This is a genomic window from Streptomyces sp. NPDC058284 (assembly GCF_042881135.1).
GTDB lineage: Bacteria > Actinomycetota > Actinomycetes > Streptomycetales > Streptomycetaceae > Streptomyces.
This window is the reverse complement of the sequence record NZ_JBHVYE010000005.1, coordinates 163976-208938: the sequence shown is the minus strand read 5'-3', so window position 1 is coordinate 208938 and position 44963 is coordinate 163976. Positions and strand designations below refer to the sequence as shown.

Below are 44963 nucleotides of genomic sequence, written 5' to 3'. Positions count from 1 at the left end.
GTAGGTACGTCCACACTCTGCACCCAGCAGCGCCTTTTCGGACCCACTCAGTTAATTTCGCCCGACGTGTCACACCCGCCCCCCCCCCCCCCCCGCACCGCTCACCCCGCGCCCCTCATCCACACCCCGCGGCCCATGCCCCTCCCGCACCTCTTACAACGCGTCAGGCCCCCGCTCCCCCGTCCGCACCCGCACAGCCGTGTCGACCGGCACGCTCCACACCTTGCCGTCCCCGATCTTGCCGGTCCTGGCCGCCTTCACCACGACCTCCACGAGCTGCTCGGCGTCGTCGTCCTCGACGAGAACCTCGATACGAATCTTCGGCACGAGGTCCACCGTGTACTCGGCACCCCGGTAGACCTCGGTGTGTCCGCGCTGCCGTCCGTAGCCGCTGGCCTCGGTGACGGTCAGCCCCTGGACACCGAAGGCCTGCAGCGCTTCCTTGATCTCGTCGAGCCGGTGCGGCTTGACGACCGCGGTGATGAGCTTCATACGTCCACCTTCTTGTTCCTCTGACCTTGAGCCTGCGCCGGCGCCTGACCACCAGCACCCACACCAGCGCCCGCACCCACACCAGCGCCCGCACCCACACCCGCACCCGCACCGGGCGCCGGAACCCCCGTACGCGAAGCCGTACCGCCGCCCGCCCCGCTGAAGTCGTACGCGGTCTCGGCGTGTTCCACCTGGTCGATGCCCGTGACCTCGTCGTCATCGGCGACCCGCATCCCGATCGTCCTGTCGATGAGGAGGGCGAGGACCGCGGAGGCGACGAGGGAGTACGCGAGCACGGCGCCGACACCCGCGAGCTGCTTCCACAACTGGTCCAGGCCGCCGCCGTAGAAGAGGCCCTGCGCCTTGGACTGCCCGCCGCCGGTGGCGAAGAAGCCGACGAGGACCGAACCGGCGATCCCGCCGACCAGGTGGACGCCGACGACGTCGAGGGAGTCGTCGTACCCGAACCGGAACTTGAGTCCGACGGCCATGGCGCACAGCAGCCCGGCGACGGCCCCGATGGCGATGGCGCCGAGCGGTGAGCAGGAACCGCCGGACGGGGTGATGGCGACGAGGCCGGCGACGGCGCCCGACGCGGCGCCCAGCGTGGTGAACGCGCCGTGCCGGAGCTTCTCGTAGACGAGCCAGGCGAGCATCGCGGCGGCGGTGGCGACCTGCGTGTTGACGAACATGAGCGCGCCGACGCCGTCGTCGTTGCCGAGCCACGATCCGGCGTTGAAGCCGAACCAGCCGAACCAGAGCAGGGCCGCGCCGAGCATCACCAGGGGCAGCGAGTGGGGCCGCATCGGGTCCTTCTTGAAGCCGACCCGCTTGCCGATGACGAGGATGACGCCGAGCGCCGCGGCACCGGCGTTGATGTGCACGGCCGTGCCGCCCGCGAAGTCGATGACCCCCAGCTCGAAGGCCCAGCCGCCGGCGCCCCAGACCCAGTGCGCGACGGGGAAGTACACGACGGTGGCCCACAGGGCGACGAACAGCGCCCAGGACGTGAACTTCACGCGGTCCGCGAGGGCGCCGCTGATCAGCGCGGGGGTGATGACGGCGAACATCAGCTGGAAGACGGCGAAGACGTAGACGGGGATGGTGTAGCCGTCCCAGAGCTGGTTGATGCCGAGCCCACTGAGGCCTACGTAGTCGCCTTCCCAGCCCAGCAGGCTGCCGTGGTCGGTGCCGAACGCGACGGAGAAGCCGTACAGCACCCAGAGGATGGTGACGATGCCCAGGCTGATGAAGCTCATCATCAGCATGTTCAGCGTGCTCTTGACGCGGACCATGCCTCCGTAGAAGAAGGCGAGTCCCGGCGTCATGAGCATCACCAGGGCGGAGCAGATGAGCATGAACCCGGTGTTGGCGGCAGACAGCTCCGGGGCGTCTGCGGCGATCGTGATGCCTGGGGGCATCGGCGTCTCCTCGTCTTCGTATGCGGCCCGCGCGGGCGGACCTGTGCGGTGCCGAGGAGCCCCGTTCGATGAGTGCCGGGGCCGTGGGCCGGTTATGCGCCAGAGATTGGCCCAGCGCGGTTTCCACGGAGGCGCCTCGGTGTTTCGCGGCAGTGACGAAGACGCGGTGCGTGTTACACGGCCATGAACTGCCGGGTCACGCGGGGTGCGCTCGCACACCCCTCGCACGGCATGAGAACCGGCCGCGGCGGCCATCCGGCTGACCTGGCATGGGGGAGCCGAGTCGGGCTGTTAGGGATGGTCCCGCCGCGGCCGGGGCCGGGGGGTACCGGGCTTCAGACCGCCTCCGCGGTCTCCGGCATCTCGATGGCGAGCCGCTCGGTGAGCTGGACGACTTCGGCGACGTCCCCGAAGTCCCGGACGGCCGTGTCGACGGTCTTGCGCAGACGCGTGTTGACCCGCTCGGAGCGGACCTTCTTGGCGATGTCGAGGGCACGCCCGGCGAGGACCGTGCTCTGCTCGGGCTCGCGCTGGAGCAGGTGGACGGTGGCCTTGCCGATGAGGTTCAGCGCATACGAACGCTGGTGCTCGGTGTCCCTCTCGAAGAGCTCCACGGCGCGGTCCATGACGGGCTCGGCGAGCGAGGCGTAGGCGGGGCTGCGGCCCGCTACGTACGCCAGGTCGCGGTACGAGTGGGCGTTCTCGCCGTTCAGCTCGGCCTCGGAGAAGAAGCGGATCCAGTCCGGCTCGGGGCCGCCGAAGTCCTCGGCGTCGGCGAAGGTGTCCTCGGCCATCCGCACGGCCCGCTTGCACTTGCCCGGCTGGCCCATACTGGCGTACGCCCTGGCCTCCATCGCATACAGCATGGCCTGGGTGCGCGGGCTGGCGCAGTCGCGGCTGCCGTACTGCGCGAGGTGGATCAGTTCGAGTGCGTCGTCGGGCCGGCCGAGGTGGATCATCTGGCGGCTCATGCTGGAGAGGATGTACGACCCGAGGGGCTTCTCGCCCGCCTCCTTGGCGGCGTGCAGGGCGAGGACGAAGTACTTCTGGGCGGTGGGCTGCAGGCCCACGTCGTAGCTCATCCAGCCCGCCAGCTCCGCCAGTTCGCCCGCGACCTTGAAGAGGCGCCGGGAGGTGGCCTCGGGCTGGGGCTCCTGCAGCAGGTCCGTCACCTCGTGCAGCTGCCCGACGACGGCCTTGCGCCGGAGCCCTCCCCCGCACTGGGCGTCCCACTGCCGGAACATCACCGTCGTGGATTCCAGGAGGTCGAGCTCCGGCTTGGACAGCCGGGAGGGGCGGCGCTGCGCGGCGGCGGTCTCGGGCTCGCGCGGCGCGGCGGCGGACGGTGAGGGCACCAGCCAGCGCTGCATGGGCTCGATGAGGGCGGGGCCCGCGGAGAGCGCGAGCGAGGTGCCGAGGAAGCCGCGGCGGGCGAGCATCAGGTCGCTGCGTGAGAACTCGCTCATGAGCGCGACCGTCTGCGGCCCGGTCCAGGGCAGGTCGACGCCGGAGGAGGCGGGGGTGCGGTGCGCGGCGCGCAGGCCCAGGTCCTCGACGGCGACGACGCAGCCGAACCGCTCGGAGAACAGCTCGGAAAGGATGCGGGGGATCGGCTCGCGCGGATTCTCGCCGTCCAGCCAGCGGCGCACCCGTGAGGTGTCCGTGGAAATGTGGTGGGCACCCAACTGCCGCGCCCTGCGGTTCACCTGGCGGGCGAGCTCGCCTTTCGACCAGCCGCTGCGCACGAACCAGGACGTGAGCATCTCGTTGGGGCGCTTCTCGGCGCTCACGCCACCTCCGTCGTTGCCGCCCACTGGAACGCCCCCATCCCTCAAGCCACTTGTGCGTTGTCCACGCCAAGCCCTAACAGAATGCCGCGCCTTGCGCCGGTCCGTCCGGAGAATGTCACCCGTCGAACAGGAAACCGACTTGCCTCCGGCATACCCACGAGTGCTCGAACTCACAGGGCCATGCACCGAAAGTAATCCTACGATCACCCGTCCGGCGAGGGCGATCGCGGAAACGCCACCATTCGCCACCCCTTCGAATGAACTCCCGGGCCGCCACAAGCGATTCACTTGACACAGGGCAAACGAAAGCGGGCGGAGCGGAGTGCACCGGGGCGTGTGGGACCGGGCGCACTCCCCGTGAATTCATCGGGCGCCCGTCGCGACAGCAGAGGGTAACGATCCGATTCCGTCACGTAACCGCGACACGCTGGACCCGTTGGAGGGGGCATGGGCTTCACGATCGGCGGCATCCGGGGAACCGACAGGCCCCGCACCGGATCACGGCGGCGCGGCCGCACGTCGGACCGCACCACGGTGGCGGAGTACACCGGCCTCTGGGGCTGGGACGCGGTGCCCGGCGCCCGGGCCGTGGACGGCGTCTGCTCGTGCGGAACCGCCGGCTGTGCCACCCCCGGCGCCCACCCGCTGGCCTTCGCCCCCGAGGTCCCGGCCGGGGCCACACTCGACGAAGTGACCGAGGCCTGGGCGGAGTTCCCCGGCGCCGCCGTGCTGCTGCCGGTCGGGCGCGCCTTCGACGTGCTGGAGGTGGCGGAGGCCGCGGGGCGGCGCGCCCTGGTCCGGCTGGAGCGGATGGGCCTTCCACTGGGTCCTGTGGCGGTCACGCCCGAGGGCCGGGCGCAGTTCTTCGTCGCCCCCGGCGCCGCGAGTGAACTCCCCCGGCTGCTGTACCGCATGGGCTGGGACGGCGCCGCCCTGGACCTGCACGGTCTGGGCCTCGGCACCCACATCACCGCGCCTCCGTCCGACCGCGGCGGCCTGGGCCCGGTCCGCTGGCTCCGCTCCCCCGCGCTCGACACGGCGACGAACCCGCCCCAGGCACGGCTCCTGCTCGGCACCCTGGCGTACGTGGCGCACCGGTCTCCCTAGGGACGGCCCCGCCCGGATACGGAAGGGCCCCTCGCACCTGCACCGTGCGAGGGGCCCTTCTCTTCACGCGTGTGACACGTCCGCGTACGACGGACCGCGGACCTCAGTCCCCGATGAGCGCGTCCACGAACGCCTCGGGCTCGAACGGGGCCAGGTCGTCCGCGCCCTCGCCGAGGCCCACCAGCTTGACCGGCACGCCCAGTTCACGCTGGACGGCGACGACGATGCCACCCTTGGCGGTGCCGTCCAGCTTGGTGAGGACGATGCCCGTGATGTTGACGACCTCTGCGAAGACGCGCGCCTGCACCAGGCCGTTCTGGCCGGTCGTGGCGTCGAGGACGAGCAGCACCTCGTCGAGCGGGGCGTGCTTCTCGACGACGCGCTTGACCTTGCCGAGCTCGTCCATGAGGCCCGTCTTGGTGTGCAGCCGGCCCGCGGTGTCGATGAGGACGACGTCCGCGCCGTCCGCGATGCCCTCCTTGACCGCGTCGAAGGCGATCGACGCCGGGTCGCCGCCCTCCGGGCCACGGACCGTACGGGCACCGACGCGCTCGCCCCAGGTCTGGAGCTGGTCGGCGGCCGCGGCGCGGAAGGTGTCGGCGGCGCCGAGCACGACCGAGCGGCCGTCGGCGACGAGGACGCGCGCGAGCTTGCCCGTGGTGGTGGTCTTGCCGGTGCCGTTTACCCCGACGACCATCACGATGCCCGGCGTCTCCAGGCCGGACTCGGTCTTCACGGTGCGGTCGAGGTCGGCGCCGACGAGCGTGAGGAGCTCCTCACGCAGCAGTGTGCGCAGCTCGTCCGGCGTGCGGGTGCCGAGCACGCGTACGCGCTCGCGCAGCCGCTCCACGAGCTCCTGGGTGGGCGCGACACCGACGTCCGCGGTGAGCAGCGTGTCCTCGATCTCCTCCCAGGTGTCCTCGTCGAGGTGCTCGCGGGACAGCAGCGTGAGCAGTCCCTTGCCGAGCGCGTTCTGCGAGCGGGAGAGCCGGGCGCGCAGCCGCACCATGCGTCCCGCGGCGGGCTCGGGGGTCTCGATCTCCGGCGCGGCCGGCTCTTCGGCGACCGGCTCCTCGACGACGACCGGGGCCGTGGCCGACGGCTCGGCGAGCGGGAGTTCCACCTCCTCGATCGTGCGGCGCGGTTCGTCGCGCGGCGTCTCGGCCTCGTCGCCGACCTTCGGTTCGGCGGGAGGGGCGGTGATGGTGGGCGTGCTGGACGGGGCCTGCGGGGGCAGCTGCTTCTTCTTGCGGCTGCCGATCACGAGCCCGCCGAGCGCGCCGATCACGACCACGGCGATGACTACAGCAAGGATGACGATTTCCATAACTCGTCCAGTATCGGCCATGCCACCAGGAGAGGCCCAGATTGGAGTTTCCTCCAAAGAACATAAGTCCCGGGAGGGCACTACTCGGACTAAAGTACGATGGAGGTCCCCGCATCAACGCGCGTAGAGTCCATCGCGAATCACCCCCACCGGCGGATCGCGACGTTGCGATCCGAGCGAGAGGCACGGACCCACCCCCATGAGCAGCACCACCGCCGAATCCGAAGGCGCCCTCGAGACACGCGGCCTTGAGCCCGTCCCGGACGCCGAGCGCACGGGCAAGACCCGTGAACTCTTCCCCACCTGGGTAGCGGCCAACATCAGCGTCCTGCTGCTGACCATGGGCGCGGGCCTGATCGTCTCCAACGGCCTGAACTTCTGGCAGGTCCTGATCGTCGCGCTCGTCTCGCCCCTGCTGAGCTACGGCATGGTCGGCCTGATCTCCGTCGCCGGCAAGCGCGGCGGTTCGCCGGGCATGACGCTCTCCCGCGCGGTCTTCGGCCAGCGCGGCAACCTCTTCCCCGGCGCGCTGATCTGGGTCGCCCGCTGGGGCTGGGAGACGATCAACGCGGTCACCGGCGCGTACGCGATCATCACCGTCCTGGACATCTGCTTCGGCGTGAAGTCCAGCACCTGGCTGACCGTCGTCACGCTGGTCTGCTTCGTCACCTGCACGTTCCTGATCAGCGGTCTCGGCCGGAAGATCCTGCACATCTGCAGCACGTGGTCGACGTACGCCTTCGGCGCGTTCAGCGTCCTCGTACTGATCTACCTCCTCGCCGAGACCGACTGGTCCGAGGTCTTCGACCAGCCCGCGGGCTCCACGGCGATGATGGTCGCGGGCGTCGGCACGATCGCCGCCGGCGGCATCAGCTGGGTCCCCACGGGCCCCGACTTCACCCGCTACCTCCCGCGCACCACCTCGAACAAGCCGCTGGTGGGCCACGCGGTCGGCGGCGCCGCCATCGTCGTCGTCCCGATGGTCCTGATGGGCGCCGTCATGGCCGTCTCCGCGCCGAAGCTCTCCACCGCCGCGGACCCCGTCTCCTTCCTCGGCTCGCTGCTTCCGACGTGGATCGCCGTGCCGTACCTGATCATGGCGCTGGTCGGCATGCTGCTGATCAACTCGATGTCGATGTACTCCGCGGGCTTCACCGCCATGACGCTCGGCATCAAGGTCCCGCGCGCGTGGGCGGTCAGCGTGAACGCCGTCATCAGCCTGATCTTCGGCTACATCCTGATGAACGTGGCGACCAGCTTCATGGGCTCGTTCATCTCCTTCCTCACCCTGCTCGCGGTCGCGTTCTCCGCCTGGATCGGCGTCTTCGGCATCGACATGCTGCGCCGCAAGACCTACGACGGCGAGGCGCTGATGGACACCAAGCGCACCAGCGCGTACTGGTACAAGGCCGGTTTCGCCTGGCAGGCCATGACGGCGTGGGCGATCGCCCTGGTGGTGGGCCTGCTCTTCACCAAGGTCGACTGGTTCAGCGGCCCGCTCGCCACCTCCTGGACCGGCCGTCACGGCCTTGGCTGGCTGACCACGATCGTCGTCGCCGCGGTCCTGTACGCGGTCCTGCCGAAGACCCCGCCGGTCGAGAAGGACGCGACGGGCGGCAAGGGCGACACCGAGCTGATCTCCGCCTGACCGGCGCCGGCTCCCGTACGGGACGATCCGGCTCCCATAGGGGACGATCCCGCTCCCGTACGGGACTACCCATCTGACACCACGTCAACTAACGTCCCCCTTCGCCGCCCACGCACGGTGAAGGGGGACGTTTCCATGCCCGCCACAGTCGTACGTTTCAACCTCGTCGATCCCGCGGCCACGCCCGCCTCGCTGAGCGAGCGCTACCGGACCGCCCTGGAGATGGCCGCCTACGCCGACGACCGCGGCATCTCCACCATCCAGACCGAGGAGCACCACGGCACGGCAAACAACTGGATCTCCTCGCCGTTCACCTTCGCGGGCGCCGTCTTCGGCGCGACCCGGCGCATCGCGGTGACGGTGTCCGCGGTCATCGGCCCGCTGCACGACCCGCTGCGGCTCGCCGAGGACATCGCCGTACTGGACCTGCTGAGCGCGGGACGCCTGGTCACGGTGGCGGGGATCGGCTACCGGCCCGAGGAGTACGAGCAGGCGGGCGTCGACTGGAAGAGCCGCGGGAAGCTCCAGGACGAGCTTCTGGAGACGCTGCTCAAGGCCTGGCGGGGCGAGCCCTTCACCTTCCGCGGCCGGACGGCGCGCGTCACACCGCGCCCCTTCACGCAGCCGCACCCGCTGCTCCTGGTCGGCGGCTCCTCGAAGGCGGCGGCCCGGCGCGCGGCCCGGCTCGGCCTGCCGTTCTTCCCCAGCGCCCATCTGCCGGAGCTGGCGGCGTACTACACCGCGCAGCTCGCGGAGCACGGCACCGAGGGCTGGACGATGATGCCCGCCGCCGAGACCACGCTCCTGCACATCGCGGACGACCCGGACCGCGCCTGGGCCGAGCACGGCGAGCACTTCCTGCACGAGGCGCGTACGTACGCCTCCTGGCAGTCCAAGGACATCCGCTCGGCGGTGAAGTCGGCGGCCACGACGGTGCGGGAGCTGCGCGAGGAGGGCGTCTACCGCATCCTGACGCCGGACGAGTGCGTGACGTACGCGCGAAACGGCGCGGGCAGCCTCGTCCTGCACCCGCTCTCCGGAGGGATGCCCGTCGACGAGGGCTGGCGCAGCCTGCACCACTTCTGCGAAAACGTACTGCCCCGGCTGAAGGACAAGTGAGCACGAGTCCTTCGGCCGGGGCAGCTTCCTGAAGAGGAGGGGGCAGCGGGGGTTTAGCCCATCTCCTCCAGGGCCTTGCCCTTCGTCTCCTTGACGAACTTCATGACGAAGGGGATCGAGATGGCGGCGAAGGCGCCATAGATGATGTACGAGCCGGTCAGCGACCACTCGGACATGCTCGGGAACGTCTTGGTGATCGCGAAGTTGGCGAGCCACTGGGCCGACGCGGCCACACCGAGCGCGGCGGCGCGGAGCCGGTTCGGGAAGATCTCGCCGAGCAGCACCCAGACCACCACGCCCCAGGAGAGGGCGAAGAAGAGCACGAAGGCGTTGGCGGCGATGATCGCGGTCAGGCCCTGCGCGTTGGGCAGCGAGACGTCGTCGCCGGAGCCGGACCGGTACGAGAAGGCCCATGCCATGGTGAACAGCGCCACCGCCATGCCCGCCGAGCCGATGATCGCGAGCGGCTTGCGGCCGATGCGGTCGACGAAGATCATCGCGATGACGGTACCGATGATGTTCACGATCGACGTCTCGAACGAGTACAGGAACGAGCTGGACGGGTCCTTGCCGATCGACTGCCACAGCTGGTTCGAGTAGTAGAAGATCACGTTGATGCCGACGAGCTGCTGGAAGACCGAGAGCCCGATGCCGATCCAGACGATCGGCAGGAAGCCGACCTTGCCGAGCAGGTCCTTGAAGGACGGCTTGTGCTCGCGGTGCAGGCCCCGCTCGATCTCGTCGACGCGCGCGTCGAGGTCGATGGAGGTGCCCTCGACCTCGCCGAGGACCTTCTTGGCCTCGTTCTTCTTGCCCGCGGAGACCAGGAAGCGCGGCGACTCCGGGATGATGAAGGACAGCAGGCCGTAGATCAGGGCCGGAACCAGCATGACGCCGAGCATCCACTGCCAGGCCTCAAGGCCCATCAGCTTGCCGCGCTGGTCGCCGTCGGCCATGTTCAGGATGCCCCAGTTGACCAGCTGGGAGACGGCGATGCCGATGACGATCGCGGCCTGCTGGAACGAGGCGAGCCGGCCGCGGTAGGCGGGCGGCGCGACCTCGGCGATGTACGCCGGGCCGATCACCGAGGCCATACCGATGCCGATGCCGCCGATCAGGCGCCACACCGTGAGGTCCCAGGCCGCGAAGGGCAGGGACGAGCCGACGGCGCTGGCCGCGAAGAGCACGGCGGCGATCTGCATGCAGCGGATGCGGCCGATGCGGTCGGCGATGCGTCCGGCCACCGCGGCGCCCACGGCGCAGCCGAGCAACGCGGTGGCGATGATCCAGCCGAGCACGTTGGCGTCGACGTCGAAGCGGTGCTGGATGGCGACGGTCGCGCCATTGATCACCGAACTGTCGTAGCCGAACAGGAAGCCACCCATCGCGGCGGCCGCCGTAATGAAGATGACATGTCCGAGATGGTCCGGGTGGGCCTCTCTGGCTCCGGACTGAGGCACCTGCGATGTGCTGGTCACGTGTACTCCTCGGGCCACCGGCAGCGTCGCCGGGGGTGGGGGCGAGCTCTTCAAGTGGCGCACAACTTCACGCCGCCCACCACCTGAAGGTAAAAGCAACATTGCAGAGACTATGTCTTCAAGTTACGAAGTCAAGAGGTGGGTCGTTGTGAATTTGTGGGCACTTTGAGGCCTGGTTCGTTCAAGTATTGAAGTCTTGTAGAGCGCCTAGCGGAGCCGCTGACTGATCACCTTCGAGACGCCGTCACCCTGCATCGAGACGCCGTAGAGCGCGTCGGCGACCTCCATCGTGCGCTTCTGGTGCGTGATCACGATGAGCTGCGAGGCCTCCTGCAGCTCCTGCATGATGCGGATGAGCCGCTGCAGGTTGGTGTCGTCGAGCGCCGCCTCGACCTCGTCCATCACGTAGAACGGACTCGGTCGCGCCTTGAAGATCGAAACGAGCAGCGCCACGGCCGTCAGCGACCGTTCACCGCCGGACAGCAGCGAGAGCCGCTTGACCTTCTTGCCGGGCGGCCGGGCCTCGACGTCCACGCCGGTGGTGAGCATGTTGTCCGGGTCGGTCAGGACCAGCCGGCCCTCACCGCCGGGGAAAAGCCGCGAGAAGACGCCCTCGAACTGCCGGGCCGTGTCGTAGTAGGCCTCGGTGAAGACCTGCTCGACCCGTTCGTCGACCTCCTTCACCACCTGGAGGAGGTCCGTCCGTGTCTTCTTCAGGTCTTCGAGCTGCTCGCTCAGGAACTTGTGCCGTTCCTCCAGCGCCGCGAACTCCTCGAGCGCCAGCGGATTCACTTTTCCGAGCTGCTGATACGCCCGTTCGGCTGACCTGAGCCGCTTCTCCTGCTCACCGCGGACGAACGGCACCGGCTGGTTGCGCGGATGCGCCGGATCGTCGGGCAGCTCCTCGCCCTCGGCGGGGGGCGAGGGCGGCACGAGCTGATCCGGGCCGTAGTCGGCCACGAGTCCCGCCGGTTCCACACCGAGCTCCTCCAGTGCCTTGGCCTCAAGCTGCTCGATCCGCAGCCGCTTCTCGGCACCCAGTACCTCGCCGCGGTGAACTGAATCAGTCAATTTGTCGAGTTCCGCCTTGAGCTCCCTGCCCTGGTTCCGCGCGGCGGCCAGCTCGCGCTCCCTGACCTCCTTGGCGCGCTCGGCCGCGGCCCGCTCCTCCTCGGCCCGTACGAGGGACACCTCGACGTGAGCGAGCAGCTGGCGCCCGCCGGACGCGACGGCCCCGGCGACCGCCGCCTCGTGGCGCAGCCGGGCCCTACGCTGTTCGGCACGCGCGCGTGCCTCACGTTCGGCGCGGGCTCCCCGGTCCAGGGAGTCGGCCCGGCCCGCGAGGGCCTTGACCCGCTCCTCGTGCGTACGGGCCTGGAGCCGCGCCTCCATCTCGGTCTGCCGGGCGTTGGCCCCGTCGGCGGCGAGGCGGTCGCGCACGGAGCTGTCGGGCTCCTCCTCGTCCCCCGCGGGGGACGCCTCCTGTGCGACGGTGAGCCGCTCGGCGAGTTCCTCGGCCTCCTCGACGGCCTTGTCCAGCGCGTCCTGCGCCTTGGCCGCCGCGGCGGCGGACCGCTCCGCCTCCCCCGCCGCGCCCCGCGCCTGCCCGGCGAGCCGCCCCAGCTGCTGGGCCACGGACGACTTCTCGCGGTCGGCGGCCCTGCGCCGCTCCCCCAACTCCTCGACGAGCGCGGCGCATTCGTCGCGCCGCTCCCCCGCGCGCCGCTGCTCCCGCGCCAACTCCTCGCACCGCGCACCCAGTTCCTCCAGCTCGGCGGCGGCCTCGTCGACGGATGCCTGCACTTCGAGCAGGCTCGGCGCCCCCGCGGAACCGCCCTGCGCGAAGTGCGCCCCCAGCAGGTCCCCATCAGCGGTGACGGCGGTCAGCTCCGGGCGGGCGTAGACCAGGTCCTCGGCGTCCTCAAGGGTGCCCACCGCGACGAATCCCCGAAGGAGCCGCCGCACGGCGGGCAGCAGCTCATCGGGGCCCCGCACGAGATCGGCGACGGGCGGCGGCCCCTCGGAGCGCTCCGCGCGCGGCTCCTCCGGGGCGCCGCCGAGGAGCAGCGCCGCACGCCCCGCGTCCTGCTTGCGGAGCAGCCGGATGGCCTCGGCGGCCGTGCCGGGGCCGCTCACCGCGACGGCGTCGGCGCAGGCACCGAGCGCGGCCGCGACCGGCACCTCGAAACCGGGCGCCACGGAGAGCAGCGCGGCGGCCGGGCCGAGCACCCCGGCGAGCTGGTCCTTGGCGGCGAGCAGCGCGCCGGTGCCGTCCTTGCGCCGCAGGCCGAGCGCGAGCGCGTCGTGCCGGGCGGCGACGGCGGCCCGTTCGCGCTCGGCCGCGGTCGCCGCCTCCCGTGCCGCGGTGAGCGCGGCCTCGGCCTCGGCGAGCTCCCGCTTCGCCGCGTCGTGCCGCTCGCCGAGCTCGGCGTCGTCCGCGTCGAGCCCGTCGACCTCGGCCTTGAGCTGCTCGTACTCCTCCTGGGCCGCGACCGCGCGCTCCGCGGCCTCGTCCCGGGCGACGGCGAGGCGGTCGATCTCGGCCTGCGCCGACGAGGCGCGCGAACGGGCGGCGTTGACCTGTCCGTGCAGTCGGGCGAGCCCTTCACGCCGGTCGGCGATGGCCCGCGCCACGTCCTTGAGCCTGTGCTCCTCTGCCGCCAGCTGCCGCTCCAGTTCGGCCCGGTGGGCGACCGTGTCCTCCAGTGCGTGCTCGGCGGCCTCCAGGGCGGCTTCGAGCTCGGCCTCCTGCTCGCGGATCCGGGCGGCCTCGCGCTCCATGTCCTCGGGGTCGCGCCCGCGCCGCTCCTCGGGCGGCGCCGCGGTGGCGCTCGTGACCCGCGCGTCGGCCAGCGAGACGGTGCCGCGCACCCGCTCGGCCAGCTGGGACAGCTCGTACCAGGTCTGCTGGGCCCGCTGCAGGCGCGGGGAGAGGCGCCGCACCTCCTCCTCCAGCTGCGCCTCGCGGTGCAGGGCGGCCTTCAGTTCGGCCTCGGCGCGCTCCTTGCGCTCCTTGAGCGCGGCCTCGTCGGCGACCTCGGCGTTCAGCGCCTCGCGCAGCCGTACGAGATCGTCGGCGAGCAGTCGCAGGCGGGCATCGCGCAGATCGGCCTGGATGACGGCGGCCCGGCGGGCCACCGCGGCCTGCCTGCCCAGCGGCTTGAGCTGGCGCCGCAGCTCGTCGGTGAGGTCCTGGACGCGTGCGAGGTTGGCCTGCATCGCGTCGAGCTTGCGGAGCGCCTTCTCCTTGCGCTTGCGGTGCTTGAGGACGCCCGCGGCCTCCTCGATGAACGCGCGTCGTCCCATCGGGTCGGCGTGCAGCACGCCGTCGAGCTGCCCCTGTCCGACGATGACGTGCATCTCGCGTCCGATGCCGGAGTCGGAGAGCAGTTCCTGGATGTCGAGGAGGCGGCAGGTGTCGCCATTGATCTGGTACTCGCTGCCGCCGTTGCGGAACATGATCCGCGTGATGGTGACCTCGGCGTACTCGATGGGCAGCGCGCCGTCGGAGTTGTCGATGGTGAGGGAGACCTCGGCGCGGCCGAGCGGGGGGCGCCCGGTGGTGCCGGCGAAGATGACGTCCTCCATCTTGCCGCCGCGCAGGGATTTGGCGCCCTGTTCACCCATGACCCAGCTGAGCGCGTCCACGACGTTGGACTTGCCGGAACCGTTGGGTCCGACGACGCAGGTGATGCCCGGTTCGAACTTCAGCGTCGTGGCGGACGCGAAGGACTTGAATCCGCGCAGGGTAAGGGCCTTGAGATGCACGCCGTCGGACTCTACCTTCAGTGGCCGTTTCACCGATGAAGGTGCAGGGCACATCAGACGGTAAAGGAAGTGGCATATGCGGGAACGCACAGGGGCCGGAAAGAAAGAAGGGACGCCGAAGCGTCCCTTGCAGATCTTGAATCAAGCGGCTGACACGAACAGCCTGACCGGTTGCTTATCAGGGGCAGCGGCTAATCGCGCACAAAGCCCTGTGAATACGTGATCGATGGGATGGTCAGGTGAGCGCAGGCTCCGCCTGGGGTACGTCGATGCTCTCCAGGAGCGATTCGTGAGAAGCGGCAGCCGCCAGCGCGTCGTTCTCCGCCTGGATCCGACCGAGCTCGGATTCCAGGTCCTGGACGCGCTGCTGGAGCCGTCGCATCTCGGCGAGGAGTCGCGGGTCGCTGCCGCCGACGTAACCGAGAAGCGCCTTTGCCATGATGGATGGTCCTCCACAATGAGTGACCGACCGAAGCGGTGTGGGTCGTGAGGGATTCGCACCCGCGGTGCTTGGCACTCTTTGTTCTGCTGGGTCTTGCCGGCCGTTCTCACATGCCAAACAGCTAAGGTGCGCGGGGCTTCCAGAGTCTCACCAAAAAGTTTGACGGTCAACACGATCACGCCCCGTATCGGCGGGCTGCCCGGGGGTGCGCGGCCTGGGAACGGGCGGCGCTGCCTCTCCTGCGGGGCCCTGGGGGCGTGGAGATCATCCTTACTCGCGGAGCCTGCCACGGCAAGGGGTTCTTGGCAACCACCAGGTCTTTTCTGCCTCAGGCAGTTGCCCGGGACACCCGCTGCGCACCCCGCCGTCCCGCCCCGGGGGCGTCTTCGCGGGTCACGGTCACCGAATGGCGAAGCTCTCGTATATGCCACGTGGTGTGTCCCAGATCTCGGTGACACCGTCGACCCGCCCGGGTGTGTCGCCGTCACGGAGCCAGTCGAGCAGCTTCTGGCAGCCCGGCCGTGGGCCTTCGGCGACCACCTGTACGCGGCCGTCCTCCAGATTGAGAGCAAAACCACTCAGCCCGCCGATCTCCAGGGCCTTGGCCCGGGTGAACCAACGGAATCCCACGGCCTGTACGCGTCCTCGCACCCAGGCGGTGAGTCGCACGTCTTCGTTCATGCCTGCACGCTAACCGGCCAATTGCTCTGGGAGCACTTCGTCCCCATGCGTCATCGCGTACAGTCGCGACTCGATGAGCCTCACCCATATGGGTGAGTCACGTTGATCATAAGGACGAAAGGCCAGGAGATGGGACGCCACCGACGCTCCGGCGCTGGACAGGCCGCCACCCCTGAGGACCGTCCGGGGGCGGTGCCGCACCGCCGCGGGGGCCGCGCCTCCGCCCCGGTCCGCACGGGCCTGCTTGGCGTCTCGGCCGCCGTCGCGATGGGCGCCGTCGCGGTCGCCGCGGGCGTACTGCCGGGCAGCGACAGCTACCGCCTCGGCGGCGGGGACGACTCCGGCAACGTACGCTCCGCTGCCGCGCCGACCGGGGTCGACACCCAGGGCGGTTCGCACGGCACCGCCGAGCGCGCCGAGCCCTCGCCGAGCCGTGGCGCCGGCCGCTCCGAGGCCGCCCCCAAGCCCGAACCCAAGGCCGAGCCGTCCAAGGCCGGCCCCAAGCCCTCGAAGGCACCGTCCGAGAAGCCGTCGCCGCGGGCGCCGAAGCCGGACACCGGCAAGAAGGCGACGCCGAGCCCGTCCCGTACGCCTGCGGAGAAGCCCAAGGCCCCCCCGGCGGACACGTCCTCCTCGACCGACGAGGTCAAGGCCGAGGCCGAGGTGATCACGCTGGTCAACGCGGAGCGGGCCAAGGCCGGCTGCCGTCCCCTGCGGGCCGACGACCGGCTCGCGGCGCTGGCCGGCGACTTCAGCGCCGACATGGCCGAGCGCGACTTCTTCAGCCACACGGACCCGGACGGCGCGACGCCGTGGGACCGCGCCGAGAAGGCCGGCATCTCCGGCCTCGGCGGCGAGAACATCGCCCGCGGGCAGGCCGACGCCCGGTCCGTGATGGACGCCTGGATGAACAGCGCGGGCCACCGCGCCAACATCCTCAACTGCGACTACAAGACCGTGGGCGTCGGTGTGCACTTCGGCCCGGGCGGCCCGTGGTGGACGCAGGACTTCGGCTTCTGACGGGCGGGGCCGCGAACGGCGCTCGTAATCCCAGGCAAGCGCTAACCAATGGTTAGCGCTGTGCGGGAGTAAGCTGGAGCGTATGGAATCCCATGGTGGCCGCGCGGAACACGCGGACCTGGCGTACGACGTGTTCTCCCGGCAGTGCCCCTCGCGCAGCACGCTGGAGCACGTCACCGGTCGCTGGGGAGCCCTCACCCTCGGAGCCCTGCACGACGGCACGTTCCGTTTCAACGAACTGCGCCGCCGCGTCGACGGCGTGAGCGAGAAGATGCTCTCCCAGACCCTGCACGCGCTGGAACGCGACGGCCTGGTGCACCGCGAGGCGCAGCCGACCAACCCGCCCCGCGTGGACTACCGGCTCACCCCGCTGGGGCAGGGCGTCGCCGAGCGCCTCCTCGCCCTGATCCGCTTCGTGGAGGGCAGGCAGGACGAGGTCCTCAAGGCCAGGGAGCGTTACGACGAGACGCGCGGCGGCCGCTGACAGCGGGGGCAGAAGTAGCTGGACCGGTTCATCCAGGGGCGCCGTCGCATCGGGGTCCCGCAGCGCCGGCACGGCTTGTCCTCCCGGCCGTAGGCGTCCAACGACCGCTCGAAATAGCCTGATTCGCCGTTCACGTTGACATAGAGGCTGTCGAAGCTGGTGCCGCCGACGGCGAGCGCCGCGTTCATCACGTCCCGTACGTGGCCCAGGAGTTCGGCCGTGCGCGGACGCGTGAAGGTGGCGGTGGGCCGCTCGTAGTGCAGCCGCGACCGCCACAGCGCCTCGTCCGCGTAGATGTTGCCGACGCCGCTGATCAGCGACTGGTCGAGCAGCGCCCGCTTGATCGTCGTACGACGGCCGCGCAGCGCCTGATGGAAGGCGTCGTCGTCGAACGCGGCGTCCAGCGGGTCGCGCGCGATGTGCGCGATGACGTCAGGGAGGCCGTCGGCGGTGTTGTCGTGCAGCGAGAGCCCGCCGAAGGTGCGCTGGTCGACGAAGCGGAGCTCGGTGCCCTGCTCGTCCGCGAAGCGCATCCGGATCCGCAGGTGCTTCTCGTCGGGGGCCTCCTGGGGCTGCACCAGGAGCTGGCCGCTCATGCCCAGATGGGCCAGGACTGACTGCGCGGAGTCGGCGAGCGGCAGCCACAGGTACTTGCCGCGCCGCTGGGCGAGCCCCATCCGGTGCCCGGTCAGCCGGGCCGCGAAGTCCGTACCGCCCGCCACGTGCCGCCGCACCGCGCGCGGGTGCAGCACCTGCACCTCACCGATGAGCCGCCCGCTGACCCAGCGCTCCAGACCACGTCGGACGACTTCGACTTCGGGCAGCTCGGGCATGTCCGCTCCGGGAGAGGTGGGGTGGGTGGGTTCGGGAAAGCACAGTGCCGGTCGCCCTCGTGAAGAGGGCGACCGGCACCGAAGGATGGCGGCCGTCAGGCCGAGGGGGTGTCGGCGATCCCCTCGGACTGCGCGGCAGCGACGGCGGCCTCGGCCGCCTTGATCCGCTCGTCCGCGGCGGCACGGATCGCGCGCCACGCGGACTCGGCGGCCTGCTGCTCCGCTTCCTTCTTGCTGCGGCCGGTGCCGGTGCCGTACGAGACGCCTCCGACGCGGGCGGCAGCAGTAAAGGTCTTCTCGTGGTCCGGGCCGCTCTCCGTGACGAGATACTCGGGCACGCCGAGGCTCTCCGTCGCGGTGAGCTCCTGGAGACTGGTCTTCCAGTCCAGGCCCGCACCCAGGTTCGAGGACTTCTCGATCAGCGGGTCGAAGAGCCGGTGCACCAGCTCGCCCGCAGCGTCCAGACCCTGGTCCAGATAGACCGCGCCGATCACCGCTTCCAGGGTGTCGGCGAGGATGGATGCCTTGTCCCGGCCTCCCGTGCCCTCTTCGCCCCGGCCGAGCCGGATGAAGGAGCCGAGTTCGAGGCCACGGCTGACCTCCGCCAGCGCACGCGAATTGACCACCGCGGCCCGCAACTTGGCCAGCTGGCCTTCGGGCAGGTCGGGGTGGGTGCGATAGAGCGTGTCCGTGACGACGAGACCGAGCACCGAGTCCCCGAGGAACTCGAGCCGCTCATTCGTCGGCAGACCGCCGTTCTCGTACGCGTACGAACGGTGGGTCAGCGCACGCACCAGAAGGGCGGACTCGAGCTTGTACCCGAGCCGCCCTTCCAGAAGCGTGTGGGACGAGGCCGTTGTCTCCGCCAATTTCTTGGCGTCTTCCGCCTTCTTGGGGCTAGACACGGTGCCTCTCACCAGCCGCTCAGACCTCGAGGACCTGGCGCTTGTTGTAGGTGCCGCAGCTCGGGCACGCGATGTGCTGCTGCTTGGGCTCCTGGCAACGCTCACACGAAACCAGGGTGGGGACCGCAGCCTTCCACTGCGACCGGCGGTGGCGCGTGTTGCTGCGCGACATCTTCCGCTTCGGAACAGCCACGGCTACTTCTCCTGCTTCTCGTCGACGCCCGCTTCCGCTTCGGCGCCGCTCATCTCGTCCTTCTCGCCGTCCTGGATGGTGCCAGCGAGTCCCTGCAAAGCCGCCCAACGGATGTCGACGGCGTCATGGTGGTGGTCCGGGTCGTCCGCGAGCCGCACTCCGCACTGGGAGCACAGGCCCGGACAGTCGTCCTGGCACACCGGCTGCATCGGCAGTGCGAGCACCACCGCATCACGCAGCACGGGCTCGAGGTCGAACATGCCGTCCTCGAGGTAGAGCCTGTCCTCGTCCTCTGGGGATTCCCCGGCGTCGCCGGCCGGTTCCGCGGTGCGGCCCCGGTCGTCGGCGTCAGGGTACGAGAACATCTCCTGGAAGTCCGCGTCGAGCTCAAGCTCGAGCGGCTCCAGACACCTTACGCACTCCCCCTCGGCGGTTGCACGGGCGGTGCCTGTGACAAGCACCCCTTCCATGACCGACTCGAGACGGACCTCCAGCTGGACCGGGGCGCCCTTCGGCACTCCGACGACTCCTTCGATACCGAAGGCGCTCGGCGGGCCGGGCGCCTCGATCTCGCGGGTCACCCGCTGCATGGCACCAGGACGCCGCCCCAGCTCGTGTGTGTCGAACACGAGGGGGTTCCGGTGGTCGAGGCGCGTGCTCAGGGCTGTTCCTGCTTTCGAATCCAAGGTTTCAGGGAGGGCCGCCGCACCGACGCGGCAAAAGTGATGCCTGGGTGGGCAGCCTGAGTCGCGGACGTATGCGCGACCGAAGAGCCAGGATACTTGACCATCCGCTCTCGGCCCAATCCGGTCGCTTCGGACTGCTAGCGGCCCTGCTCGTACTGGCGCAGCTGCTCCGCGCTGATCATGGTCGTGTCGAAGAGACTGGTCTCGTCGAGGGCCGCCGGCTGCTGGGGCTGCGCCTGGTGCTGTGGCTGCTGCGGCTGCCCCTGGTCGTAGTCCTGCTGCGGGTAGCCGTACTGATCGTGCTGCTGGTACGCGTACGGGTCCTGCGCGCCGTAGGCCTGGTCCTGCCGGTCGTACGCGTGCTGGTACCCGTACTGGTCCTGGGGCTGGTGCTGGTGCTGGTACCCGTACGGGTCGGGCTGCTGCTGCGGCGGCGCGTAGGGCTGCTGGACCGGGACCGGCGGGGTCTGGGCGGGCGGGCGCGGCACGGGCTGCTCGGCGGGCGCGGGGCCCGCGAGGTCCGCCAGGTACTCGGCGTCGGTGGTGTGCCCCTGGGCTCCGGGGCCCTCTCCGAGGGTGCCGAGCTCGTCGGCGGGGGCGCGGCCGTGCAGGGTCTGGCGGCCCCGGCCGACGGCGTCCAGGGTCTTGGCGAGGACCGCCTCGAAGGCGCCGAGCTTGGCGTCGACGTAGGCGTCGGCGTCGCGGCGCAGCGTCTCGGGGTCGTGGCTGCGCTCGGGGGCGTCCTCGTCCTCGTACCCCTGCTCGTCGAGGCCGGGGCCGGTGCCGAGGAGCTTCTCGCGGCCGCGGCCGACCGAGCCGAGGGTCTTGGTGAGGACGACCTCGAAGTTGGCAAGCTTGCTGTCCACGTAGTCGTCGGCCTCGGCGCGGACCTGCTCGGCGGCCTGCCTGGCCTCGGCGAGGATGCGTTCGGCCTCGCCCTGGGAGTTGCGGGCGACCTCCGTGTCGGAGATCAGGGAGCCGCGCTCGGCGTGCGCGCTCTCGATGATCCGCTGCGCCTCCTGGCGGGCCTGCTCGACCAGCTGCTCCCGGCCGCCGATGAGCTCCTGGGCCTGGGCCAGGGAGCCCGGCAGGGCCTGGCGCACCTCTTCGAGCATCGAGAGGAGATCGGCGCGGTTGACCACGCACGAGGCCGACATGGGCATGGACCGGGCGCTGCCGACCGCCTGGACGATCTCGTCGATCTTCTTCTGCACGTCCACCGTGTGCTCGCCACTCTCTACAGCTGGTTGGGAGACGGACGGGACGACTGTAAGGCCAGTGGCCGCCCGTCCGACACCGGGTGACGAGCCGTCAGTGGGCCCGGCGGAGGGTCACTTCTCGCCCAGCCGTTCGACGAGCGCCTCGTGGACCACCGGCGGCAGCAGGTGCGCGACGTCACCGCCCCAGGCGGCGACCTCCTTGACCAGCGAGGAGGAGAGGAAGCTGTAGGTGGGGTTGGTCGGGACGAAGAGGGTCTCGACGCCCGAGAGGCCGTTGTTCATCTGGGCCATCTGGAGTTCGTAGTCGAAGTCGCTGACCGCGCGGAGGCCCTTGACGATGGCCGGGATGTCGCGCTGCTTGCAGAAGTCGACGAGGAGCCCGTGGAAGGCCTCCACCTCGACGTTGCCGAAGTCGGCGGTGACCTGGCGGATCAGCTCGATCCGCTCGTCGATCCCGAAGAGGCCCTTCTTCGACTGGTTGATCATCACCGCGACGTGCACCACGTCGTACAGCTTGGAGGCGCGGGCGATGATGTCGAGGTGTCCATTGGTGATGGGGTCGAAAGACCCCGGACATACGGCGCGGCGCAACGTGAGTCCCTCGCTCTCCGGTCCGGTCATGGCGCGACGCTTGAGTCGTCGCACGTAGAGGCGGCGCGACCGTACCAAAACGTCCCCTCGCCGTAGCGACGGGACCTGAGGGGTTCGAAACCCTCCGGCCAGCCGAATTCACCGCCTCTTGTACTGCGCTCAACGGTGACGAGCGCCTCGGGCGTGAGCCAGCCCTCCGAGCGGAGTGTGAGGAGGATCTCCCGAAGATCGTCGTCGCCGACGGCGTACGGAGGGTCGAGGAAGACCAGGTCGTACGGGGTGGTAGGGGCCCCGCCCCGGACGATCTGGGCGGCTTTGCCCGCTCTGACCTCGGCGCCGGGCAGACCGACCGACTTCACGTTCTCCCTGATGGTCCGTGCCGCCCTGGCGTCCGCCTCGACGAGCAGGGTGTGCGCGGCGCCGCGGGAGAGCGCTTCGAGGCCGACGGCCCCGGAGCCCGCGTAGAGATCGAGGACGCGGGCGCCGTCGAGCGTGCCCTGGAGGGCCTGCCAGGTGGAGAAGAGGCCCTCACGCGCGCGGTCGGACGTGGGGCGGGTGCCGTTGCCCGGCGGGACGGTCAGGCGGCGTCCGCCGGCGGCACCGGCGATCACGCGGGTCATCTGGTTCCTTCTGGCTGGCCGGTATGCGCCACGTTGGTGGGCTGTCTCCACGATATGGCGTACCCCCCGGTCAGCCCTTGTCGAGGTACTGCTCGCGCTCCGCGTCGAGCAGGGCGTCCAGGGCGGTGCGCAGCGCGGGCAGCCGTTCGAGCTCGGGGTCGTCGGCGACGACGGTGACCGCCTCCTCGCGGGCGGCGGCGATGATCTCCTCGTCCTCGATGACCGCGAGCATGCGCAGGGAGGAGCGGACACCGGACTGCGCCTGGCCGAGCACGTCGCCCTCGCGGCGCTGCTCCAGATCGATGCGGGAGAGTTCGAAGCCGTCGAGCGTCGAGGCGACGGCGCCGAGGCGGGCGCGGGCGGGGGCTGCCTCGGGCATGTCGGTGACCAGGAGGCAGAGCCCGGGGGCCGCGCCGCGGCCGACCCGGCCGCGGAGCTGGTGCAGCTGGGAGACGCCGAAGCGGTCGGCGTCCATGATGACGATGGCGGTGGCGTTCGGGACGTTCACCCCGACCTCGATGACCGTCGTCGCGACCAGGACCTGGGTTTCGCCCGCGGCGAAGCGGCGCATGACCGCGTCCTTGTCGTCGGGCTGCATCCGGCCGTGCAGGACCTCGATCTTCAGCCCCTGGAGAGGTCCGTGCGCGAGCTGCTCGGCGACGTCGAGGACGGCGAGCGGGGGCCGCTTCTCGGCGGTGGCCTCCGCCTCGGCCTTCTTCTTGGCCTTCTTGGGCTCCGCGGCTTCGTCGGCGTCGTCGCCGATGCGCGGGCAGACCACGTACGCCTGGTGGCCCTTCTCCACCTCCTCGCGCACGCGCTCCCACGCGCGGGCGAGGAAGTGCGGCTTGTCCTCGGCGGGGACTACGTGGCTGGCGATCGGTGAGCGCCCGGCCGGGAGCTGGTCGAGGACCGAGGTCTCCAGGTCTCCGAAGACCGTCATCGCGACCGTGCGCGGGATGGGGGTGGCGGTCATGACCAGGAGGTGCGGGGGCTGCTTGCCCTTGCCGCGCAGGGCGTCGCGCTGCTCGACGCCGAAGCGGTGCTGTTCGTCGACGACGACCAGGCCCAGGTCGTGGAACTGGACCTTGTCCTCGATCAGCGCGTGGGTGCCGATGACGATTCCGGCCTCGCCGGTGGCCAGGTCGAGCAGGGCCTTGCGGCGGGCGGCGGCCCCCATGGAGCCGGTGAGCAGCGTGACCTTGGTGGCCTGGTCTGCGCCGCCCAGCATGCCGCCCTCGGCGAGCTCGCCCATCATCTCCACGATGGAGCGGTGGTGCTGCTGGGCGAGCACTTCGGTGGGCGCGAGCATGGCGGCCTGCCCGCCCGCGTCCACGACGGCGAGCATGGCGCGCAGGGCGACCATCGTGTTGTGCGTCACTGTGAAGTTGTCCGTGATGTACGCACTGCTCGGGTGAGCGACGCTGATGCACTGGACCGGCTTCCGCCCGACCAACTCGACGCTGCGGATTCCCCGTCGGAACGTGTTGTACTTCGGCCTCGTGCACACGCGCTCCGCCTTGCGCGTCAGCCGGAACGGCATGTACTCCTCGGGCAACACGATCGACACGTTGAATGCCGACTTCTTCGGCAGCACCCTGGCTCTGCCTCCCAGTGAGCGCACGAGCCAGGCGACGTCCTCAGCGAGCCGGAGAGACGCCGAGCACAGCGAAATGCTCAGTCCGTCCGCCTGAATCGTGCCGCCTGTGTCCAGTAGCCCCTGCAACAGAGCCAGTCGATTCTTGATCGAGGTGTTCTTGAAGATCTCGGGAACGAACTTCCCGTGTGAGGTCACACCCCACAGCTCCAAGTCGCGCAGCACTTGGATGACGGGATCGCGCGTGCCGCCCGTACGGTGTGTCGGCTGAATCGTGTAGTCGCACGCGGAACCGGCCACGGGGACCAGACGGCATTCCGGTGCCACGGCGTCGGCCGCCGCGGCGCGAATCTCCTCGTCGGCCGTGGACAACCGCAAGTTGTGGCGGAACGACCCGTCGCCCAGCAAGAGACCGAAGAGGTAGGGGTCGAGCGGTAGCAACTCGTCGTGTCCCAGGTCGGTCGGGGTCGCGGCGGGGAGATACCACTTCGACGAGCCGTTCGCCTTGTGGAGGTCCAGGCGAATCTCTCTGGTCGTCAGGACCTTCGGCGGCTGGCCTCGATGCCAACCGCAGCTGGTACCGACGATCCAGAGGTGTTCGTCGTCACACTCGACAGAGCTGCCGTCGGAGAGCGTCAGGCGCCACACGTCACGCTCTCCCTGGGGGAAGACCCCGCTGACGACGGCGGTCTCCCCGGTGGGCACGACGACGACATCACCGCTCCTCATGTCACCCATCGGCCGGAAACCCTCGGGAGTCAGCACCAACGAGTCGAGCGGCTGCGCCTTGCCCGATCCGACCTCTCCCTGGAGGAGGCGGTGCATCGGGTGTTCGGTCGCGAGGTCGTCGAAGATCTCCTTGGAGACCTTCTCCTGGCCCTCGGTCAGCGTGAACGGCAGCTTGGCGTCGAAGGCGGTGAGGAGGCCGCCGTCCTTGGGCCTGCGGGCCACGGCGGGCAGTTGCGCGTCCGCGTACCGCCGCCGGGCCAGGGCCACTTGGAGGACGAAGGCCTCGTCCCACTTGAGGCGGTCGCGGGCGGCGGCGATGTCCGTCTTCGAGTGCGGCCGGTGGATCTTCAGGAGGGCTTCGGGGAGCGGGACGAGGCCGCGGCCGTCCCGGAGGGCGGGCGGCAGCGGGTCCTCGGCCTCCTGGGCGCTGGGCAGGACCATGTCGACCGACTTGGCGATCTTCCAGGACTCCAGCTTGGCGGTGGCCGGGTAGATCGGCAGGAGGGCGCCGGCCCAGGAGCCGACGGCCTCGCCGACCTCGTCGCCCTCGGCCCTCAGCAGTTCGTACGCCGGGTGGGCCAGCTGCATCTTGCGGTTGAAGACCGACACCTTGCCCGCGAACATCGCGCGGGTGCCGGGCAGCAGGTCCTTGTGCGGCTTGTGGATGCCACGGCCGAAGAAGACGAGCTGGAGCTGGCCGCTGCCGTCGGTGATGGTGACTTCGAGGCGCTGACCCCTGCCGCCGTTGAACTTCAGGATGCGCGCGGTCGCGACCTGGGCGACCACCGTGACGTGCTCGTCGAGCGGGAGGTCGGCGAGGCGGGTGAGCTCACCGCGCTCGGCGTACCGCCGGGGGTAGTGGTGCAGGAGGTCGCCGACCGTGTGCAGGTCGAGGTTCTCGGCCATCACCTTCGCGGTGGCGGGGCCGACCACTTTCTTCAGGGGTTCTTCGAGCGCGGGCACGAGATCCATTGCACACCACGCCACTGACAATCCGCGTCAGGTCCCCCGGATCGGCCCGCACAGCGCACCGGCGCGGTGCGGCCGGTCCTGGCGCTACTCCACGCCGATCAGCATCAGCGCCGACTGGCGTCCGCCGCGGTAGACCACGGTGTCGACCGCCAGGTACGCCTCGCGCACATGCTTCTCCAGGTGCTCCGCGACGGCCTCGGGCACCGATTCGCCGAGCACCAGCGTGACCATCTCGCCGCCCGCCGACAGCATCCGGTCGAGGACGGAGGCCGCGGTGCGGGCCACCTCGGAGCCGATCACGGCCACATCGCCGTCGATCATGCCGAGCACGTCACCGGCCTGGCAGATGCCCGCCATGGTCCAGGACTGCCGCTCGGCGACGGCCAGTTCGCCGTACCTCGTCGCGCCGGCCGCCGAGGTCATGGCGACGACGTCCTCGTCGAAACGCCGGTCGGGCGCGTGCACGGCGAGCGCCGCGATGCCCTGGACCGCGGAGCGGGTGGGGATCAGCGCGACCCGTACGCCTTCGGTGCGGGCCTGTTCCGCCGCGGCGGCCGCGGTGTGCCGCAGCTCCTCGTCGTTCGGCAGGAGGACCACCTCGCGGGCGTGGGCCCGCCGGATCGCGTCGACGAGCTCGCCGCTCGCGGGCGGCTCCCCCACGCGCGCGGGCACGGTGGTCGCCCCGGCCTCGGCGTAGAGCCCGGCGAGGCCTTCCCCCGGCACGACGGCGACGATGGCCCGCTGCGCACGCTCCCGGGGCGGCGCCGCGGTGGTGTGCGCGTCACCCACTCCGAAGTGGGTGATCCGGATGCGGTGCGGGCGGCCCGCCTCCACGCCCGCCTCGACGGCCGCACCCGCGTCGTCGACATGGACGTGGACGTTCCAGAGGCCGTCGCCGCCGACCACGACGAGGGAGTCGCCGAGCCGGTCGAGCCGCGACCGCAGCCGGGTGACCGCGGTGTCGTCGGCCTCCAGGAGGTAGATCACCTCGAAGGCGGGCCCGCCCCCGTCCTCGGACGGCTCCTCGCACTCGACGCCCTCCACACGCGTGGCGGACGACGGCTCCTGGGCGCGCGTGGCGGGGCCGCCCGCGCTCCTGAGGGTCACGCTCTCGCCCGACAGGGCGCCCACCAGCGCCCCGAGGACCGCCACGAGGCCCCGCCCACCGGCGTCCACGACTCCGGCGCGGCCGAGCACCGCGAGCTGGCCGGGCGTCGCGTCCAGAGCCTTGCGGGCCCCGTCGTACGCCGCTCTGGCCACCGCCCCGCAGTCGTCCCCGGCGTCGGCCGCCGCGTCCGCCGCCGCGGTGGCCACCGTCAGGACGGTGCCCTCCACGGGGTGGGCGACCGCCTGGTACGCGGCTTCGGCGGCCCGGCGCAGCGCACGTTCGAGGACCCGGCCGTCGGCGTGATCTGCCTCACTCCGCGACCGGCCGTCCTCGCTCCGCGAGCCACCGGTGATCTCCGGGCCGCCGATGACCTGCGCCATCCCCCGCAGCAGCTGCGAGAGGATCGTGCCCGAGTTCCCCCGGGCCCCGAGGAGGGCCCCGTGCGCCATCGCGCGCACCGTCTCGGCCAGCGACGGGAGGGAGGGATCGTGGCCCGTGAAGGCCGCGTCGACCGCCTGGGAGGCGGACTCCAGGGTCAGATAGAGGTTCGTCCCGGTGTCCCCGTCGGCGACCGGGTAGACGTTGATGGCGTCGATCTCCTCGCGGGCCCTGCCGAGGGCGTCCAGAGCCAGTCGGCACCAGGCGCGCACCGCGACCGCGTCGAGGTTCTGCGGCACCTGTTCGCCTCCTTGACCATCCGGGATGGACGCAGCGTAGACCCGGGGTGAACACGGGGCCCGGGGCGGGGGCGGGGCCGTCCGTGGTAGTTTCGTTCCATCGAAGCAGTCGTTGTATGCTGCTCCGGTTGCCCGATACACATCGGGACATTCCTCCTGGCAACGCCACTCCGATCATTGCACTGATCTCGGCATGCCGGGATTAACCGTAAGTGCATCTGAAGTCTTTGGAGTGACCCGTGGCTGCCAACTGCGACGTCTGCGGCAAGGGGCCGGGCTTCGGCAACAACATCTCGCACTCGCACCGCCGTACGCCCCGTCGCTGGAACCCGAACATCCAGCGTGTGCGTGCCGTGGTGAGCGGGACGCCGAAGCGCCTCAACGCCTGCACCTCGTGCATCAAGGCCGGCAAGGTCTCGCGCTGACGCCAGCGCGGCCACCTAGCTGGTTGCTGAATCAGCCGGTCCCCTCAGGGGGGCCGGCTTTTTCGTCTGCCCACGCGCGCGTAGCCGTCCGACCGCCCACGCGCGCGTAGCGGCCTGCCAGACTCTGCCGGATGCGCTTCGGCATCCTCGGCCCCCTAGACGTACGCTCCCCCGACGGCGCCCCACTGGACCCCGGTGGGCCGCGCCCCCGTGCCCTGCTCACCCTGCTGCTCCTGGACCCGGGCCGCACGGTGTCGCCGGCGGCGCTGGCCGACGGGCTCTACGGCGACGAGCCGCCCGCCGGTGCGGCGAACGCGCTCCAGTCCCAGGTATCCCGGCTGCGCAAACGGCTCGGCCTCGCCATCGAAGCCACCCCCGCCGGCTACCGCCTCGCCGTCCACCCCGACGACGTCGACCTGCACCGCTTCGAGCGGCTGGCCCGTGAGGGACGCGAGGCCCTCGGCTCCGGGGACCCCGCGCGGGCCGCGGGTCTCCTGCGGGAGGCGCTCGGCCTGTGGCGTGGGGCCGCCCTCGCCGAGCTGCCGGACGCCCCTCCCCTCGCCACTCGCCTGGAGGAGACACGCCTGGCCGCCGTGCAGGACCGCCTCGACGCGGACCTCGCGCTGGGCGGCGGGGCCGAACTCGTGCCCGAGGTCCGCGGGCTGCTCGCCGACCACCCCCTGAGCGAGCGGCTGCACGGCCAGCTGATGCGGGCCCTGCACGCGGACGGCAGGCCCGCGGAGGCGCTCGCCGCCTACGAGGAGGCGCGCCGCGTCCTCGCGGACGAGCTCGGCACCGATCCCTCCGCCGAGCTGTCCGCGCTCCACCTGGAACTGCTCCAGGGCCGGGAGCCCGCACGGCAGCGGGGCGTGCCCGCGCAGCTGACGCGGTTAATCGGGCGGGCCGACGAGCTCACGCGGATCGGCGCCCTGCTCACCGAGGCACGGCTCGTGACCCTCACGGGTCCCGGCGGGGCGGGCAAGACGCGGCTCGCGATCGAAGCGGCCCGCGCGCTGCCCGACGTCTGCTTCGTGGAGCTGGCCCCGCTCGCCGACGCCTCCGGAGTGACGTACGCGATCCTCACCGCGCTCGGGGTGCGCGACGGCTTCCACAGCCAGGGCGGCGACGCCACGGAGCGGCTGCTCACGGCGCTGCACGGCCGCGAGCTGCTGCTCGTCCTGGACAACTGCGAGCACCTCGTGGACGAGGCGGCGCGGGTCACGGGGCTGCTGCTCGGGGCCTGCCCCGGCGTGCGGGTGCTCGCCACCGGCAGGGAGGCGCTCGGGATCACGGGCGAGGTCCTGTGGCCGGTGCCGCCGCTGGGGGCCGGGCCCGCCGCCCTGCTCTTCGCGGACCGGGCGGCCGCCGTGCGGCCGGACCTCGCGGGCCCGGCAGACGAGCACGCCCGGCGCCTGACCGACGGGATATGCGCGGCGCTCGACGGTCTGCCGCTGGCGATCGAGCTGGCCGCGGCCCGCCTGCGCACCCTCACCCTGGACGAGCTGGCGGCCCGCCTCGGCGACCGCTTCCGGCTGCTCTCGCGCGGGGACCGGACGAAGGCGCCCCGGCACCGCACCCTGCACGCGGTCGTGGAGTGGAGCTGGGAGCTGCTCGACGACGAGGAGCAGGAGCTTGCCCGACGGCTGACCGTGTTTTCCGGAGGGGCCACCTGTGACGCGGTGGAGGCCATGTGCGGCATCCCCTGTCCGGAGGACCTCCTCGCCTCCCTCGTGGAGAAGTCGTTCCTCGGCGTGACCGACGGGCGCTACGGCATGCTGCGGACCATCCACGCCTTCTGCGCCGAGCAGCTGGCGGGGGCGGGTGAGGAGAGTCGCCTGCGGGCCGCGCACGCCCAGTACTTCCTGCGGCTGGCCGAGGCGGCCGAGCCCCGGCTGCGCGGCGGCGAGCAGCTGCCCTGGCTCGCGGCGCTCGACGCCGAGCGAATGAATGTGGACGCGGCGCTGCGCCACCTGACCCGCACCGCGCCGCACGACGGGCTGCGGATGATGGCCGCGCTCTCCTGGTTCTGGCGGCTGCGCGGCCGCTACGGGGAGCGGACGGAGCTCGCCGTCGACCTGCTGGAGGCGGTGGGCCCGCAGCCGCCGGCAGGCCTGTACGAGGAGTACGTCCTCTGTCTGATCAACACGATCGCGGGGGACGGCGACGACCCGGCCGAACCGGACCGCCTCGCGCGCGCGGACAGCCTGTTCGCCGCTCTTCCCGGTCCGCTGAGGCTGCCCCACATGGTGGTGCTCTGGTCGATCGCGGGCGGTCCAGCACGCGCCATGCGGGACGAGGCGCGGGAGCAGGTCGACGGCCATCCCTGGGGAGTGGCTCTCCTCGGCCTCGGGGAGGGTTTCCAGGAGCTGTTCGCGGGCCGCGCCGAAGCAGCCGAGGCGGCCTTCACGCGGGCATTGGAGGGCTTTCGGATCACGGGTGACCGTTGGGGCATGGCCAACTGCCTGGACCCGTTGGGCATGTTCGCCGACTGGCGCGGTGAGCGGGAGCGTGCCCTGGAGCTGCTCGACGAAGGCCTGGTGCACGTGGCGGAGTTGGCGGCGCCCGAGGAGGCCGCGGACCTGCTGCACCGGCGCGCCACCGTCCTGCTGCACCGCGGCGATCTCGAGGGGGCCGCCGCCCAGTACGCGCACTCCGCCGCGCTCGCCCGCACGGTCGGCGTCCCCGACAAGGTGGCGGCCGCGCGGCGCGGGCTAGGGGACGTGGCCCGGCTGTCCGGCGACCCGGCACGCGCGCGTGAGCACTATGCGGCGGCTCTTCAGGAGTGCGCCGCCAACTGGTTCAGCCTCGGGCAGAGCGTACGGATCCTGATCGGCCTCGGCCGCGCCGCGCTCGCCGAGTCGCGCACGGAGGAGGCCGCCGACTGGTTCGAGCAGGCCCGGGCGCTGTCCTGCGGGGCGGAGCCCTCTACGCGCCTCGGTGCGCGGGTCTCGGACGCCGGTGAACTGGCCGAGGTGGCCGAGGCGTTGGCGGCCGTCGCGGCGTCCCCCGAGGACGCGGCCCGGCTGCTCGGCGCCGCGCACGGCCTGCGCGGCCTGTCGATCGCCGGTGATCCCGACGTCGTACGGGTCGAGGAGGCGGCTCGCGCGCGGCTCTCCCCGGGGGCGTACGACAAGGCCTTCGGGCAGGGGCGGCGCCTGCGGTCGGCGGCGGTCAGGGAACGGTAGGCGGGCGGTCAGCGGCTGCCCCGATGCTTCCCGGCATGACGAACCGGAACGCAGACCCCAATCCGAGCCCCACGCCCCTCTCCCACCTCGACGTCCTGATCTCCGGCGCCAGCGTCGCGGGCCCCGCGCTCGCCCTCTGGCTGGCCCGCTACGGGGCCCGCGTCACCGTCCTGGAGAAGGCGCCCGCCCTGCGCGAGGGCGGCTTCGCCGTCGACTTCCGGGGCGAGACGCACCGCACCGTGCTGCGCCGCATGGGCATCTGGGACGAGGTCCACCGCCGCCAGACGCACATGGGCCGCCAGATCGTCGTGGAGGCCGACGACAAGGAGCGGTTCGATCTGCCCGCCTTCTTCATGAGCGGCGACGTGGAGATCTTCCGCGGCGATCTGTCCAAGATCCTCTTCGAGCGCACCGAGGACCGGGTGGAGTACGTCTTCGGGGACTCCGTCGCCTCGCTGACCGAGGACTCCGAAGGCGTCGACGTGACCTTCGACCGCGGTGCTCCGCGCCGCTTCGACATCGTCGTCGGCGCCGACGGGTTGCACTCCCACACCCGCCGTCTGGTCTTCGGCGACGAGTCGCGCCACCTGCGGTTCCTCGGCTACTACGTGGCGTGCTTCGGCGTCCCCAACCACCTCGGCCTCGACCGCACCGCCCGCATCTACAGCGAGCCGGGCCGCACCCTGATGCTCAACAACTACGACGGCGATCCCGCCAGGGCGGGCGCGGCCCTGTTCTTCAGGTCCGACCGGCTCGACTACGACCGGCACGACACCGCGCAGCAGAAGAAGCTCATCGCGGACCGGTACGCGGGCCTGGCCTACCGGCACGCCGCCACGGCCCTGGAAGGCCTTGAGAACGCCGAGGACCTGTACTTCGACGCCATCGCGCAGATCCACCTCGACCGGCTCCACCGCGGTCGTGTGGTGCTGCTCGGCGACGCCGGGTGCGGCGCGACGATGGGCGGCATGGGGACGGGCACCGCGCTGGTCTCCGCGTACGTCCTGGCCGGTGAGCTCGCGGCGGCGCGGGGCGACCACCGGGCCGGCTTCGCCGCGTACGAGGCGGAGATCCTCGCCTACGCCAGGGGCTGCCAGAAGTCCTCGGCCAACGCCGGTGCCTTCCTCGCCCCGGCGACCGAGAGGAAGATCCGCAGCCGCGACCGGGCGTACCGCGTGCTCGGCTCACGCCTGCTCGCGGGCCTCTTCAAGAGGCTGACGGAAAGGACCGCGAGCGACCTCGTCCTCAAGGACTACGCGAACCAGGACCGCGCCGACCAGTACCGCGCCGACCAGGACTACACCTCCCTGAACCGCCAACCGTGATCCACCGGGCCTATCCCGCCGCCGAGCGCGAATCCGGCGGCGATCGCCCCGGTGACGTACTCCTTGGCGGCCAGCACGGCCTCCGGGACGCCGTCCCCCATCGCGAGGCGCGACGCTATCGCGCTGGCGAGGGTGCAGCCCGTGCCGTGCGTGTGCCGGTTGTCGTGGCGCGGCGCGCGCAGGACGTGCTCCTCGGAGCCGTCGGTGAGGAGGTCGACGGCGTCGCCGCTGAGATGGCCGCCCTTGATGAGCACCCACTTCGGTCCGTACGCGAGGACGGCGGCCGCCGCGCGCCGCAGGCCGTCCTCTGATTCGACCGCGACACCGGTGAGTTGGGCCACCTCGTCGAGGTTGGGCGTCGCGACCGTGGCGGCCGGCAGCAGCCTGGTGCGTACCGAGTCGAGCGCGGAGGCGGCGAGCAGCGGGTCGCCGTGCTTGGAGACGCCGACCGGGTCGACGACCGTCGGGGCATCCGTGCCCGCGAGCAACTCGGCGACCGCCTCGACCAGTTCCGCCGACGCGAGCATGCCGGTCTTCACGGCCTGCACGCCGATGTCGTCGACGACGCTGCGGTACTGCGCCCGCACCGCGTCGACCGGGAGCTCCCAGGCCCCCTGCACGCCCAGGGAGTTCTGCGCGGTGACGGCCGTGATGACGCTCATGCCGTGGGCCCCGAGGGCGAGCATCGTCTTCAGGTCGGCCTGGATGCCCGCGCCGCCGCCGGAGTCGGATCCGGCGACGGTGAGGACCCGCGGCGGGGCGGTCACTCGGCGTCCCCGTCGTCCCCGAAGTGGTCCCAGCCCTTGCCGGCCCAGGGCGCGCCGTCGACGGTCACCTGGGGCAGCGCCGAGGGGTTGAGAACCTCGCCGATGACCTTCCAGCGGGCGGGCAGCTTCACGTCGGGCGGGAAGGTCGCCACGATCGCGTGGTCCTCGCCGCCGTTGAGCACCCACTGCAGCGGGTCGACGCCGACGGCCTGGCCGATGTCGTTCATCTGCGTGGGCACGTCGACGTCTCCGGAGCGGACGTCGATGCGTACCTTGCTGGACTCGGCGATGTGCCCGAGGTCGGCGATCAGGCCGTCGCTGACGTCCGTCATGGAGGTCGCGCCGAGGCCGGCCGCCGCGGGTCCCGCGTGGTAGGGCGGCTCGGGCCTGCGGTGGGCCTCCACGAAGGCGCGCGGTGAGCGGAAGCCGCGGGAGAGCACCGCGTGCCCGGCCGCGGACCAGCCGAGCCAGCCCGTCACGGCGACGACGTCGCCGGGCTGCGCGCCCGCACGCGTGACGGGCTCGTGGTTGCGCAGGTCGCCGAGCGCGGTGATCGCGACGGTGATCGTGTCGCCGCGTACGACGTCGCCGCCCACGACGGCCGCGCCCGCTACCTGGCACTCGTCCCTGATGCCGTCCATCAGCTCGGCGGGCCAGCTCGCGGGGAGCTCGGCGGGCACGACCAGGCCGAGGAGGAGCGCGGTCGGCACGGCGCCCATGGCCGCGATGTCGGCGAGGTTCTGCGCGGCGGCCTTGCGGCCCACGTCGTACGCGGTGGACCAGTCCCGGCGGAAGTGCCGGCCCTCCAGGAGGATGTCGGTGCTCGCCACGACCCTGCGGTCCGGAGCGGACACGACCGCGGCGTCGTCGCCGGGGCCGAGCCGTACGGCCGGAGTGGAGGTGAGCCGCGAGGTGAGCTCTCTGATGAGCCCGAACTCCCCCAACTCGCCCACGGATCCCTTCACCGAGTCTCACCATGCCCTTTCACGCTGCCCGGCCCCCGGTCGCGAGCCGTGTCTGTCGTCGGTACGGTCGAGATGACCGTCAATTCTGCTGCCCGGCCCACCACGATGTGCGCGCCACAGGCCGCCCGGGTCTCCCCGTGGCGCGCGGCGACGCGGTACCGTGGCGTCCCTTCTCCCCACATGATCCTCGTGGCCGCCCTGGAGGTTCCGTGGTACAGGCGTACATCCTGATCCAAACAGAGGTCGGCAAGGCGTCGACCGTCGCCGAGCTGATCGGCAAGATCCCGGGAGTGATCCAGGCCGAGGACGTGACCGGACCCTACGATGTCATCGTGCGCGCCCAGGCGGACACGGTGGACGAACTCGGCCGCATGGTGGTCGCCAGGGTCCAGCAAGTGGACGGCATCACCCGAACCCTGACCTGCCCGGTCGTGCACTTGTAGCCCCCGTCTACCCTGGCCCGGTGAACTTCCCCCGTCTCCGGCGCCGCTGCCTCACCGGCACGTCCGCTCTCGCCCTGCTGATCACGGCGGTGGCCTGCTCAGCTACGGACGACGAGGCGTCGGTGGTGGTTCCTTCGCCGGCCGCGAAAGCCGCCGGTCTCTGCCGGGACCTGCACGAACAGCTTCCGAAGGAGATCGACGGGCGGGGGCGCACCGACCCGGGACCCAAGTCGGAGCTGACCGCCGGGTGGGGAGACCCGGCGATCATACTGCGCTGCGGTGTCCGGCGGCCCCCCGAGATGATCGACCCCGCCTACGCCCCGCAGAACGGCGTGAAAGTGAACGGCGTCGCCTGGCTCCTGCAGAAGCGGGACGACGGCTCGTACACCTTCACCACCGGGGCGCGGCTCGCGTACGTGGAAGTGACGCTGCCCAAGGAGCGGACGGGGGACGGCCTCGGCCCGCTCACGGACCTGGCCTCCCCCATCAAGAAGACGATCCCCACGGGCATCGCCTGAGCCCCAATCCGAGCCCCGGCCTGAGCCGGGTCCGCGCGGCCCCGCGCCCGCGGCGCTAGCGCAGGCCCGTGGAGCGGTTGAGGGCCGACTGGATGAGCCGGTCCACCAGCTCCGCGTAGCCGACGCCGCTCTTCTCCCACATCTGCGGGTACATCGAGATGGGCGTGAAGCCCGGCATCGTGTTGATCTCGTTGATGACGAACCGGCCGTCCTCGGTGAGGAAGAAGTCCGCCCGCACCAGGCCCTCGCAGGACGCCGCCTCGAACGCCTCGACGGCGAGCCGCTGGATCTCGGCGGTCTGCTCGGGCGTCAGCGGGGCCGGCACGATCCCGGGCGTCGAGTCGATGTACTTCGCCTCGAAGTCGTAGTAGTCGTGCGTCTGCACGGGCGGGATCTCGGCCGGGACGCTCGCGCGCGGGCCGTCCTCGAACTCCAGGACGCCGCACTCGATCTCACGGCCGCGCAGCAGCGCCTCGACCAGGATCTTCGGGTCGTGGCGCCGGGCCTCGGCGATCGCCTCGTCGAGGCCGTCGAAGGACTCGACCTTCGTGATGCCGATGGAGGAGCCCGCGCGCGCGGGCTTGATGAACAGCGGCCACCCGTGCTCGCCCGCGAAGTCCGCGATGCGCCTGCGGGCGCCCGCCTCGTCCTGCCGCCACTCGCGGGGCCGGACCACCAGGTACGGGCCGACGTTCAGCCCGAAGGAGGCGAACACCCGCTTCATGTAGTCCTTGTCCTGGCCGACGGCCGAGGCGAGGACGCCCGAGCCGACGTAGGGCACTCCGGAGAGTTCGAGCAGTCCCTGGAGGGTGCCGTCCTCTCCGTAGGGGCCGTGCAGCATCGGGAAGACGACGTCGACCTCGCCGAGCGCCTTGGGCACGGAGCCGGGCTCGCTGTAGACGACCTCGCGGTTGCCGGGGTCGAGCGGGAGGACGACGCCGCCCTCCACGGAGTCGGCGAGGTCGGTGACGTTCGGCATCTTGCGGTCGGCGATCGCCATCCGCTCGGGCTCGTCGGCGGTCAGCGCCCAACGGCCGTCCGTGGTGATGCCGATCGGCAGGACGTCGTACTTGGTGCGGTCGATGGCGCCGAGGATGGCGCCTGCCGTCACCACGGAGATGCCGTGCTCCGAGCTGCGGCCGCCGAACACGACGGCCACGCGCGGCTTGCGGAGCGGCTGCGCAGAGCTCGGCTCGGGGCGCGGCTCAGGGCTCTGGGGGAGGTTCTCGCTGCTCATATCGCGTTGAGGGTACCCGCTGGCCCGTGCGTAGTCAGTCGTGCCGTCAGCGTCGCTCGGGCTTGGCGCTGCGCGACATGAGGTCCTTGAGCGCGACCACCGGGGGCGTTCCCTCGTGCACGATGCCGACGACGGTCTCCGTGATCGGCATGTCGACGCCGTGCCTGCGGGCCAGATCCAGCACGGATTCGCAGGACTTGACGCCCTCGGCGGTCTGCTTGGTGACCGCGATGGTCTCCTGCAGGGTCATGCCCTTGCCGAGGTTGGTGCCGAAGGTGTGGTTGCGCGAGAGCGGCGACGAGCAGGTCGCCACCAGGTCGCCGAGGCCGGCGAGTCCGGAGAACGTCAGCGGGTCGGCGCCCATCGCGAGCCCGAGCCGGGTCGTCTCGGCGAGGCCGCGGGTGATGAGCGAGCCCTTGGCGTTGTCGCCGAGGCCCATGCCGTCCGCGATGCCGACGGCGAGCCCGATGACGTTCTTGACCGCGCCGCCGAGCTCGCAGCCGACCACGTCGGTGTTGGTGTACGGGCGGAAGTACGGGGTGTGGCAGGCCGTCTGGAGGCGTTGCGCGACGGCTTCGTCCCGGCAGGCGACGACGGCGGCGGCGGGCTGCCGCGCGGCGATCTCACGTGCGAGGTTGGGGCCCGTGACGACGGCGATCCGGTCGGCGGACACCTTGGTGACGTCCTCGACGACCTCGCTCATCCGCATCGCGGAGCCCAGTTCGACGCCCTTCATGAGAGAGACGACGACGGTCTCGGGGGCGAGCAGCGGCGCCCACTCCGCGAGGTTGCCGCGCAGCGTCTGCGACGGTACGGCGAGGACCGTGAAGTCGGCGTCCGCCGCGGCCTCGGCGGGGTCGGTGGTCGCCCGCAGGTTCTCGGGGAGTGCGACGCCGGGGAGGTAGTCCGGGTTGGTCCGCGTGGAGTTGACGGCGTCGACGAGTGCGGCGCGGCGGCCCCACAGGGTGACGTCGCAGCCCGCGTCGGCGAGCACCATGCCGAAGGCCGTACCCCAGGAGCCCGTTCCGAAGACGGCGGCCTTCACCCGGCCCGCCGAGTTCACGGGGTTCGTCACTTGCTGTCCTCCGGGGTGTTGTCCGCTGTGCCCTGCGCGGCGCCGCGGGCCGCTGCCTTGCGTCGTTGCTCCAGCCGGGCCCTGCGGGGGTCGTACGGCGTCTCGGGGGCCTTCTCGCCCCTCACTTCCTCAAGAAGTTCGGTGATCGCGGCCATGATGGTCTCGGTCACCTCCCGCAGCACGTCGGGCGTCGGCTCCTTGCCGTAGAAGCGCGACAGGTCGACGGGCGGCCCCGCCTTCACCTGGAGGGTCTTGCGCGGGAAGAAGGAGGGCTTCTTGCTGTACGGCGCCAGCGCGAGGTTGGCGCCCCACTGCGCGACGGGGATCACCGGGCACTGCGTCTTCAGGGCGACCCGCGCGGCCCCGGACTTGGCCGTCATCGGCCACATGTCGGGGTCCCTGGTGAGGGTGCCCTCGGGGTAGAAGGCGACGCACTCGCCGCGCTCGATGGCGTCGACCGCGGCCCGGAAGGCGTCGAGCGCGTTCGTCGTCTCGCGGTAGACCGGGATCTGCCCCGTGCCCTTCATGACCTTGGCGACGAAGCCGCGCTTGAAAAGGCCGTCCTTTGCCAGGAAACGCGGCACCCGTCCGGTGTTGTACTGGAAGTGGGCGTACGAGAACGGGTCGATATGGGAGTTGTGATTCACCGCGGTGATGAATCCCCCCTCGCCCGGAATGTGTTCCATTCCACGCCAGTCCCGCTTGAACAGAACCACCAGCGGCGGTTTTGCAATGACCGCCGCGAGGCGGTACCAGAAGCCGATTCTACGGCGGGACACTCGGACACCTTCCTCCATGAACCTGGTCGGCCGCACAAGTGTCGCCCCAGGCTGCCTGTCTGTCGAGAACACCGTACGCCCACCCGTCCCACGCCACCGCTCCTGTGCGGGAGCACCGCACACCACCCCCTTCGCGCTCCCCCGCGCCCCGTTCGCCCGGCAGGTCACAATGGGCGCGACGCGAAGGACGGAGCACCCGTGCAGTGGACCCTGGTCATCCCCCTGAAACCCTTGGCGCGCGCCAAGAGCAGGCTGGTTGCCGCCTCCGGTGAGGGGCTGCGCCCCGGCCTGGCCCTGGCGTTCGCGCAGGACACCGTGGCCGCCGCGCTGGCGTGCCCGGCGGTACGGGATGTGGCGGTCGTCACGGACGACGCCCTGGCGCGTCGCGAGCTCGCGGCGCTGGGCGCCCGGGTCGTGCCCGACGCCCCGGGAGGCGGCCTGAACGCCGCCCTGGCGCACGGGGCGGCCCTCGTGCGCGCCGAGCGGCCGAAGGCGCCCGTCGCGGCCCTGAACGCCGATCTGCCCGCGCTGCGTCCCATGGAATTGGCGCGGGCCCTGGACGGCGCCGCCGCATTTCCCCGCGCATTCATGCCGGACGCCGCCGGAATCGGGACGACACTGCTGTGCGCGACGCCGGGAAGTGAATTGCGTCCCGAGTTCGGAACGGCCTCGCGGGCCCGGCACTCGGCTTCCGGAGCCGTGGAACTCCCACTCGACGGCGTCGATTCCCTGCGCCAGGACGTGGATACCGGAGAAGACCTGCGGACCGCCCTCGTACTCGGCGTGGGTCCGCGCACCGCGGCGGCCGCGGCCCGGCTCCTCATCGCCGACTGAGTACGCTGCTCTCCATGCAGGCCACCGCGTACACGTACGACTCCGAGACCCGCAGCGGCAGCGTGCTGCTCGACGACGGCACCCCTGTGCCCTTCGACGCGCCCGCGTTCGACGCGGGCGGGCTGCGGCTGCTGCGGCCGGGGCAGCGGGTGCGGATCGAGGTCGACGGCGCGGGCGAGGCGCGCCGCATCACGCTGGTGACGCTCCAGACGTTCTGATCCATGGCCGTGAAGGTTTTTTGAGAGACCGGACACACGACGCGGGCCGGGCTCCCCCGTGGGAGCCCGGCCCGGCGCGTGAGTGCCCTCGTGCCCCTACTTCTTGCGGGCCGTGGTCTTCTTGGCGGTCGTCTTGCGCGTCGTGGCCTTCTTGGCGGGCGCGGTCTTCTTCGCGGTGGCCTTCGTGGCGGGCGCGGTCTTCTTCGCCGTGGCCTTCTTCGCCGCGGGCGTGGCCTTCTTGGCGGTGGTCTTCTTCGCCGCCGCCGGGGTGGCCTTCTTGGCCGTGGCCTTCGTGGCGGACTTCTTGGCGGTGGCCTTCTTCGCCGCGGCCTTCGTCGCCGTCGCCGTGGTCTTCTTGGCGGTGGTCTTCTTCGCCGCCGGCGTCGCCTTCTTGGCCGTGGCCTTCGTGGCGGACTTCTTGGCGGTGGCCTTCTTCGCCGCGGCCTTCTTGACCGTCGCCGAAGCGCCGCCGGACAGGCTGCCCTTGGGCGCCTTCTTGACCGCGACGTCGTTCTTGGGGAGCTTCTTCGAGCCGCTCACCAGGTCCTTGAAGCCCTGACCGGCGCGGAAACGCGGAACCGAGGTCTTCTTGACCCGCACGCGCTCCCCGGTCTGCGGGTTGCGGGCGTAACGGGCCGGGCGGTCGACCTTCTCGAACGAGCCGAACCCGGTGACCGAAACACGGTCCCCGCTGACAACGGCACGGACGACGGCGTCCAGGACCGCGTCGACGGCGTCGGCGGCCTGCTGACGGCCCCCCACCTTGTCGGCAATCGCTTCTACGAGCTGCGCCTTGTTCACGTCTTCCCCTTCGGAGACATTGCCGGGAGCGAAATACTCCGGCTTTTTCGCACGTTAGGCAGATATATACCGCAAATCAAACACGAAACGGGCTAATCACCCTTGTGCCGCAACGAAGTGGCCCATCTCGGAGTTCCGCGAAGGCCCGTTGAGGCTGCCGCTCAGCCGTCTTGGGGGAATCGGCCCTCGTCCGCTTCGTCGAGGGACGCCATCAATCGCTCCAGACGCCTTGCCGCATCGGCGAGATCGTGTTTGGCCGCGGCCGTAATGACCAGCAGCTTCCGGGTCAGCGCCATCCGTACGCCCTCCGGGACTTGCAGTGCGCGCACTCGTGAGTGCGCTTCCTTCAGTTGGTCCGCGACGAGCCCGTAGAGCTCGAGTTGGCTGTCACGTCCCATGCACCGATTGTGCCATCTGGGGCGAGTTGTCGCCTCCGCAGGGGGTAACTGCCGCCGTCCGCCGCCCTCCTGAGGGTACCCCGTCCTGCTGAGTACAAGGGGATTTCCAGCCTCTTCTTCCTTCCCGGCCAAGGGAGTTGAGACCACCCGTTCAGGCCATCGGGTACCCCGAAGAGGGCGCACGCAGACGTACCCCCAACCGTTCACGATTGGGGGTACGTCGGGGTGTTGCCGGATCCTGCGGGGTGTCGCGGGGTGTTGCGGGGTGTCAGACCCGCACGGTCCGCGGCTTGTACGAGGGCCGTCCCGTCTCGTACGCGGCGATGTCCGGCTCGTTCTGCAGCGTGATGCTGATGTCGTCCAGACCGTTCAGGAGCCGCCAGCGGGCGTTCTCGTCGAGTTCGAAGTCGGCGGTGACGCCCTGCGCGCGCACTTGGCGATCCCGCAGGTCAACGGTGACCTCGGCCTGCGGGTCGCGCTCCGTCAGCTCCCAGAGCGCGTCCACGACCTGCTGGTCGAGCACCACGGTGAGCAGGCCGTTCTTCAGCGAGTTGCCGCGGAAGATGTCGGCGAAGCGGGAGGAGATGACCGCCTTGAAGCCGAAGTTCTGCAGCGCCCAGACCGCGTGCTCGCGGGAGGATCCGGTGCCGAAGTCGGGTCCTGCCACCAGGACGGTGGCGCCCTGGCGCTCGGGCCGGTTGAGCACGAACTCCGGGTCCTTGCGCCAGGCCTCGAAGAGCCCGTCCTCGAAGCCGTCCCTGGTGACCTTCTTCAGCCAGTGGGCGGGGATGATCTGGTCGGTGTCGACGTTGCTGCGGCGCAGCGGAACGGCCCGGCCGGTGTGCGTGGTGAATGCTTCCATGGTTCTCAGACTCCGGCGGTCACGGGGGCGTCGGACAGGTCGGCGGGCGAGGCCAGGTGGCCGGTGACCGCGGTGGCGGCGGCGACCTGCGGGGAGACCAGGTGGGTACGGCCGCCCTTGCCCTGCCTGCCCTCGAAGTTGCGGTTCGACGTGGAGGCCGAGCGCTCGCCGGGAGCGAGTTGGTCGGGGTTCATGCCCAGGCACATCGAGCATCCCGCGTGCCGCCATTCGGCTCCGGCGGCGGTGAAGACCTTGTCCAGGCCCTCCTCGACGGCCTGCAGGGCGACCCTGACCGAGCCGGGGACGACCAGCATCCGTACGCCGTCGGCGACTTTGCGGCCCTCGACGACGGCGGCGGCCGCGCGCAGGTCCTCGATGCGTCCGTTGGTGCAGGAGCCTACGAAGACGGTGTCGACCTTGATGTCGCGCAGCGGCTGCCCGGCCGCCAACCCCATGTACTCAAGGGCCTTTTCGGCGGCGTAGCGCTCCGAAGCGTCTTCGTACGAAGCGGGGTCGGGGACGTTCGCCGAAAGGGGCGCTCCCTGGCCGGGGTTGGTGCCCCAGGTCACGAACGGGGCCAGCGAGGCGGCGTCGATGTAGACCTCGGCGTCGAAGACCGCGTCGTCGTCGGTCTTCAGGGTCTTCCAGTACGCCACCGCGGCGTCCCAGTCCTCGCCCTGCGGGGCGTGGGCGCGGCCCTCGATGTAGTCGAAGGTCGTCTTGTCCGGGGCGATCATCCCGGCGCGGGCGCCCGCCTCGATGGACATGTTGCAGATGGTCATGCGGGCCTCCATCGAGAGCTTCTCGATGGCGGAGCCGCGGTACTCCAGGACGTAGCCCTGGCCGCCGCCGGTGCCGATCTGCGCGATGATCGCGAGGATCAGGTCCTTGGCCGTGACGTCGTCGGGCAGTTCGCCGTCGACGGTGATGGCCATGGTCTTCGGCGGTGCCATGGGCAGCGTCTGGGTGGCGAGGACGTGCTCGACCTGGGAGGTGCCGATGCCGAACGCCAGCGCGCCGAAGGCGCCGTGGGTGGAGGTGTGCGAGTCGCCGCAGACCACCGTGGTGCCGGGCTGGGTCAGGCCGAGCTGCGGGCCCACCACGTGGACGACGCCCTGCTCGACGTCGCCCAGGGGGTGCAGGCGCACGCCGAACTCGGCGCAGTTCTTGCGCAGCGTCTCCAGCTGCGCCCGTGAGACCGGGTCGGCGATGGGCTTGTCGATGTCGAGGGTCGGGGTGTTGTGATCCTCGGTCGCGATGGTGAGGTCGAGCCGCCGCACCTGCCGGCCGGCCTGCCGGAGACCGTCGAAGGCCTGGGGGCTGGTCACCTCGTGCAGCAGGTGCAGATCGATGAAGAGGAGGTCGGGCTCGCCCTCGGCGCGCCGGACGACATGGTCGTCCCAGACCTTCTCCGCGAGTGTCCTACCCATCGCTTTCCCTCCGACCGGCCGCTTCGCCGGCCCAACTAGAGAATCCGTTCGCCGACGCGCGTACCCCTCGTGCCGCGCGTCGACCGCCGATCCGTTGGTCCGCGGATCGCTCGTACAGAGTGGCGCGTTCGCCGGAAAATTGAACTTGCGTTTCACAGAGTGAGACGCGAGTATCGACGCATGGACAACTCTAGCGGCGTAGGCGTTCTCGACAAGGCGGCCCTTGTCCTGAGCGCCCTGGAGTCCGGTCCGGCCACCCTCGCGGGCTTGGTCGCGGCCACCGGGCTCGCACGACCCACGGCCCACCGACTGGCCGTGGCCCTGGAACACCACCGGATGGTGGCGCGGGACATGCAGGGCCGTTTCATCCTCGGCCCGCGCCTGTCGGAGCTCGCGGCGGCGGCCGGCGAGGACCGCCTGCTGGCCACGGCGGGCCCCGTCCTGACCCATCTGCGCGACGTCACGGGCGAGAGCGCGCAGCTCTACCGCCGCCAGGGCGACATGCGCATCTGCGTGGCCGCGGCGGAGCGCCTCTCGGGCCTGCGCGACACCGTCCCGGTGGGCTCGACGCTCACGATGAAGGCGGGCTCGTCGGCGCAGATCCTGATGGCCTGGGAGGAGCCGGAGCGCCTGCACCGCGGCCTCCAGGGCGCCCGCTTCACGGCCACGGCCCTCTCGGGCGTACGCCGCCGGGGCTGGGCCCAGTCGATCGGCGAGCGCGAGCCGGGCGTCGCCTCCGTCTCCGCGCCCGTGCGGGGCCCCTCCAACCGCGTGGTCGCCGCCGTCTCGGTCTCCGGACCGATCGAGCGCCTGACCCGCCACCCGGGCCGCATGCACGCGCAGGCGGTCATCGACGCGGCGGGCCGCCTCTCCGAGGCCCTGCGCCGCTCCGGCGGCTGACGCCCACGGCGCCGGGAGCGTCGATCCACGCACAGCGCCGGAAGGAGCTGCCCCAACGCCGCGGCAGCTTCTTCCGGCGCTTTTCTCTGCCCCGGCCTTCGGCCTTTCCGTGCCCTGACCTTCGGCCGGTGGGCGTCAGACCGCCTTCAGGCGGTCGGCGGCCCGCTCCCCGCGACGGCCGACCGGGATCACACCGGTGGCCGCGGCCAGGCCGAACGGCGGCATGTTCACGTACACCGCCTCATGGGCGCCGGCCGGCACCACGTATGTCTCGTGCCAGAAGCCGACCTTCCCCCTGCCCTGCTTGAGGCGGCGGTTGAAGGCCGTCCACTCGGGCCGGTGCACCTTGTCCGGGGCCGCCGAGTAGGCAAGCAGCTTCTCCTGCGACTCCCAGTACTGGACCACGCACAGCACGCGCGGGGAGCCGAGGAGGAGTTGGTAGCCCAGCAGCCCGCTCTCCCGGTCCTTCGACAGCTCCTTGAGCATGCGCGGCATCGCGCGGAAGACGGGCAACCAGCTGCGGACCGCGCGGAAGCTGTTGATGCGCATCCCGATGTGGAAGATGACGACGCCTTCTTCCCTCTCGGCGGTCATGCGCCCTTCGATCGGCTTGTCGCTCATGGCCGTTCCTCCCTGCTGGAGCCTGGCACAACATTGGATAGTTCCGCTATCCATGCTTGGATAGTGTCACTCTCCAAAGAGGAGCGCAAGAGGGCGCAAGAGGAGGCACGAACCGAATGAGACTGGCGGAACTGAGCCGGCGCAGCGGGGTCCCCACGGCCACGATCAAGTACTACCTGCGCGAGGGGCTGCTCCCGCCGGGCCGGCGCGTGACGGCGACGCAGGCCGAGTACGACGACGCGCACCTCCAGCGGTTGCGGCTCGTGCGGGCGCTTGTCCAGGTGGGCCGGGTGCCGATCGCGTCGGCGCGCGAGGTGCTCACCGCGCTGGAGGACGACTCGCTGGACCACAACTCCCGTCTGGGGACGGCGGTCTGGGCTCTGCCGCACGGCCCGGAGTCCCCCGCGGACGACTCGCTCCAGGAGGCGGCGGGCCGGACGGTGGACGCTCTGCTGGAGCGCCTCGGCTGGCGGAACGCCCAGGGGTACGGAGCGGAGTCGCCGGCCTATCGGATGCTGGTGACCGCCGTGGGCACCCTGGCCCGGCTCGGATACCCGTGCGGCGTGGCGGACTTGGCGCCGTACGCGGACGCGGGGCGGCAACTGGCCGTGGCGGACCTGGACTTGATCGAGCGGTACGAGTCGCCGGACGAGCAGCTGGAGGCGGCGGTCGCGCTCACCGTGCTCTACGAGCCGGTCCTGCTGAGCCTGCGCCGCATGGCACAGGCCGAGGAGTCCGGCCGGCGTTACGGGCCGAAGGCACCGCGGGAATGACGAAAGGGCCCTCCCTCACGGGAAGGCCCTCTGTCGTTCTTGTACCCCCGACCGGATTCGAACCGGCGCTACCGCCTTGAGAGGGCGGCGTGCTAGGCCGCTACACAACGGGGGCGAGGATCTCGCGCCGCCACGTGCCACGTGACGGAGTCACAAAATCGATACTGCGCTGGGCTACCAGGACTCGAACCTAAACTAACGGAACCAGAAACCGTCGTGCTGCCAATTACACCATAGCCCAATGTGGTCTAGACCAAGTCTATGACCTACAGTACCCCCGACCGGATTCGAACCGGCGCTACCGCCTTGAGAGGGCGGCGTGCTAGGCCGCTACACAACGGGGGCCCTAGCGATCCTGCATCAGAAACAGTGGGTGCGACCCGATCTGTCCCCGCGGGAAGGATCTGTACCCCCGACCGGATTCGAACCGGCGCTACCGCCTTGAGAGGGCGGCGTGCTAGGCCGCTACACAACGGGGGCCTTGCGGATGCTGTGTCATTGA

41 protein-coding genes and 4 tRNA genes are annotated in these 44963 nt (G+C 71.0%); 14 read left to right on the top strand and 31 right to left on the bottom strand.

Annotation, left to right across the window (positions count from 1 at the left end):
• Positions 1-153: 153 nt before the first annotated feature.
• The 3 genes from ACFVYR_RS10280 to ACFVYR_RS10270 form a co-directional block, all read right to left on the bottom strand.
• Positions 154-492: a P-II family nitrogen regulator gene (locus tag ACFVYR_RS10280; protein ID WP_058847462.1), complete on the bottom strand. Its 339-nt coding sequence runs from the start codon at positions 490-492 to the stop codon at positions 154-156.
• Positions 489-1913 (bottom strand): ammonium transporter, encoded by a 1425-nt coding sequence (locus ACFVYR_RS10275; protein WP_384250003.1) that lies wholly within the window; start codon positions 1911-1913, stop codon positions 489-491. Before ACFVYR_RS10275 ends, ACFVYR_RS10280 begins: the two co-directional genes overlap by 4 nt.
• Before the next feature lie 335 nt (positions 1914-2248).
• Entirely contained in the window at positions 2249-3727 is a 1479-nt protein-coding gene (locus ACFVYR_RS10270; RefSeq protein WP_384250001.1) for a hypothetical protein, read from the bottom strand.
• A gap of 423 nt (positions 3728-4150) precedes the next feature.
• Between ACFVYR_RS10270 and ACFVYR_RS10265 the strand changes: the two genes are divergently transcribed.
• Positions 4151-4810: a bifunctional DNA primase/polymerase gene (locus ACFVYR_RS10265; protein WP_384249998.1), complete on the top strand. Its 660-nt coding sequence runs from the start codon at positions 4151-4153 to the stop codon at positions 4808-4810.
• A 103-nt stretch (positions 4811-4913) separates the two neighbouring features.
• Here ACFVYR_RS10265 and ftsY read toward each other — a convergent pair whose 3' ends face one another.
• A complete protein-coding gene (ftsY, locus tag ACFVYR_RS10260; RefSeq protein ID WP_384249996.1) occupies positions 4914-6137 on the bottom strand; it encodes a signal recognition particle-docking protein FtsY in 1224 nt (407 codons plus the stop codon).
• 199 nt (positions 6138-6336) lie between these two features.
• On the opposite strand from ftsY, the gene ACFVYR_RS10255 reads away from it, so the two are divergent.
• Together ACFVYR_RS10255 and ACFVYR_RS10250 are read left to right on the top strand one after the other, a co-directional pair.
• Positions 6337-7785, top strand: coding sequence for a purine-cytosine permease family protein (locus ACFVYR_RS10255; RefSeq protein WP_384249993.1), 1449 nt, complete (start codon positions 6337-6339; stop codon positions 7783-7785).
• A 135-nt stretch (positions 7786-7920) separates the two neighbouring features.
• Entirely contained in the window at positions 7921-8904 is a 984-nt protein-coding gene (locus ACFVYR_RS10250; protein ID WP_384249991.1) for an LLM class flavin-dependent oxidoreductase, read from the top strand.
• 53 nt (positions 8905-8957) lie between these two features.
• On the opposite strand, the gene ACFVYR_RS10245 is transcribed toward ACFVYR_RS10250, so the two are convergent.
• The 4 genes from ACFVYR_RS10245 to ACFVYR_RS10230 all read right to left on the bottom strand — a co-directional run bounded on the left by ACFVYR_RS10245 (position 8958) and on the right by ACFVYR_RS10230 (position 15273).
• Positions 8958-10382 (bottom strand): sugar porter family MFS transporter, encoded by a 1425-nt coding sequence (locus ACFVYR_RS10245; RefSeq protein ID WP_384249989.1) that lies wholly within the window; start codon positions 10380-10382, stop codon positions 8958-8960.
• Positions 10383-10589: 207 nt separating this feature from the next.
• Positions 10590-14150 carry a chromosome segregation protein SMC gene (gene smc, locus ACFVYR_RS10240; protein WP_384249986.1) on the bottom strand — a complete coding sequence of 1187 codons (3561 nt, stop codon included), beginning with the start codon at positions 14148-14150 and terminating at the stop codon, positions 10590-10592.
• 235 nt (positions 14151-14385) lie between these two features.
• A complete protein-coding gene (locus tag ACFVYR_RS10235; protein ID WP_055551056.1) occupies positions 14386-14589 on the bottom strand; it encodes a hypothetical protein in 204 nt (67 codons plus the stop codon).
• 402 nt (positions 14590-14991) lie between these two features.
• Positions 14992-15273 (bottom strand): acylphosphatase, encoded by a 282-nt coding sequence (locus ACFVYR_RS10230; RefSeq protein WP_384249983.1) that lies wholly within the window; start codon positions 15271-15273, stop codon positions 14992-14994.
• 129 nt (positions 15274-15402) lie between these two features.
• On the opposite strand from ACFVYR_RS10230, the gene ACFVYR_RS10225 reads away from it, so the two are divergent.
• Entirely contained in the window at positions 15403-16293 is an 891-nt protein-coding gene (locus ACFVYR_RS10225; protein WP_384249980.1) for a CAP domain-containing protein, read from the top strand.
• 82 nt (positions 16294-16375) lie between these two features.
• Positions 16376-16777, top strand: a complete 402-nt coding sequence (locus tag ACFVYR_RS10220) for a winged helix-turn-helix transcriptional regulator (protein ID WP_384249978.1) — start codon at positions 16376-16378, stop codon at positions 16775-16777.
• On the opposite strand, the gene mutM is transcribed toward ACFVYR_RS10220, so the two are convergent.
• The 9 genes from mutM to ACFVYR_RS10175 all read right to left on the bottom strand — a co-directional run bounded on the left by mutM (position 16750) and on the right by ACFVYR_RS10175 (position 26932).
• Positions 16750-17610 (bottom strand): bifunctional DNA-formamidopyrimidine glycosylase/DNA-(apurinic or apyrimidinic site) lyase, encoded by an 861-nt coding sequence (gene mutM / locus ACFVYR_RS10215; protein WP_384249975.1) that lies wholly within the window; start codon positions 17608-17610, stop codon positions 16750-16752. The two genes, ACFVYR_RS10220 and mutM, sit on opposite strands and share 28 nt — an antisense overlap.
• A 95-nt stretch (positions 17611-17705) precedes the next feature.
• Positions 17706-18527 carry a ribonuclease III gene (rnc, locus tag ACFVYR_RS10210; RefSeq protein ID WP_384249973.1) on the bottom strand — a complete coding sequence of 274 codons (822 nt, stop codon included), beginning with the start codon at positions 18525-18527 and terminating at the stop codon, positions 17706-17708.
• Positions 18528-18534: 7 nt separating this feature from the next.
• Entirely contained in the window at positions 18535-18708 is a 174-nt protein-coding gene (gene rpmF, locus ACFVYR_RS10205) for a 50S ribosomal protein L32 (RefSeq protein WP_026165248.1), read from the bottom strand.
• Positions 18709-18710: 2 nt separating this feature from the next.
• Complete coding sequence (locus ACFVYR_RS10200; protein ID WP_384249970.1) at positions 18711-19394, bottom strand: YceD family protein; 684 nt, start codon at positions 19392-19394, stop codon at positions 18711-18713.
• 137 nt (positions 19395-19531) lie between these two features.
• On the bottom strand, positions 19532-20614 hold the full coding sequence (locus ACFVYR_RS10195) for a cell division initiation protein (protein ID WP_384249968.1): 1083 nt from the start codon (positions 20612-20614) through the stop codon (positions 19532-19534).
• Positions 20615-20725: 111 nt separating this feature from the next.
• A complete protein-coding gene (coaD, locus tag ACFVYR_RS10190; RefSeq protein WP_384250217.1) occupies positions 20726-21205 on the bottom strand; it encodes a pantetheine-phosphate adenylyltransferase in 480 nt (159 codons plus the stop codon).
• A 26-nt stretch (positions 21206-21231) separates the two neighbouring features.
• Positions 21232-21825 carry a 16S rRNA (guanine(966)-N(2))-methyltransferase RsmD gene (gene rsmD, locus ACFVYR_RS10185; RefSeq protein ID WP_384249965.1) on the bottom strand — a complete coding sequence of 198 codons (594 nt, stop codon included), beginning with the start codon at positions 21823-21825 and terminating at the stop codon, positions 21232-21234.
• A 70-nt stretch (positions 21826-21895) separates the two neighbouring features.
• Positions 21896-25120: a helicase-related protein gene (locus tag ACFVYR_RS10180; RefSeq protein ID WP_384249963.1), complete on the bottom strand. Its 3225-nt coding sequence runs from the start codon at positions 25118-25120 to the stop codon at positions 21896-21898.
• Positions 25121-25204: 84 nt separating this feature from the next.
• Positions 25205-26932: a DAK2 domain-containing protein gene (locus ACFVYR_RS10175; protein WP_384250215.1), complete on the bottom strand. Its 1728-nt coding sequence runs from the start codon at positions 26930-26932 to the stop codon at positions 25205-25207.
• A gap of 212 nt (positions 26933-27144) precedes the next feature.
• Between ACFVYR_RS10175 and rpmB the strand changes: the two genes are divergently transcribed.
• The 3 genes from rpmB to ACFVYR_RS10160 all read left to right on the top strand — a co-directional run bounded on the left by rpmB (position 27145) and on the right by ACFVYR_RS10160 (position 31840).
• Positions 27145-27330 carry a 50S ribosomal protein L28 gene (rpmB, locus tag ACFVYR_RS10170; RefSeq protein WP_016642993.1) on the top strand — a complete coding sequence of 62 codons (186 nt, stop codon included), beginning with the start codon at positions 27145-27147 and terminating at the stop codon, positions 27328-27330.
• Positions 27331-27461: 131 nt separating this feature from the next.
• Positions 27462-30515 carry a BTAD domain-containing putative transcriptional regulator gene (locus tag ACFVYR_RS10165; protein ID WP_384249959.1) on the top strand — a complete coding sequence of 1018 codons (3054 nt, stop codon included), beginning with the start codon at positions 27462-27464 and terminating at the stop codon, positions 30513-30515.
• 35 nt (positions 30516-30550) lie between these two features.
• The gene (locus tag ACFVYR_RS10160) at positions 30551-31840 is read left to right on the top strand and encodes an FAD-dependent monooxygenase (RefSeq protein ID WP_384249956.1); all 1290 of its coding nucleotides are present in this window, start codon (positions 30551-30553) and stop codon (positions 31838-31840) included.
• Here ACFVYR_RS10160 and thiD read toward each other — a convergent pair.
• Complete coding sequence (gene thiD / locus ACFVYR_RS10155; protein WP_384249953.1) at positions 31813-32607, bottom strand: bifunctional hydroxymethylpyrimidine kinase/phosphomethylpyrimidine kinase; 795 nt, start codon at positions 32605-32607, stop codon at positions 31813-31815. The two genes, ACFVYR_RS10160 and thiD, sit on opposite strands and share 28 nt — an antisense overlap.
• Complete coding sequence (locus ACFVYR_RS10150; RefSeq protein ID WP_384249951.1) at positions 32604-33572, bottom strand: thiamine-phosphate kinase; 969 nt, start codon at positions 33570-33572, stop codon at positions 32604-32606. The genes thiD and ACFVYR_RS10150 overlap by 4 nt, the downstream gene beginning before the upstream one ends.
• Positions 33573-33781: 209 nt before the next feature.
• Here ACFVYR_RS10150 and ACFVYR_RS10145 point away from each other — a divergent pair, with 209 nt between their 5' ends.
• Together ACFVYR_RS10145 and ACFVYR_RS10140 are read left to right on the top strand one after the other, a co-directional pair.
• Positions 33782-34015, top strand: a complete 234-nt coding sequence (locus tag ACFVYR_RS10145; RefSeq protein ID WP_055698135.1) for an Lrp/AsnC family transcriptional regulator — start codon at positions 33782-33784, stop codon at positions 34013-34015.
• Positions 34016-34035: 20 nt separating this feature from the next.
• Positions 34036-34533, top strand: coding sequence for a DUF3515 domain-containing protein (locus tag ACFVYR_RS10140; protein ID WP_384249947.1), 498 nt, complete (start codon positions 34036-34038; stop codon positions 34531-34533).
• Positions 34534-34588: 55 nt separating this feature from the next.
• Here ACFVYR_RS10140 and ACFVYR_RS10135 read toward each other — a convergent pair whose 3' ends face one another.
• From ACFVYR_RS10135 to ACFVYR_RS10125, 3 genes are read right to left on the bottom strand one after another with little or no spacing between them, the layout of a single operon-like run.
• The gene (locus ACFVYR_RS10135; RefSeq protein ID WP_384249944.1) at positions 34589-35770 is read right to left on the bottom strand and encodes a D-alanine--D-alanine ligase family protein; all 1182 of its coding nucleotides are present in this window, start codon (positions 35768-35770) and stop codon (positions 34589-34591) included.
• 46 nt (positions 35771-35816) lie between these two features.
• A complete protein-coding gene (locus tag ACFVYR_RS10130) occupies positions 35817-36845 on the bottom strand; it encodes an NAD(P)H-dependent glycerol-3-phosphate dehydrogenase (RefSeq protein ID WP_384249941.1) in 1029 nt (342 codons plus the stop codon).
• The gene (locus ACFVYR_RS10125) at positions 36842-37624 is read right to left on the bottom strand and encodes a lysophospholipid acyltransferase family protein (RefSeq protein ID WP_384249939.1); all 783 of its coding nucleotides are present in this window, start codon (positions 37622-37624) and stop codon (positions 36842-36844) included. The genes ACFVYR_RS10130 and ACFVYR_RS10125 overlap by 4 nt, the downstream gene beginning before the upstream one ends.
• Before the next feature lie 198 nt (positions 37625-37822).
• Here ACFVYR_RS10125 and cofC point away from each other — a divergent pair, with 198 nt between their 5' ends.
• Positions 37823-38458 carry a 2-phospho-L-lactate guanylyltransferase gene (gene cofC / locus ACFVYR_RS10120; RefSeq protein WP_384249935.1) on the top strand — a complete coding sequence of 212 codons (636 nt, stop codon included), beginning with the start codon at positions 37823-37825 and terminating at the stop codon, positions 38456-38458.
• Positions 38459-38472: 14 nt separating this feature from the next.
• Positions 38473-38676, top strand: coding sequence for a hypothetical protein (locus ACFVYR_RS10115; protein WP_384249933.1), 204 nt, complete (start codon positions 38473-38475; stop codon positions 38674-38676).
• Positions 38677-38772: 96 nt separating this feature from the next.
• On the opposite strand, the gene ACFVYR_RS10110 is transcribed toward ACFVYR_RS10115, so the two are convergent.
• The 4 genes from ACFVYR_RS10110 to leuC all read right to left on the bottom strand — a co-directional run bounded on the left by ACFVYR_RS10110 (position 38773) and on the right by leuC (position 42167).
• Entirely contained in the window at positions 38773-39477 is a 705-nt protein-coding gene (locus ACFVYR_RS10110; protein ID WP_384249929.1) for an HU family DNA-binding protein, read from the bottom strand.
• Between the two features lie 161 nt (positions 39478-39638).
• Positions 39639-39875 carry a hypothetical protein gene (locus ACFVYR_RS10105; protein ID WP_055564463.1) on the bottom strand — a complete coding sequence of 79 codons (237 nt, stop codon included), beginning with the start codon at positions 39873-39875 and terminating at the stop codon, positions 39639-39641.
• Between the two features lie 268 nt (positions 39876-40143).
• Positions 40144-40737 carry a 3-isopropylmalate dehydratase small subunit gene (gene leuD / locus ACFVYR_RS10100; protein WP_384249927.1) on the bottom strand — a complete coding sequence of 198 codons (594 nt, stop codon included), beginning with the start codon at positions 40735-40737 and terminating at the stop codon, positions 40144-40146.
• Positions 40738-40742: 5 nt separating this feature from the next.
• Positions 40743-42167 (bottom strand): 3-isopropylmalate dehydratase large subunit, encoded by a 1425-nt coding sequence (gene leuC, locus ACFVYR_RS10095; RefSeq protein ID WP_384249925.1) that lies wholly within the window; start codon positions 42165-42167, stop codon positions 40743-40745.
• Between the two features lie 180 nt (positions 42168-42347).
• Between leuC and ndgR the strand changes: the two genes are divergently transcribed.
• On the top strand, positions 42348-43067 hold the full coding sequence (ndgR, locus tag ACFVYR_RS10090; RefSeq protein ID WP_055564460.1) for an IclR family transcriptional regulator NdgR: 720 nt from the start codon (positions 42348-42350) through the stop codon (positions 43065-43067).
• Between the two features lie 135 nt (positions 43068-43202).
• Here the strand turns inward: ndgR and ACFVYR_RS10085 are convergent, their stop codons facing one another.
• Positions 43203-43688, bottom strand: a complete 486-nt coding sequence (locus ACFVYR_RS10085) for a DUF4188 domain-containing protein (RefSeq protein ID WP_384249921.1) — start codon at positions 43686-43688, stop codon at positions 43203-43205.
• 116 nt (positions 43689-43804) lie between these two features.
• Between ACFVYR_RS10085 and ACFVYR_RS10080 the strand changes: the two genes are divergently transcribed.
• A complete protein-coding gene (locus ACFVYR_RS10080) occupies positions 43805-44461 on the top strand; it encodes a MerR family transcriptional regulator (RefSeq protein WP_384249919.1) in 657 nt (218 codons plus the stop codon).
• Positions 44462-44503: 42 nt separating this feature from the next.
• On the opposite strand, the gene ACFVYR_RS10075 is transcribed toward ACFVYR_RS10080, so the two are convergent.
• The 4 genes from ACFVYR_RS10075 to ACFVYR_RS10060 all read right to left on the bottom strand — a co-directional run bounded on the left by ACFVYR_RS10075 (position 44504) and on the right by ACFVYR_RS10060 (position 44941).
• Positions 44504-44576: transfer RNA gene (locus ACFVYR_RS10075), tRNA-Glu, on the bottom strand.
• A gap of 54 nt (positions 44577-44630) precedes the next feature.
• Positions 44631-44702: transfer RNA gene (locus tag ACFVYR_RS10070), tRNA-Gln, on the bottom strand.
• A gap of 31 nt (positions 44703-44733) precedes the next feature.
• Positions 44734-44806: transfer RNA gene (locus ACFVYR_RS10065), tRNA-Glu, on the bottom strand.
• 62 nt (positions 44807-44868) lie between these two features.
• Positions 44869-44941: transfer RNA gene (locus ACFVYR_RS10060), tRNA-Glu, on the bottom strand.
• Between the last annotated feature and the right edge of the window lie 22 nt (positions 44942-44963).

What these genes read in the sequence shown, in the direction of transcription:
- ACFVYR_RS10225 (WP_384249980.1), top strand. Translation starts at nt 15,403, where the DNA reads ATGGGACGCCACCGACGCTCCGGCGCTGGACAGGCCGCCACCCCTGAG.
- ACFVYR_RS10085 (WP_384249921.1), bottom strand. Translation starts at nt 43,688, where the DNA reads ATGAGCGACAAGCCGATCGAAGGGCGCATGACCGCCGAGAGGGAAGAA.
- ftsY (WP_384249996.1), bottom strand. Translation starts at nt 6,137, where the DNA reads ATGGAAATCGTCATCCTTGCTGTAGTCATCGCCGTGGTCGTGATCGGC.
- ACFVYR_RS10230 (WP_384249983.1), bottom strand. Translation starts at nt 15,273, where the DNA reads ATGAACGAAGACGTGCGACTCACCGCCTGGGTGCGAGGACGCGTACAG.
- ACFVYR_RS10235 (WP_055551056.1), bottom strand. Translation starts at nt 14,589, where the DNA reads ATGGCAAAGGCGCTTCTCGGTTACGTCGGCGGCAGCGACCCGCGACTC.
- ACFVYR_RS10080 (WP_384249919.1), top strand. Translation starts at nt 43,805, where the DNA reads ATGAGACTGGCGGAACTGAGCCGGCGCAGCGGGGTCCCCACGGCCACG.
- ndgR (WP_055564460.1), top strand. Translation starts at nt 42,348, where the DNA reads ATGGACAACTCTAGCGGCGTAGGCGTTCTCGACAAGGCGGCCCTTGTC.
- ACFVYR_RS10255 (WP_384249993.1), top strand. Translation starts at nt 6,337, where the DNA reads ATGAGCAGCACCACCGCCGAATCCGAAGGCGCCCTCGAGACACGCGGC.
- ACFVYR_RS10135 (WP_384249944.1), bottom strand. Translation starts at nt 35,770, where the DNA reads ATGAGCAGCGAGAACCTCCCCCAGAGCCCTGAGCCGCGCCCCGAGCCG.
- ACFVYR_RS10160 (WP_384249956.1), top strand. Translation starts at nt 30,551, where the DNA reads ATGACGAACCGGAACGCAGACCCCAATCCGAGCCCCACGCCCCTCTCC.
- ACFVYR_RS10105 (WP_055564463.1), bottom strand. Translation starts at nt 39,875, where the DNA reads ATGGGACGTGACAGCCAACTCGAGCTCTACGGGCTCGTCGCGGACCAA.
- ACFVYR_RS10180 (WP_384249963.1), bottom strand. Translation starts at nt 25,120, where the DNA reads ATGGATCTCGTGCCCGCGCTCGAAGAACCCCTGAAGAAAGTGGTCGGC.
- mutM (WP_384249975.1), bottom strand. Translation starts at nt 17,610, where the DNA reads ATGCCCGAGCTGCCCGAAGTCGAAGTCGTCCGACGTGGTCTGGAGCGC.
- leuC (WP_384249925.1), bottom strand. Translation starts at nt 42,167, where the DNA reads ATGGGTAGGACACTCGCGGAGAAGGTCTGGGACGACCATGTCGTCCGG.
- ACFVYR_RS10275 (WP_384250003.1), bottom strand. Translation starts at nt 1,913, where the DNA reads ATGCCCCCAGGCATCACGATCGCCGCAGACGCCCCGGAGCTGTCTGCC.
- leuD (WP_384249927.1), bottom strand. Translation starts at nt 40,737, where the DNA reads ATGGAAGCATTCACCACGCACACCGGCCGGGCCGTTCCGCTGCGCCGC.
- rsmD (WP_384249965.1), bottom strand. Translation starts at nt 21,825, where the DNA reads ATGACCCGCGTGATCGCCGGTGCCGCCGGCGGACGCCGCCTGACCGTC.
- ACFVYR_RS10220 (WP_384249978.1), top strand. Translation starts at nt 16,376, where the DNA reads ATGGAATCCCATGGTGGCCGCGCGGAACACGCGGACCTGGCGTACGAC.
- ACFVYR_RS10115 (WP_384249933.1), top strand. Translation starts at nt 38,473, where the DNA reads ATGCAGGCCACCGCGTACACGTACGACTCCGAGACCCGCAGCGGCAGC.
- ACFVYR_RS10165 (WP_384249959.1), top strand. Translation starts at nt 27,462, where the DNA reads ATGCGCTTCGGCATCCTCGGCCCCCTAGACGTACGCTCCCCCGACGGC.
- ACFVYR_RS10250 (WP_384249991.1), top strand. Translation starts at nt 7,921, where the DNA reads ATGCCCGCCACAGTCGTACGTTTCAACCTCGTCGATCCCGCGGCCACG.
- ACFVYR_RS10265 (WP_384249998.1), top strand. Translation starts at nt 4,151, where the DNA reads ATGGGCTTCACGATCGGCGGCATCCGGGGAACCGACAGGCCCCGCACC.
- ACFVYR_RS10280 (WP_058847462.1), bottom strand. Translation starts at nt 492, where the DNA reads ATGAAGCTCATCACCGCGGTCGTCAAGCCGCACCGGCTCGACGAGATC.